Raw genomic sequence first — 54,702 nt, 5'->3', positions numbered from 1 at the left:
TCCTTGGAAGGTCGATCAGCGTGGCTCGCATGAACAATAGCCGCCGGCCGTTCTTCGACCAAAACTTCTGCGCATCCACGATCTCGCCGATTGTTATGCTGGTGAGCGGCTGCGCGAGCTTGTGCTGCTTGTAGGCATAGATTACGTCGTACGCCTTCCGCCCGACCTCGCTCTTGCGAATGAAGTCGAGCAGGATCGCCGCGCCGGCTGGTACGGTGCGGTCCATGTCGGGTCCTTTTAAGCCGTCAGAACAGAGGGCGGGTTAAAACCGCCCCGCAGGTAAGTGAACGTCCCCCTAAGAGGGCTTCGGGATATCGTTAACCCTAGACGCAAAAAGTTCGCGCGCGGGGGGATGGCAGTGGAATTTGATTGCAGCAGCCGTGTGGGTGCTATTCGCCGTGCTGATTTCTCATTCAGCTGACATTGACATGCTTCTGCAAGTTTACCTTCGTCTCAAAACTTCGAGTTCAGTAGATCTCTGGGCCGCCGAGCAACCGCGGTTCGGTTGCCTCAATTTTTATGATACTGCCCCTCCGCGCTAGCGGCAAAGAATCCATTTGTCCTGCTGGTGGCAAACTGCTTCACGCGGTGCTCTTTCTTTGGCTTCCTCAAGATTGAAATCGCTCATCGAATAGACGAAGGCGGATGTCTCGAGGCCCGCGGTAGCAATCTCGGTAGCCTCAGCGTTGCAATCAGGCACATACCTAGCCAAATAACCAGTCGTAATTTTTAGATGTAGCTTAGACGCGATTAGTTGGATCGGCAAAATCTCAGCATGGTCGGCCTTGCCGCATCGAAACTTGGGGTAGAAATATATAGTTTCTACTCCATTCAACGATGTAGACCAGGCATCAATGTCAGCAACGATTTCCGCGGGACGTTGTGATGTCGCCTGTGCCCTGGCCCTAACGGTTTCAAGGTCTATCCATTGAACGGCTAATATCACGACGCAAGCGACCGCAGCACGCCTCGCGTTCATTCTTGCAATCGCAAGGGCTACTACAAAGGCGAGAACGTAGGAGACGGGCCAAAAAAAGCGACCGGATACGCGGAAGGTTCCAGTAATCTCGGTAAGAGGCCAAGGTACGTCCCAATGGATCAGGTGCAGCGGCCCAGCATAAACATCATTCGATACTGCATAGCCGGTGAGAATGATGCAGGCCGCGATAAGCGACGGACCGATCTGACGGAGTGGTAGTGCATTCCGCGCGAACGCTACCGCTGCGCACGCACCTAGAAGCCCAAATCCTAAATAGTTGTATCCTTCAGATTGACCAATGGTCCCAAGTGAATAACTAGGAAAATCAATGATACTACCCCCGACGAGGGGGGCGAGCAAATTCATGGAGTAATAATCAAAGCCCCCCTCTTGGACCGACGATCCGAAGCCAAACCCGAACATGATGGGAAAGGTTATAGCGAGCGGGAGAAACGCCAAGCCGTAGCGCCAGATCCCCGACCAATGACCGTCACGGCAAAGGTCTGCTGCAGCCGCCACCATGATTGTAAGCACCATCGCCGTGATGTAGAAGTTAATATAGAAGGAAAGCAGCACAAGAGATCCCCAGCCAACCGTACTGACATAGCCCCTCAAGCGGTCTCTAAAGTACAATCCTATTGCAAGTACGATAAGGAAGTGGGCCATTAGGCTTAGATGCCCGAGCCTGTAGCTAAGCGCGGGCATTTGAACACAGAGACCAACCGCCAGAATCAATGAGATCCAATTGATTTGACCGGACTGCTTTAACGCCCACCATGTCGCGAGCCCTAAAAGCAGGAAGCAAAGCAACACCCAAATTCCAAAAGGATTTTCAGGTGCAATCGGCCCTAGGACTTTCAATACCAGCGCAAACAACGGAATTGCATCCGTGAATGCCACTGATGTCCCAGTAGACCAGTTGATAGAGTTGATCCGCAGCAACGGCAAACCCCAAGGCTCGTTACGGAATGCCGTTAGCCCTGAGATGTACTGAGTGACATCCTGTATGTGAGTCTGCCAGTAACTGCTGGTGCCCCAGATGAATCGAGCACCGGGGAATATGACTTCGAAATAGGCCCACGCGAGAGCAATGGAGATAAAGGCCGCCCCCCACCCATCTGGATTCATCCGCCACGTCTTTCGGTGCATTTGTTTTCCCCTGCGATGCACTTCGTTCGAAGGGCTTATGCGGAATGCATTCTCTTAGCAACTGAGGCGACTCATCATCCGCGAAGGCGAGGCTTGAACGCGTTCAACCTGAGTCTTACGAATGAAGTCAAGCAGGTCCCGCACCGGCTGGTGCAGTGCGGTCCATGGTAAGTCTCCAATTTCAGGTGGCGAAGGGTGGCAATCGGCCGCGCTCGTTGGCATGGAGCCGCGGTTTCTTTCGTAAGTGGAGCAAAGTGCGGTCAGCCACGACCGCACTGATCGTGGATCTTAATGGTCAACTACGCCTAAAACAGCCTAGAATTCTGCCACCCCTGCGTCCCGTCACGAATGTTCGAGAAGCTTCCGCTTGGATCGACGGATAGAGTGCAAGGCTTTTCAAACTCCATGCGCCAGCCACTTGCATGGAGGAAGTTGATCAACTCCCCCTCTATTGCGCGGCTATGTGTCCCCACAACAATGTACGCAACACGGCGATCGAGACTACCTATGCACTCTTTGATGAATGTGGCCTCAGCACCCTGGATATCTATATGGAGAAGGTCGACGCGATCGCGTCCACCAAGTACCTGCTCCAGCGCTAGAATTGGGGTTGATATGTAATCACCCACGGCTTGTTCGAGGAACCGCCGCGCTGAATCGTCGGAATCGAAGAACTGAGGCTCCTGCCCATAGGATTGGCAAGATTGCTCCACGACGGGAAACAATGCCACCCCCTTGGCGGGCCCAACGACTCCATTCACTGCATCGAATTCTCTCGGGGCGAGACCGTTTTTGAATGCATGTTCGGCTATGAACCTCGAGTGTTCTTGATCACCTTCAACGCCAATGGCGTACACATCCCTTCCGAGACGCTTAGCAGCGACGGCTGAGTTCACCATCCAGCACCCCCACCCCGCGCCTAATTCTACGACCGTGAAGCATTGATTCGAAAGCTCCACGGCCCTCAGCACGGCCGCCCATTCGACCAGCTCGGCATGATTGTTGCAGGGGATAGGAGGTCCCTCTACGACGCCACCCAAATGCGAAAACGCACCGACGTATCTGATGTCCGTGGCAACACCCAAATAATTCACCAGATGGCCTGGCACGCTGTTTCGCCCCCGATCCTCATGCCGAAGGACGATTTCCTCTGCGTTCAAGAACGAATGATAGAGCCCTAAGCTTAAAGCGTCGCGAGAGACCGCCTGCTGTATTGGCGGTGCCGGCTCGTCATGGTAAGCTTTGGCCAGGCCAAGTCTCGACAATATTCCCAATAGCGCTCCTCCCGACCTTCCGCCTCATTGTGGTTGTATTGTGCGTTATGGTCAAGAAACCGCAACTGATTGGGTCCGAAAAAACGGAGAGATTGCCAATGCACATCGTTAAACGATGGTTCGGCGGGCGAACATCTGATGATCATGCATGGGTGCAGGCCTGGGCAGATTCGGGCTGCTATATATCCTTAAGGGACTACAAACTCGCGGTTCAGCGCTACCATGGGCAGTCGAAGGAAATGAGAATCGAAGAGAACGTTGCGTTCTTCAGAAAAAAAGAGTCGTCGGCGTTAGGCTGCTGCTAGTCCGCGCCCCTTCCCATAAAGTAGGCGCTGGGCAGCCGAGGCAATTGGCTGAAGAGTGGAGCACCATAGAAGCTCTTCGACCCCGGACCGTACGATGGGTTCTGACCTTGTTGCATCTAACGCGCGTCTAACGGCAGCTTTGAAATCCGGTAAGGTGTCGGCCAAAATGACTCCTGGTGCATCGAGATATGCTTCATAGCCGCGGAATGCCTGGCGCGTGCCTACTACCACCTTTCCCGAGACTAGGGCTTCCGCCGTCTTGAGATTGGACCCCCCGCCATATGTTATCGGCAACAAAATTGCTGAGGCATTCGCAATCAAGGCGCTGAGCTCAAATTCCGAAACTTGGCCCACAAGCGAAAGACGGTCGCGACAAATTCTCGGCCTCTCAGAGCCAACCACTATCTGATAGAGAGGATCACAAACATTTCCTGCGACCACAATCCGCTGATGAGATTGCAGGGCTTCTAACGATTCCAAAATTAACTCGCGAAACCCCGCGACATTTGGCGGGTGGGCGCTTCCTACGAACAGGGCGTACTCGGAGTTCGGGTCGATCCCGTGATAGCGCACACCCTTCAAATGGCTCATTTTGCGTCTTATAGTGCCGTTTGGAGCGATGACTATCTCGGACCCACCAAATTTCGAGTAGAGGTCGGCGTCGTTCTCCGTCACTACAGTACAAACAGCCGCTCTCCGAACTAGGCTTCTTTCAACTGCCTTGATCTGTTGGGTGTACTTTTTGCTGTCTAAGTCTGTTTCGCGCAGGATATTTGCCTTTGCGATATACTCGACATTATACGAATTGAAGATGATCGGCGCAGAAGTATGGCCGTCTTTCCTTAGGCGCAGGACAGCTGGACCAAACCAAGGCTCCTCGAGAACAATCAAATCGATATCCGATGGAATCTTCGAAACAAAGTCAGCGAAGGCCGCATCGTCCTGCGCTAACGCCGCACCAATAATATAGTCTCTCAGCCTCCAATCGAGCTCCCATTCGCCAGTAGAAAGGGCGTCGCTGAGATCCACCGCCGGAATGTGTGGGGAATATGCACTGGCGTCGAAGATCTCCATCGTGGTTATCTCGAAACCAGCGTTTCTCAAAACTGCATTGGTCTCCCTAGCTCTAATCTGACCGCCATGTCTGGCGTTTTCAATAGGGAACGGGATTAGGTGAAGAACGCGGGAACGTGTCATTTGAGCCCAACGAGGGTTGATTTCACGGTCAGAGCGGCATCCTCCCATGTCGGTAGCGGAATGTTTGGAGGAAGCGTTACTCGCGAGACGGCATGCCTTCGAATTTCGTCCTTCCAGGCTTCCGGCTCACAAACATCGAGGATTTTCGCAACTCCCAACCCTGCTTCAGGGACCGACCCCCGGTTGGAAGCTATAACCGGTTTGCCATGCTGGAGCGCCTCGATCACGGGTAAGCCCCACCCCTCATAGAGACTCGGAAATACGAAGACCTGGCATTTCTCGTAAAGCCAAGAAATACCACCATCAGAAAGACGTTTGAACCAAAAAATCCGTTTCCCGAAATGGGGGGAGGCCTCAAGCTTTGCAAGAATGTCATCCACCCCCCAACCCGGCATTCCCGCTATCACGAGGTCCAAATCGAACTCGGGATCCTCCAGCAAATCTTCCCACAGTGACAAAAGAAAGGCGTAGTTCTTGCGGACTTCAAACGTCCCAACAGCCAGCGCGAAACGACCGCGACTTAACCGATCTCTAATTTCATCGGGCTGAATACCGCGGGGGTCAGGCAGCGCAGGAATGTTCGAGCCCAGATAGATCACAGAGGCAGGAGGGCACGTTCGATTATTCAGATTGCAGAATTCGACAAGATCAGACTGGGTCGTCTGCGAAATACAAAAGATATGATCTGACAAGTCCACCATATGCAGAAAATAATTCAGAAAATAATCCTTTGGATTGCCGCCCAGGAAATGCGGCATCTTGGTAGGGATAAGATCGTACATGATGGAAACCACCTTCATCCCGGACTGGCGTTTGATCGCCGCCACACTGCGGCAATCAATGACATCCCAACCCAAGCCCCCTAAGAACAAGACATCGTTGTCAGAGGGGTCGACAACAAATCTGAGATCTATCGGGCGTTCAGCTACTGGCGCGGCTTGCGGATCATCGCTCTTCGGCGAGCCGTAGAGGATCTTGCGGACAACCTCCCTTAAATGGACTAGCGCTAGCCTAAAATCTTCCCGCCCACCCGCAGGAACCAATTCTACCAGTGTCCGAGCTATGAACCGCGCAGCGGCTCCCAAAAGCCTCAACGGCGAAACTGTGCGATTCTTCTGGAGGGGCTTGGGGACCACCTCAGGAATAGCTTGCGGCTCAGTTCGATCGTCAACTGTTATGAGTTCCTCAGCCAGAACGGGATCCAAAGCGAGAAAACGCCCAGCGTTGAAGATTACCGGCAGGACGTCAAGATCGGGGTCTACCAGAAGCCTCTTCGCGATTTCGCGTTCGGTTCTTACGATACCGACAGCATGCTTGCCCCGCCATTGCAACGAGGTACTCAGATCCAGCAAGATGCGCCTACGGTTTAAATTGGGCATCGGTCTCATTGTTATGTCGGCATAAGCAACCTTTGGAGTGGCTCTATAGGAGGCGTAGTGGATGAGCAAGGAGCTAATCCTCAGGTGGATGTGATCGTCACCCGCCTCGTACGATAGCGCCGGGATAGGTTGCCTGTTATCTGAGTAGTCATCACAGGAATCAAGAGTAGTAGCCAAGAACTGGATCGTTTACCTGCGGTGTTGATCACGATGTTGTCCCGCATGTGCGCCACCTGACATCCTGATCTGCATCGCTGGACCGCTCGGATTAGAGATATCCGTTACCTGATTTTCGGCCCAGCAGGTTGTCGGCGTTGAGAACCTTTCCTTCCACCCTTGAACCAGTTCCCGCGGAACTCAATGCTATCGATCTTGCCGATAGCATTGGCGGTTATCTCAACCTGATTGTTGCTGCTTCCGGCGATCCACGCTCCGCGTACCTTTACGCTCCCGGCCTGCGAGGGCGCGCTAGCCGTTATCATCTGGAAATCCTTGTAACTGGTGCCGTCCATCTGGAGAACGGGGTTGAAGAACACATCTCCAACACGGGAACCGTTTCCGGCGAAGATTCGCACACGGACACCACCGGCATAGAAGACGCAATCCCCGTGGAATCTGAGCCCGTTGACTGAATTCATGTGTCGCCGGTGAAGGTGGCGGTGTTCGAAGGGATATTGACCAAATTGTTGTTCACAAGTTGGCAGTCATAGAGGTTCAAATCCTCCGTGAAGCCGCCGTTCTGCGTGATGGAGACGCATGTGTTATAGGTTGCTCCGTACCGTCATTCCGGACCGACACCCGGCGATACTCGCACTGGCGAATATGGCTGAGCAGAAAACCATTCGTGAAATTACCGATGTAGATCTTCTCGATCTTGCTCGCCGTGCCGTCGCATTACCGTCAACGTGGAATACAGCACCGGACGTGAAAGCAGCCGCAGGTTTTAAACTGGCGCCACTGAAGGATGACCGTTGCCCTTTGACCTCCAAGCGGATGTTGGCTGTGGGGCGGACCGCCCATGTCGAACTCACAGGGAGTTCTCCGGAAAGGATCTCGACCGTGGGCCTTCCACCATCGCTTGCAATAGCGGCATCGACGCGAGCTGAAACCGCGTTCAAAAGTGGCGCATTGTCGGCCGTTTGAGCCGAAACGCCCCACCAGGCCGCATGGGCGTAATGCAGCCCCACAACTCTGCCAGTACAGGTGCCCGCAGGATTGGCCGGCAGAGACTGCGAAATCAGAACAAAGCGTGATGAAAAGTTGGAACTCGCTTTCCGGGCGAGTTGGAACTCTGGTCGGCGGGATAAGCTAACATATTGATTTCATGGCGACCCCGACAGGATTCGAACCTGTGACCATCGGCTTAGAAGGCCGGTGCTCTATCCAGCTGAGCTACGGGGCCGCTGCGGACGCGCTATTCAGTGCGTCCAAGGAATTTTGCGGTCATAGCGGAAATTTTCGGCGTAGGAAACCTGTCGCCGCCGCACTGGCTTCTCGGGCTCGATCAAATAGGCGATACCATTGCGCTGGGCGTAGGCAATCGCCTCTTCCTTTGTGGCAAAGCTCAGCCGCACCTGCCGCCGCGTGTCGGAGGAACTGGTGTAGCCCATCAGCGGATCGATCTTAAGCGGCGTCTCCGGCTCGAACTCGAGCACCCACTGGCCGGTCTTGGCGGTGCCGGACTGCATGGCGGTTCTCGAAGGGCTGTAGATGCGCGCGGACACTGACAATTTTCCCCGTTCTTTCAACGTTACGGCAAAATGGCCGGCGCGCCTCGGCCGGCACCTGGATTGTCATGGTCGGAGCGGCAGGATTTGAACCTGCGACCCTCTGGTCCCAAACCAGATGCGCTACCAGACTGCGCTACGCTCCGAAGCGGAGAAACCCCTATATTCTCAAGGGCTCGGGCGCAAGTGCGAAAACTGTCACGGGTTAGATGCGGACAAGAAATCTGCGGCGACCGGGCACAAAACGGTTACCGATCGCCTGCCGAGGCCCTTACTCTACCGGCTTGCCGTCTTCCTCATCTTCAAACATGATTGCCACGTCGGCATTGGCCGAGAGCCGCACTTTGTCGCCCTCAATATCGGCGACCAGGCCGAGTGGCACGAAATGATGGTGCCCCTCATGCATGCCTTCGCCACTGTCTGCTTTTGTCAGCTTGATGCGGTCACCTTCCACGCGGTCTACGGTCCCGACATGCACGCCATCGGCACCGATGACTTCCGCATGTTCCCGAATCTCAGTTGCGTTCACCATTTCTGCCTCCAAACTTGGGAGCCCAGCCGCCACGAGGGCCCGGCATCGACCTTCAGACCGGCTGATGTTCAATTGATTTCCCCGGCAGCACCAGGCCGCCGGGGATTGAGAACTCTGATCAATCAGTCGCTTGCAGCACCGCCGGTGTCAGAACCTCCGGCACCGCCGCCACCCGCGTCGCCAGCGGAACCGCCGGTATCAGCGCCGCCAGAGCCGGCGCCGTCAGCCTGGCCGGAAGAATCGTCCTGATCTCCGGTAACTGAATCCTCCTCGCCCTCATCGCTGGTAGAGCCGGTTGTCAGCTGGTCGGCGGGTGCCATCCCTGGAGGACATTGGCCGGGTGCTCCCTGCTGTGAGGGCGTATCCTGGCCGGAGGGATGGAACTGTTCAGTTCCGCCCGATACTTCGACACAGTCTCCCGGCGCGTAGGCCTGGCCTTGAGGGACAAGCCTCCATACCCGCATGGTGCTGGTGTCCTGTGCGGCGGCCGGAAAGGCGGCAACCAACAAAAGAGCCGATGTTGCTAAAAGTGTTTTGCGCATGTGCTCTCCTTCCGAGATGGGTTTTGGCGACCCAACCAGAGAGCGTGCTGTAGGTTCCGTTAGGAGTTTGGAGCGGGCAGCGGGAATCGAACCCGCACTAAGAGCTTGGAAGGCTCCTGTGATACCATTTCACCATGCCCGCGGCGAATGCACACCTATTCGAGCAAATCGCCGAGGTCAAGTCCGTGCTTGGGCCTGAATGGCATGTCGGCGACTGAAGCTGAAATAATTGATTCCTGTGTCCGGGAGTTGGCCGGTTGAGGCTGGTCAGGCGCCTTTCAGGCCTAGAATCCGCTGCGCATTGGTTCGGAACAGCTTTTCCTGGTCATCGGGAGAAAGCGCCAGTTCGCCCAATAGCCTCAAGGCGGTCGCGGGATCCCAGCAAGGATAGTCCGTGCCGAACATCACATTGTCAATGCCGTAATACTCGATCGCGAATTTCATGCCGGCCGCATGAGGTGAGACCGTATCGGTGTACATGCGCTTGAGATAGGTGCTGACAGGCTTTGGTAGGCCCGCAGTCTTAGAGTTCTTGTCCATGCGGCCGGACTGGTAGGGCAATGCACCGCCCGTGTGCGAAAGCACAAGCTTGAGGCCGGGATGACGCTCCATCAAGCCCGACAGCACAAGCCGCGATGCTGCCGCGCTCACCTCGACGACGCGCCCCAGACTCAGGTGAAGGGCGCCGTTGTAGCCCTCCAGAAGATCGGCGAAAACGGCATCGGTCGGATGCAGGAACATCGGCAATCCGAGCTCTTCCACGCGGGCATAGAAGGGTTCCAGGCGCTCCTCGTCGATCCTGCCCTCGCGCCCAACGCTGCCCGGCAAATTGACGCCCATGAGACCGAACTTGCGGACGGCGTGCTCAAGCACATCGAGAGCTACGCCCGTATCGCTCAGCGGAATTGCCGCGCTCGCCCACACCCGGCCGGGATAGCGGCGTTGCGCGCCGGCCATTTCCTCGTTCCACATCAGCGCGAGGTCCCTCCCCTCCTCGACCGGAAGCTCGGAGAAGGCGATCGATAACGGGCCGATGGAAAGCACCACGGAAACCTCATGGCCGAGCGCGTCCATGGCTTCGAGCTGCCGGTCGAGATCGTACCATTCGGCCCAGCTCGCAACCGTGCCGCTGCGTCCGCCCGCTCCCTGGTATGTGTATCCGCCACGATCGTTCGGGTCGGCGCGGGGAAAGCCGTGACGCCTATGAAGGTGCTCCAGGACCGAGCGCGGCCACCAATGAAAATGGGAGTCGATGATTTTCATGGATCAGCCCTTAATTGTCATGCGTCACGCGCCAGGCATCAGTCTTCTTTTCGACATAGGACAGAGCCTGGGTGAGGATCACGCCGAGCAGGATCACGGCCACGATCGGCACCATCATCCGGTTCGTCTGCAACATCTGCGCATAATAGGCGATCGAATAGCCGAGTCCGGCATTGGCTCCGAAGAGCTCTGCCACGACCACGCCCGTGAGCGCACGCCCCACGCCCAGCCTAAGCCCCGCCACGATCACCGGCACGGAGCCCGGAAGCGCCACCCGGAAAAAAATATCGTAGGGTCGGGCGCCGAAGGAGATTGCTGCCCGCTTCAGGTCGCGATCTACATTCTTGATGCCCGAAAGCGTGTTCGCATAGATCGGCGTCAGCGCGAAGAGGAAGGCAATCGCCACGATGGTTGGCGTGCCATAGCCGAGCCAGGCGATGAAAAGCGGATAGAAGGCGACGGTCGGCGCAGAATATTTGAACCAGATGAAGGGCTCCAGCGCGGCTTCCACATCCTGAAACCACCCCGACAGCATGCCCAGCCCGATGCCCACGGCGACAGCGAGACCAAGCGCCAGGGCGAAGGAATAGAGGGTTGCGAGGATGTTGGTGAGGAGAGACCCGTCATTGAGCTGGACGAGAAACTCCTGCCAAACCGCGCCGGGCGTCGAGATGAAGAAGGGATTGACGATCCCGAAATCAACGACCAGCTGCCAGAGGACGACGATGGTAACGAGAGAGAGCGTGCCCAGGATAAGCGCCTGCCGGCGCATGAAGATGTCCATCATCATTCGGGCCTCCATGTGCGCACCCGCCCCTCGAGAGCGCGGACCAGCACCGTAAGCGTATAACCGAAGGCGCTGACGACGAGCGCGTAGACAAGCAGCCGGTCGATGCGCATCGCCGAACCATAGGTGTTGAGCTGATAGCCGATACCAGCCTGGGAGACGAAAAGTTCGCCCACCACGACGCCAAGCACGGCCCGCCCGACTGCAAGGCGGATGCCCGTAAGAATTGAAGGCAGCGAGCCGGGCACGAGAATGCGCACGAAGACGTCCAGCCGACTTGCGCCGAAAGACCTGGCCGCGCGGATCAGCTTGGGGTCCGCTTCCCGCATGCCGGCCATGGTGTTGACGACGATCGGGAAGAGCGCCCCCAAAAAGACCACGGCCACCTTGGACGCCATCCCGATGCCGAGCCACACGACGAGGATCGGCAGAAGCACGAGCGTGGGCGCGATATAGAGCGCCATCAGGGGCGGATCGATCAGATAGCGGGCCGTCTGGGACGTCCCGAGCAGGACACCAAGGGGAATGCTGACGACCAGCGCCAGCGCGAAGCCCAGGAAGAACTCCGTCAGGCTTATGCGAGCGTGATAGAAGAAATCGTCATTGAGCAAGACCTCGATGGCAGCCAGGAAGACCTGGCTCGGCTGGCTCGTGAAGCGGCCATTGACCCATCCCAGATCAGGAGCCACTTGCCAGAGGATAAAGAAGACGGCGACGGAGACTATGCTCACGATTGTGGAACGAGCAGGACGCCAGGCTTTCGCCGTGCCCGTCTTTCCCGTGTCGCGGGCGGAGGTCGCGACCATGGCCATCACGCCGCCTCTTCCATGAAATGCATTCCGGCCATATCCGCGGCCAAATGGGCACGCAGCCTTCGCCGGAACTCCGTGAAGCGTTCGGAATCGAGTATCTCCGGTGTGCGCGGCCGGGGGAGATCGACCGTGATCACTTCCTTCACATGGCCGGGATTGCGACCCATCACCACGATCTTGTCTGAGAGGAAGATCGCCTCGTCGATGTCGTGCGTCACGAAAAGGGCGGTCTTCTTGTCGCTCTCCCAGATGCGCAGGAGTTCGCCGCCCATGATCTCACGCGTCTGCGCGTCAAGTGCGCCGAAGGGCTCGTCCATGAGGAGCACCTCGGGATCGACGGCAAGAGCCCGCGCGATATTCACGCGCTGGCGCATGCCGCCGGAGAGCTGGTGCGGGTAGTAATCGGCAAAGCGCGCAAGTCCGACGAGCTTGATCATCGACATCGCCTGCTTGGTGAGATCGCCGCCCGTCCAGCGCTGCATCTCGAGCCCGAAGCGGACATTGCCGAGCACGGTCCGCCAAGGCAGAAGCGACGCGTCCTGAAAGACCACCGCCCGGTCCGGGCCGGGTCCGGTGACCGTCTTTCCGCCGATGGTGATGGAGCCCCTGGTAATCTTCACGAGCCCAGCGACCGAAAGCAGGAGCGTGCTCTTGCCACAGCCGCTCGATCCGACGATCGAGACGAATTCGCCCTCACCCACGGAGAGGTTGACGTTATCCACCGCGGCGAAAAGTTCGTCGCTGTTCGGCTTCCTGTAATCGATGCCCAGATTCCGGATCTCGATTTCGGCCATGGCCGCTTCTCCCCTTGCACTGCGTACCAGCGCGATTTCGGTTTACCAGCTTCCGCGCCAGCCTTAGGCCGGCGCAGGGATCACCCCGGGCAAACACCCGGGAGCGATATCACTCGGGCTTCCATTCGTTGAAGCTGTCCACATAGGTGGGATCCCAGAAGCGCTCCAGCGGCCAAGCCTCTTTGTAGGTTCCGCTCTGGATGCCCATGTCCCAAAAGGCCTTCATGCCCGCTTCGGTTGGAAGACGGCCATCCTCGTAGATCTGGTTGATGAAGTCGTCATAGCCGAGAGAGGCATATTTTTCTTCGAAGCCCACCTTGTCCACCAGCACTTCCACGGCGCGTTCCTTGTTCGCCTTGGCCAGGCGCACACCTTTTACATAAGCGCGAAGGAGAGCCTTGATGGTGTTGGGGCTCGACTGGAGGAAATCCTCCTTCGCGTAGAAGACGTGGAACGGATAATCCTCCGCGATTTCCTTCTGGCTCATGATTTTATGGAAGCCACGCTCCGCAGCCATGAATTTCTCCGGCGTGGCGAAGATATTCACGTCAAGCTGGCCTGCTTCCATTGCGGCAAGCCGCGGTGCCGAGCCTCCGCCCTGGATGATCTGCACATCTTTTTGCGGATCGATGCCATGAATGGTCAGCGCATAGCGGGTGAGGAAATCGGTGGAGGAACCGAAGGTCGTCACGCCGAAGCGCGCACCCTTCGCATCGGCGAGCGATTTGATATTCGGCACCGCATACCAGTCGAAGACGGTCATATTGAAACCGCTATAGAAGACCTTCACGCCCTGCCCGGTGTCCACGCCGACAAGTGCCTCCGACAAAGCGCCGACGCCCACATCGACGGCTCCCGCGACCATGCCGCGCACGAGGTCCGTCCCGCCCTTGAAGGCGACGATCTGGACGTTGAGACCCTCATCCTTGAAATAACCTTCCGCCTCCGCGAGATAGAGGGGAATGAAGGTTGAAGTCGTGACCGGCAGGCCTATGGTGACGTCGGTCTTTTCGGGTGCTGCCTGCGCTTGCGCCAAGCCTGTGGCAAGCCCGAGGGCAGTCACGGCTGCGCCGATTGTCTTCAAAAACTTCATCATTGCCTTTCCTCCCTTGTTTCGCGGCCCGACCGCCGCTTCACGTTGTCGATGGTTTCCCGCACCGAGCTGCCATTGGGGCGGGTGGCATTCCCACGCGTGCCCTGGATCGCAAGCGCTTGATACAGCATCTCGGATGCGCGTCTGACCGCCCCCGTTTCCATTGCAAGCAGAGCTTCAAAGACGCGCTCGGCTTTCGGATCGACATCGCGGATTGACACGAATTTTCGCCCCAGAAATTCCCGCGCCCGACTTTCGTCTCCGTCTTCGCCGGGGATAGAAGGGCAAGCTTGCTCGACCCATTCGGCGCCGATTCGCACGGCCACCTTCGCGGGCCAGCCTGCCCCTTCGCACAAGGCTTCATCGGCGACGATAACCACGCGTTCCGCCAAGCTCCGGGCATCAGGCCCGAACGGTAGCGCGCGGCCGACATCGCTCAAGCGCTCGGGCTCGAATGCTGCAATACCCAACTGCAAGCCGAGATGGGCAATCGTCGAAAGCCGGTCTTCGAGATTGAGCGGGCGGCTTACCACCGCCACGGCCGCGGGTGGCAGCGAAACGCGGATCTCCTCGATCGCCCCCGGCTCCATGCCTGCAGCGATCAAACGGCGGAAGGCTTCGATGGCGTTCATGCCTTGCCGCGCCGCGACAACGGGCTTCAGCCCAACCGATCGGATCGCATCAGGGCGCGGCAGTTGCCATTCCCCCGCGGCCCCGCTCTGAGCCCGCAGCCATCCGGGCGAGAGCAGGTCAAGATCACCCTTGAACCCAGCGCGTGCGGCAAAGGCGGCGCGGATGCCCTTCAACGTCGCCTCGCCGATGACGAGCCACCGGGCCGAAGGCGTGCCGGAAGGCCGGCCATGACGGCCTGAGCTTCCGGCAAGTGCCAGGACGAGCGCTTGCGCCTTGATCTCGGGGGCGAGGCCGAGCGCAGTTGAAGTCGCAATGGCAGCTATTGCGGGAGCGGCGAACAATCCAGGCCAGGTTTCAGGAAGCGCCGAAACACCGCCGATGGCCTCGCCCAAAGCGGTGCCGATGGCGTATCCGGAAGCCATGGCCGCCGAGAAGGATGCCTCGTCAGCGGCAAATGCCAATGCCGCAGGGACCGCCACTGCCCCCGGCGTCACACAGGAAGGAACATGAATATCGTCCCACTCGGTGAAGCGGATGACAGCGGCGGCTGCCGCGGCGGCGGCAAATGGTTCCGGGACGCCGTCTGACCGATAGAAGGCTGTCAGCGCGCGGCCTTCGAGCGTCTGAGCGCCGGCAATCAGGCAGGCAAGGGAGTCGGCGGCATGCAATCCTGCAAGGGACCGCAGCTTTTGATCCTGCCCGTCGATCGCGGCAAGTGGCGCCAGAAATTCGCGTGCGTTCAAGCGGCAGCCTCCGTGGCTGGTCTCGAAAAACGGTGGCCGACGGGTCCTCCCAGAAGAACGGTGGCCCCGCCGAGCAGAAACGCGGCGCTCAGATTGCCATAGGAAGCCCGCGTTCCCACGTCCTCTCTCTCATTGGCCGTCTCCGCCAGCGGCAACGTGCCGCTCGGAACCTCCAGGCGCCAAGCACTCACATCGGCCATCTTCAAGAGCTGTGGGCCCAGGGGGCCGGACAGATCGAGTTCCGGCGCCATCTCCGCAAAGGCCTCTTCCAGCTTTTGCACCTGCTCGCGCACCGCCGCGTCACGCGAGAATGTCTTCGTCAGGCGGATCCAGACGCCGTTATAGGCAAGCGAAAGCCGGACCGCGAAGAGCCGCCCGAGGGGTACATTGCCGAGGCGCCCGAGACGGCTGTCCTTCTCAAGATCCGGCGCGACGGCGACATAGCACTCCTCTGCGCCCGCCTCTCGCGCCACGCGTTCGAGAAGGCTGACGGCTTCGCCAGCGCGCTCCTGGTTCGGGTCGACCGCCTGAAGTGCTTCACGCGCAAGCGCTTCTGCCCGGAACACAAGGTCGAGTTCCGCCCGATCCGCCGTTGCCCGCACATCGGCAAAGACTGCACTGGCGTCTACGAACTCGACATCGGAAACCGATGCGATTTCCTCGGCAAGCCCTGCCGGGAGACGATCAAGTTCCAGGACGCCGATACGGCGACAGCCAGCGGCAGCGAGCCGTTCGCCGACGAGGCGGCCCGGCTTTGGCGAGTGGGCGACCTCGGATGTGGGATTTACCGAGCGGATCCAGTTTCCGACCCGCTTGGAAAGCGCGGTGGAAAGGAGCGGCGACTTTCCGGGAACGATAAGAAGGAGTGCGTCGGACCAGTACGGCGTGAACCCCGTGAGGTAGGTCACGCCCGCCGAACGCACATGATTGGTATAGACGAGAAACGCATCGAGCCCGGCCGCCTTCATGGCGGCTTCCAGCCGCTGCTGGCGCGACAGCACGTCCGTTGCCGAAAGTTCCTGCTCGCGCCAAAGCATGAGACCGCGTCGCATCAGCCCTCCTTTCCGGCCGTGCCGGCAAATAGCTCGCGAGGGGTGCGCGCAAGCACCTCCGGACCGTCCGCGCCGATGATCAGCGTGTCGCCCAGCACGATATAGCCCACTTCCGGATGATAGGTGTTGGGGTGCACGATGATCGACATGTTCTCTTCGAGCGTGGTCGTCACATCCTCGAGGATTTGCGGCTTCGTGTCGGGGAAAAGCCCCACCCCATGTCCCCTAACCCGGGTATATTCGCTGGTGACATAGTCGCCGAGACCGTAGCGACGGAAGACGTCATTTTCCGCGCGGGCCACATCGGCAGCCGTCACGCCCGGCTTCACAGCGGCGATGCCCGCCTCCAGAGCCTCCTTGAAGATATAGAATGCCTGCTGCTGCGCCTGCGAAGGTTCGCCCACCACGAGCGTACGGCAGATCTGGGCGTAATAGCCGCCCATGCACGGGGTAAGTTCCGTCGTGACCATATCGCCGGGCTTCAGGAGTTTGCCGGAGGGCGGCGCCATTCCGCGCACCTCCGGCCCGCCGACTCCGATGATCATGAAATTGTCGTCCACACCCTTGGTGCGGAAGAAGGCTTCGATTTCCGCGATCAATGCGTAATCCGGCCGGCCAGGTCGCGCTGCGGCGCGAAAGACGGCATAGCCCTCGTCCGCGATAGCTGCAGCCTTGCGAACCCAGTCGAGCTCGTCTTGTGCCTTCACCATCAACAGGCGATCGATCAGCGCGGTCGCGTCCTCAAAACGCTTGCCGCTCCGCACCAGGCCATAGGGGAGATGGCGGGCAGGTCCCGCAGCCACCCGGCTGTTGCCGAGACGCTCGATGACGGCCGCGACCTCTCCTACCAGATCCGAAGCAAGGCGAATATCGGCTTCGGGGCACTCCACCGAAGCGCGTTCAGCCTCGATCGGAAGGTCGAGATAGAGCGCCGTCTCGCCGTCGCGGCCCACCACCGCGATCCCTTCGCCCTCAAGGATGCCGAAATCGACGGCATAGCGCAGATAGTCGTTCTGCCAGGCATTGCCGTAGAGGACCAGAGCATCCAGCCCGGTCTCCGCCATCGCCCTCGCCAATCGTTTCCTACGCGTCTCGGCGGTGCTCATCGCAGCGCTCACGAATTGGCGGCCAGCTTCTGCGGCAGTTCGGTGTAGCCGTAGTCGGCGCGGGCCGCTTCCGGCGAAACGATGCCCATGGCGATATCCTCCTCGACCAGTTCCCTGCTCCGCATCTTGGGATCGCCATAGCCGCCGCCGCCGGCGGTCAGATAGGTCACCCGATCACCTGCCCGGAACTGCACGTCCGTCGCCTTCTGCACCTTCTCAAGCGTGCCATCGGCGCGCTCGATGACCGCCACGCTGACGGCCCCTTGCTTACCGCCGTGAAGGCCCCATGGCGGTGTGACGGTGCGGTCGAAATTGATGTTGCCACGGCAATCGCGCAGCACTCGGTAAGTAAGCGCGATCCCAAGCCCGCCGCGATGCTCTCCCGCCCCGCCCGAATCGGGCCGAAGCGCATGCTGCTCGATGATGAAGGGATATTTGATCTCCTGCAGCTCGACCGGCGTGTTGCGCACATCTCCCTGGCACACCGAGACTGCTGCGGACTCGCCATCCTCATGTGGTCTGCCGCCCCAGCCGCCGCCGAAGATATTCATGAGCAGGAACCGCGAACCATCCTCATAGAAGCCGAAGAAGGAGCAGCCGCCCATATCGCCCTTGTGCGCAGCCGGTATGAGCTCCGGCACTGCCGGCGCAAGGGCCTTCAGGATGGTGTCGATCACCGTCGGCAGGGCAATACTCCACTGGCCGAGCGCCGCCGGCGGGCGGGCGCTAAGGATCGTGCCGTCCGGCAGATCGACATTGAGGGCGCGGAAGCAGCCCTCATTCACGTCGAGCTCCGGCGAAGTCAGCGCCTTGAAGGCCACGCGCGCGGCGGCGATGCCGCCGGAGCGGCCCGAATTGAGGGGGCTGTTCACCTGGGGGTGCATCTCGGAAAAATCGACCGTCATGGTCGAACCGGAAACAGCCACGCTCACCTTGATGCGCAGCGGAGTGTCGAGATTCCGCCCGTCATTGTCGAGAAAACTCTCGGCCGTGTAGACGCCGTCCGGAATGCGTTCGATCACGCGGCGCACCGCCTGGTCCGTGTGGTCCCAAATGGTGCTCACGCATTCCTCGACCGTCTCCCGCCCATAACGCCCAACCAGCTCGGCATAGCGCTTCGCACCGATCTGACAGGACGCCACCTGCGCGCGCAGATCGCCCAGGCTTGCCTCCGGATAGCGGATATTGTCGCTGATGATCTGGTAAAGTGTCTCGTTGAGCTCACCTGCCTTGTAGATCTTGAGCGATCGCATCTGCAGGCCTTCGCTGAAGATGTCGGTGGTGGCATTCGAGCCGAAGCCCTGCCGTCCGCCGCCGATATCAACCCAGTGGGCGCGGTTTGCGGCAAAGCCAATCAGCTTGCCATCATGGAAGCAGGGTGCGTAGACGACGACATTGTTCAGATGCTGGCCGCAGACATGGCCATGGTTCATCACGAGCACATCGCCTTCCGAGAAACCGTCGAGGCCGTATTTGCGGATACCGTCCTCCACCGCGACCCCGAGATCGGCGAGAAAGATCGGCAGTCCGCCGCGGTTCTGCGAGATCATGCGGCCTTCGGTGTCGATGAGGCCGCAGCAATAGTCCCGCACCTCATAGATCATCATGTTATAGGCCGACTTGCAGAGCGCCTCGGCCATTTCGTCCGCATAGGCCACGACCGCATTGCGGACGACTTCAACCGTGATCGGATCGGCGTGCTTCATCATTCTTCCTTCAGGCGTTCTTGGCGAGCGTGATCACGAGGTGGCCGGCCTCGGTCACCAGCACTTCGTCACCGGGATGGATGAGGATCGTGGAGTTGGGCTCCTCGATCACGGCCGGTCCGCGGAGCGTGGTGCCCGCCGCCAATGCCGGACGCCAATAGATGCTGGTTTCAAGCGGTTTTTCGGGATCATTGAAAACCACATCGCGGGTAGTCACCTCGGCTTCAGCCTCCGGCACCCATGGCCGCGACAGCCATTCGTCCGCCGCGTCATCGTTGCGGGCAGCGGTCAGAACCAGGCGAAGGCTGACGATCTCGAGGGATTCGTCGGGCGCGGACTGACTGTAGCGCTGGTCGTGCTCGCGGTCGAAGCGCCGGCGGATTTCCGAAGTATCCCCCGAGAGCATCTCCACATTCTCCAGCGGAATGGAGATCGCGTGCTCCTGGCCAACATAGCGGAGGTCGGCGAAAAAGCGGAAATCAGCTGAAGCTGTGTCGATGCCGTCCCGCTCGAGTTGCTCGCGTCCGGCGGCGCTCAGCTCGCTGAAAACCCTCTCGATCTCCACCGTGGACAAGGCGCCGATGCGCCCGATAAGCGTCTGCACGAAGTCCTGCCGCCAGGAAGCCATGAGCATTCCAAGCGCAGAGAAAGTGCCGGGCAGCTTCGGGATGATCACCGTCGGGATGTGGATCTCGCGGGCAATCGAGACCGCATGCAGCGGACCTGCCCCGCCGAATGCGATCATGGCGGTGTCCCTTGGATCCACGCCCTTGTTGATGGAAACGGCGCGTACCGAAAGCGACATGGACGCATCGGCAATCCGCGCGACGCCGAGTGCGGCTTCGGTGACGCTGAGCTGAAGCGGACCGGCGACCTTGAACTGCATGGCACGTTCGGCCGCTGCCCTGTCGAGCGGCATGCCACCATTCAGGAAGCGCTGCGGATTGATCCGGCCGAGGATCAGGTCCGCATCTGTCACGACCGGGTTCTGTCCGCCCTTGCCGTAGCATGCCGGTCCCGGATCGGCGCCGACGCTCTGCGGACCGACATGCAGGCCGCCCGCCTTGTCAACCCAGGCAATTGAGCCGCCACCGGCACCCACCTCCACGATGTTGACGACTGGAAGCTGCATCGGCTGGCCACTTGCATGATCGCCGATCACATAGCCGCTCTCGATGGCCGGTGCGCCGTCCGTAATAAGGCTGGACTTGGCGGTCGTACCGCCCATGTCGAAGCCGACGCAGCGCTTCAACCCCAGGAGCTTCGCCAAGCGCCCGGCGCCGATCATGCCGGCAACCGGACCCGATTCCATCATGGAGACCGGCTGCTCCTGCGCCACCTTGATCGACATCACGCCGCCATTGGAGCGCATGATGTGGATCTTGCCACCAAAGGCGCCGTCGCGCAGATGCCCTTCGAGACGCTTCAGATAGCCTTCCACGCGCGGGCCGACAAAGGCATTGAGGGCAGTGGTCGAGGTGCGTTCGTATTCGCGGTATTCACGCAGGATCTCATGCGACAGCGTCACGAAGAGATTTGGCCGCGCCTTGCGCAGGATTTCGCCGACCCGGCGCTCGTGCGAAGGATTCGCATAGGAATGGAGGAAGCAAACGGCCACGGCCTGGACGTCCTCGGCATCGAGCTCGCGGATAACGGCTTCCAGTGCTCCCTCGTCCAAAGGCTCAAGCACTTCGCCTGAAGCAAGGATGCGCTCAGGGATTTCGAAGGTCAGGCTGCGCGGAACGAGCGGCTGCGGGCGTTTGAAGAAAAGATTAAATGCTTCGATGCGGTTCGAACGGCCGATCGCATAGACGTCGCGGAAGCCCTTGGTCGTGATAAGTGCGGTGCGCGCACCTTTATGTTCGAGGACGGTATTGATGGCGATCGTGGAGCCGTGGAGGATCTCATCCAGACGGTCGGTCCGGCATCCGGCGAGCTCCAGGCTCGTCACGATGCCCTTTGTCGGATCGGCCGGAACCGTGGAGGTTTTCGAGGTGACGATCGCTCCGTCCACATAGCCGACGAGATCCGTAAAAGTGCCGCCAATATCGATTCCAACTACATTCATTCGCTCATCCCCGGATACGGAGACCGTCCGCCGGGATGATCGAAGGAACGCCTACCAACTCGCGCTGCCATTCATCCTCCTTCCCCGGAACGATGACTATTGTGCCGGGCAAGCGGACGGTCGGACCGTCATCTGCTTGTCGAGATGGAAGATCAGATACAGCGCGTGCAGGAGCAACGGGTCAGGCAGCTATCGCTTCGATAAGCTATAGGCTATATGTTTGATCATGTTGAACGTCACCCTTCGGCGAATGGAAGTGTTCGTCGCCATTGTCGATGAAGGCAGTTTCGCTGCTGCAGCGGATCGCTTCGGCATTGCGCAGCCATCGATCAGCGCGCATATCCGGGCACTGGAACGGATGGTCGGCGGCGATGTTTTCGAACGCAGACGCGGCCGCAAGCCGGTCTTGACGGATCTCGGCCGCAGCATCCTCCTGCATGCGCGCGAGCTTCTGGCAGAGGCCGACGACATGCGTGCGGATGTGGTGAAGCTGCGGAACGCAACCGGCCATCGGGTGGTGCTTTCCTGCCAGCGCTCGCTCGCCAATTACGCGCTGAAACAGCAGATCACAGGTTTCGCCCTCTCCCATCCGGAAGTTCAACTGGTGGTGCGCATCGGCAAACAGGAAGACGTCATCGACGAGGTTCGGGACGGCATTGCCGATGTGGGCTGCTTCCTGAGCAATGAGGAGACGCGCGGGCTGCGTTCGGACGTGATCGGCTTCGAAAAGCTGGTGCTCGTCGCCTCGCCGACGCATCCCTTGGCGGGGCGCAAACGGATCAAGCCGCGCGAGATCGAACGCTATGATTTCGTCGGTCCGCCGCCATCCTCGCGCTTCGGCCGCGCCGTTTCCAAGCTGCTCGCATCAGCAGGAATTGGCGAGGTGAAAGTGGCGGCACAGGCGACGGAATATCATTTCCTTCGCGAGTTCGTCGCAGCCGGCGTCGGCATTTCCTGCTCGCTCGCCAGAAGCGTCGAAGCGGACGTGGCGCGCGGCTTGCTTACCATCCTTGATTTCGATGGCCCCGAGCTGACGTTTCAGATCCGCCAGATCGCTTCTCTTCGAAGGCAGCTGTCCAGCGGCGCGGATCAGCTTATGGAGTTTCTGCGTTCCGATCTGAAGGCGGACGATCCTTCCCGGCAGTAAGCAAGGACCGGCCAAACAGAGGGGTTATCATGGATTTTCTGTTGGACGGCCCGGAAGATGGACCCGTTACCCTTTTGCTCGCCCATGGAGCGGGAGCGCCGATGGATTCGGCCTCTCTCAACGCCACCACTGCAGCCTTGGCGGCGGAAGGCTTGCGCATCGCGCGTTTCGAGTTCGTCTATATGGCTAGCCGCCGAAGCGGGCAACGAAAGCCGCCACCCCGGGCGGAATCGCTGAAACCCGAATATCTCGCCGCAGTCGATGCACTCAGCGCCTCAGGACCGTTGATCATCGGTGGAAAATCAATGGGCGGTCGGGTGGCCTCGATGATCGCCGACGACCTCTACTCGAAGAACCGAATCGCCGGCCTGCTCTGCCTCGGATATCCGTTCCATCCACCGGGGAAGCCGGCACAGTTGCGGACCGCACATCTGGTCGACCTCAAGACTCCCAGTTTGATCTGCCAGGGAACCAGGGACGAGTTCGGAACGCGCGAGGAGGTTGCCGCTTACGATTTGTCCGACCGGATCGAAATGCTCTGGCTCGAGGATGGCGATCACGACCTGAAGCCCCGAAAGAGCGTGTCCGGATACTCCAGCGCCGACCATCTGCGTACGGTTGCGCGAGCCGTGGCAGCATGGGCAGATCGCATTGCACGATGAAGATTGCCACTTTCAACATCAACAATGTCAACAAGCGCTTGTCCAATCTTCTTGATTGGCTGCAGTCGTCCAAGCCCGACGTGGTCTGCCTGCAGGAACTGAAAGCGACGGATGATGCATTCCCGCGGGATGCAATCGAGGGTGCCGGCTACGGCGCGGTCTGGAAGGGCCAGAAATCCTGGAACGGAGTGGCGATTCTGTCGCGGGTCGGCGAGCCGGTTCTTACCCGTACGCGTTTGCCGGGCGATCCTTCCGACATGCAAGCCCGCTATATCGAAGCGGCTGTCCGCGGGGTTCTCATCACCTCGATCTATGCGCCAAACGGGAATCCGCAGCCCGGACCGAAATTCGACTACAAGCTGGCGTGGATGGAACGCCTGCGAAGGCACGCGACCGCGCTCAGGAAAACCGGCGCTCCCATCGTTCTGGCGGGCGATTTCAACGTGGCGCCCACCGATCTCGACATCTACCCCTCCAAGTCATGGAGCGACAACGCTCTTATCCAGCCGGAGAGCCGTGCAGCCTTCAAACAGCTTCTCGGGCGGAGTTGGACCGATGCCGTTCGGTTTCTCCACCTCGATGAGCGGATATACACGTTTTGGGATTACAAGCGCTTGCGTTGGCAGCGCGATGCCGGCTTGCGGCTGGATCACCTGCTGCTGACGGCGAACTTGCGCGAAAAGCTCGTCAGGGCAGGCGTCGACCGGGAGGTCAGAGGCCGCGACGGCGCAAGCGATCATGCGCCTGTGTGGATCGAACTTGATCTCGATTGACGGTCAACCGTCCCGACATTGGAAACCATCAAAGCAGGATGGTGGAGGGGGCTGGATTCGAACCAGCGTAGGCGAAGCCAACGGATTTACAGTCCGTCTCCTTTAACCACTCGGACACCCCTCCGAGCCGCGCGGCATGTAGCACGCGGGATCTATTTGGGAAAAACATGCACGCAGGTCAATGCGTCTGTCTTTCGTGAGCGCCTTATGGCCACGTCATTTCCGGCTGTCAACAGCGTCGAGGCACATCAACGCGGAAAATCGCAAGAAGGTGCCCGTGCGACCATAGGCGCGGGCCCTTCGCTCCTTTATAGGAGGGCCCATGAGCGACCAGAAAAAACCAGGATCCCCCAAGGATAGCCACTATGCCCGGCTGCGCAGGGCACATCGTGACCGCACCGCGCCCACAAGGCAGGCGGAAACGGAATTGCCGGAAGATATCGTGCGCCTTTACGGGCTGCATACCGTGCGCGCGGCCCTGGACAATCCTGCGCGCTCGATTCATCGCATGCTGATAACGCGCAATGCCGCCCAGCGGCTGGGGATCGCCAATCCCGACGCCCTGCCCTTCCCGACGGAAATCGTCGAGCCCAAGATCATCGACGCGCTGGTGGGACCTGACGCCGTGCACCAGGGCGTGCTCGTGGAGGCGGAGGCGCGTCGCCCGAAACCGCTCTCCGGATTGGACAAGGCCTCCCTCGTTCTGGTGCTCGACCAGGTGACCGACCCTCACAATGTAGGGGCCATCATGCGTTCGGCGGTGGCATTCGGCGCGGATGCGCTCGTCACCACCTCTCGTCACAGCCCCACCGAATCGGGGGTGCTCGCCAAGGCTGCGTCGGGCGCGCTGGAGCACATCGATCACATCGAAGTGCGTAATCTCGCGAATGCCCTCGAGGAGCTGCATGCGGCGGGCTTCTTCACCGTCGGCCTTGATTCGGACGGGCCGGAGCTGCTGGAAGACTCGCTTCAAGGCAAGAAGATCGCCCTCGTGCTGGGTTCCGAAGGCAAGGGGCTGCGGCAAAAGACACGGGAGACGGTGCGGGCTCTCGCGCGCCTCGATATGCCAGGCGCCATTCGCTCGCTCAATGTCTCGAATGCGGCTGCGGTGGCGCTTTACGTCGCGCGCCGGTCGCTTGCCGCGAGGTCATAGCAGGCCGAACCACCAGCTTGCGAGGCCGAGAAAGGCAAGGAACCCGACAACATCCGTTATAGCCGTCACGAAGACGGAAGAGGCAACCGCGGGATCGGCGCCGACACGGTCAAGCAAGAGAGGGATAAGTATACCCGCGAGCGCAGCGACGAACATGTTGATGATCATTGCTGCCGCGATGATGCCGCCGATGTCGCCGTTCTGGAACCATATCCCGGCGACGAGCCCTATCAGCGTGGCAAAGACGACGCCATTGAGCAGCCCTACCCCCATTTCACGGCGTATGACGCGACCGGCATTGTAAATGTCGATGTCGCCGGTAGCGAGCGCGCGCACCGTCACCGTCATCGTCTGCGACCCGGCGTTCCCTCCCATCCCGGCCACGATGGGCATCAGAACGGCGAGCGCAACAACCTGCTCGATCGTGGCGTCGAACAAGCTGATCACCGAAGCCGCCAGAAAGGCGGTCACAAGATTGACCATCAACCAGGGCACCCGCGACCGCCCGGCTGCCAGCACCGAATCGGACAGTTCCTCGTCGCCCACGCCGCCCATGCGCAGAAGGTCTTCCTCCGCCTCCTGGGTGATCACGTCAACAACGTCGTCGATGGTCAGCACTCCGACCAGACGCTCATTCTCGTCCACCACCGCCGCGGAAAGCAGATCGTATTGCTCGAAAATGCGCGCGGCTTCCTCCTGGTCCATCGTGGCCGGAATGGCGTGGCGCGTCTCGCGCATGATCTCCTCGATCTTGACCGAGCGCTTCGTACGTAAAATGCGATCGAGGTCGACCGCGCCGACGAGCCGGAACGTCGGGTCGATGACGAAGATCTGCGCAAAGCTGTCCGGGAGATTCTGATCCTCGCGCATGTAGTCGATCGTCTGCCCCACCGTCCAGAACGGAGGAACGGCAACGAACTCCGTCTGCATGCGCCGGCCGGCGGTCTCTTCCGGATAACTCAGCGACCGACGAAGTCGCACTCGCTCCGTGAAGGGCAGCTGTGCCAGGATTTCGTCCTGATCCTCCGGATCAAGATCCTCGAGGATGTAGACCGCGTCGTCCGAATCGAGCTGCTGGACGGCTTGAGCGATCTGCGCGTTGGGCAGGCTCTCCACGATATCGTGGCGTATGGCGTCGTCGACCTCCGTCAATGCGGTGAAGTCGAACTCGTTGCCCATGAGTTGGACCAGGGCACGACGCTGCTCGGGCAATAAAGCCTCGAGGAGGTGGCCGATCTCCGACTGGTGGAGCGTGCCGACATCCCTGCGAAGGGTCAGCGTGTCCCGATCGGCAATCGCGGCGCCGACATGCGAGAGAAACTGCGCAGAGACGGAGCCATCCTCGCCGTAGATATCATGCCCGGACGCTGCGGCCGGGATTCCGTTTCTTTCCTGCGTCTCCGGCTCGCTCAAGGACGCCTCCTACCGACTATACGGCACACGTCTACGCGTTTCGCGCCACCTCTAGCGCGCCTTCGGCTGGAACAAAAGCGTTGCAAAGACAAAGTCCAAGGAAAGACGCGCGGGCCTGGCTCGATCCGCGCGACCGCGGTCGAAAAAGGTCACCACCGGAGCTGCAGGCCTGATCGGGAGGCCTGCGAATATCAGGCCCCCTGCCCCCAGTTCATCTCCAGGCCGCCGTCGATCGTGAAGCTCTGGCCCGTCACATAGTCGGAATCGTCGGATGCGAGATAAAGCGCCAGTTTCGCGATCTCCCAAGGCTCGCCGGGACGGTGCCAGGGAATATTTGGCAGTTCCTCTCGCATCTTCTCCGGGTCCTCTGTCCGCTGCGCTGTCATGGGCGTGCGTATGAGCCCGGGAGCGATCGCGTTGACGTTGATTTGCAGGGGCGCAAGCTCAAGCGCCAGCGAGCGCGTAAAGGTCAGAAGACCACCCTTCGCAGCGCCGTAGGCCGCGCTTCGAGGGCTAGGGATTGCTTCGTGCACGGAGGTGATGTTGATGATCTTGCCGCCGCGCTTCTCCTTGCGGATTTTGATGAACTCGCGGCAGCAGAAAAACGGCCCGTAGAGATCGGTCTTCACGACGCGGTCGAAATCTTCCGTCGTCATCTCGGCGACACTCGCGCCGCCGCCGCCAATGCCGGCATTGTTGACCAGGATGTCCGGAAGGCCCAGTTCGCGCTGGACGGCTTCGAACAAGCTCACCACATTGCTCTCGTCCTTGACGTCCAATTGCTGGACCAGTGCCCTCCGGCCCGCAGCTTCCACTCTTTTGCGGGTTTCCTCCGCTCCTTCCTCATCCGAGTGGTAGGTTACGACGATGTCGGCGCCTTCGCGCGCGCACTCCTCCGCTATTGCCTTCCCCATGCCCGAATCCGAGCCCGTGACAATCGCTATCCTGTCGGTGAGACGCATATCCCATTGTCCTTGCTTTGACCGCCTGTATAACGAGGGAAGGTCCTGAAGGTTCTGCGAGCGTTGACCGCGCAAGCCCAAGGCCGCTTGATCCTTCACCATACCAGGGCCATTCTGCCTGCCTGGCTTGCTTCTCGATCATTGAGGTCACCATGAATTCCCTCACCCGCTTTTCCGTGCGCCCCTTGGCAACCATGACGCGGCATCTCGCCGACGTGGCTTCGGGTCGCGCCGACCCGGACCTCGTCATCAAAGGCGCGCGGGTGCTCTCGACCTATTCGGAGCGTATCCTGCCCGATCGCGAGATCTGGATTGCGGGCGGGCGTGTCGCAGCGGTGAAGCCGGCCGGCAGCCACAAGGGAAGCCTCGCCAAGACCTATGATGCTGCGGGCGGGCTGATTGCTCCCGGGCTCGTGGACCCGCATATCCACATCGAATCAAGCATGGTGACCGCCTGCGCCTATGCGGAAGCCGCGCTTCTCAACGGCACGACCACGATCTTCTGCGACAGCCACGAAATCGGCAATGTGATGGATATAGCGGGCATCGAGGCCATGCTGGAAGACGCGCGCCAGGCGCCGCTTTCCATCTTCCTCACAGTACCGAGCACCGTGCCGGCCACATCTCCGCAATTGGAGACCGCAGGCGGCGACCTCACCGCACAGAAAATCGCAGCCCTCTTCGACAAGTGGCCCGAAGCCGTTGCCCTGGGCGAGAAGATGGATTTCGTGCAGGTCGCCATGGGTGACGAACGCAGCCATGCTATACTGGCGGCGGCGCTCCAGCGCGGACGTCCCGTCTCCGGCCACGTCTATGGCCGCGAATTCGTCGCGGCTTACGCGGCTTCCGGCGTGACCGATACGCATGAGGCGATCGACCGTGATATTGCGGACGACCTCCTCGAGGCTGGCATTTGGCTTTTTCTTCGCGGCGGCCCGCCGACCACGCCGTGGCACAGCTTGCCGGAGGCAATCAAGACGATCACTGAACTCGGTGCCTCGCACAAGCGGATCGCAGTCTGCACCGATGACCGGGATGCGGACGACCTTCTGCTCTTCGGCCTCGATTGGGTCACGCGGGAAGCCATGAGGGCGGGCATGAAGCCGGAGCAGGCCTGGGCCATGGGCTCGCTCCATGGTGCGACCCGCTTCGGCCTGGAAGGCGAGATCGGCGGCCTCGGCGGCGGGCGCCGCGCGGATCTCGTCCTGCTCGATGATGGCTTCAAGCCGGTCAACACCTGGTATGGCGGAGAGCTTGTGGTGGAAAACCACCGCATCACGCCGCTGCTCGATGCAGCCCTCTCCAACCGCTACCATTACCCGCAAGCCGCCTACCAGACGGTGAAACTGCCTCGAAACGTCAAGCTGACGCCCGATCTGCCGACCATTAAAGTGGTGGCGCATGCGATCCGCACCGAGCTTCCGGGAATAACCCTCGGCCATGAGCGGATCACGCTAGAGCCTGCAAACAACTGGCAGGACCATTTCGACCGGCATGGACTCTGCTTCGTAGCCGTCGTCGAGCGGCACGGAAAATCCTCCGGCAATGTCGCGCACGGGCTTCTGAGCAATTTCAACCTGAAGCGCGGCGCAGTCGCTTCTTCCGTCGGCCATGACAGCCATAACGTCATCGTGGCCGGCACCAATGAAGCAGACATGCAGGCGGCCTTGCGCGCTATCGAAGAGACTCAAGGCGGTGTCTGCGTGGTGGTGGACGGCAAGGTGACTGCAATGGTCCCCCTGCCGATCGCGGGCCTGCTTTCAGACAAGCGTGTGACCGAGGTTGCGGAGGAGGTGAAGGCCCTGAAGGCAGAATGGGAAAAGGCAGGCTGCTCCATTCCCTATATGGGCTTCAACCTGATCCCGCTCTCGGTGATTCCGGAAATCCGCATCACCGACAAGGGGCTCGTGCTTGTTCCGGAGATGGAGATTGTCGAGCTTTTCGAGGCCGCCTGAACGGGATGAGAGGCGCTCGCTGCTCTTTACAACGGCGGAGCGCCCTGCTCTTCCGCCGGCATGAACGCACCGCGAAAGTGCCGGCCGCAGCTTCAGCATCGCCGGGAGAGGCATGCCCCTTCCGCGTCGCTGCTAGCTGCCAACGCCCACCCGGGGCCATTTTCGAGGGTGGGCAAGCTCCATCAGCTTCAAGTGACAGGCGGGGCACAGCTCGAAGACCTCATCGAGGCGAGATGCAGCTTCGGGATGGCTGATCGATACCCGAAGCGTTCGCCACTTGTCGTTCAGCCGCAATGGAAATTCGGCGTCGCACCCATGACAGCTCCAACGCGGATGGTTTTCCACGTCAACTTCCCCCAATTGTTCCCCAGAAGCGATTTATAACGCAAGCAGGGTGAAGTAAATACGGCCACGGCATCTTTGGCCGCATAAAGATATCCTTGGCATCCGAAATATGCAGAACTAGACGATTGTAAACAGTGGCAACCGGTCAATATCCAGCAAGACCACGCGGCGCTTCTTTCTGACGGGATCGCGGGTACAGACCAGGTAACGTCCAGCTCCCATTGCCTGTCTCATTGCGCATCCCCAGCGCAAATCCTTGTCCGACTCACATCGGAGGGAACTCTGGGCCGCTCGCTTCATTCTGGAAGGGAGGGACGAACCAGGGATGCGCACTATGAAATATCTATTCGCCTTCATCAGCGGCTTTTTCCTGACCCTCGTCATCTTCGTGAGCGGCGCCGCCGTCACTATTGTGTATCTGACCGCCGAGCCGGTTCCTGTCCGTCAGTTCAATGCGAGTTATTCAGGGCCATGGAGCAACGAACCCGTAAGGGTCAGCGCCAATCAGGAAGCTTTGCCGAAGAATACGAAACCCGCACCGGCGCCAGCCAAAGCAGGAATGCCAATGCAGGCGCAAGCCGCTGCCGATGAGCAACTCGCCGGATTCAACGCCGGGTCGACCATGGATCCTATGGAGTCGACCGTCGACCCTATAACCGCCTCGGCCGTAGCCGAGCCGACCTTTCAGCCGGCTTCGCAGCCCGACGCAGCGCATGTCGCATGGTGTTTGGAGCGATATCGCTCCTACAATCCCGAGGACAACAGATACACCGCCTATAGCGGCGAGCGACGCGAGTGCGTCTCCCCGTTCTCCGAAACTTCCAACGCTTTCGAAACACGGGACGAGCCAGAGCAGGTGGTCAGCGCTTCGTCAGAGGAATCCTCCGCGTTGGGCAACAGCTTCAGTGCGCCCCCAGCGCCAGCCTCTCACCTGGATCCGGCACATATCCAGTCCTGCTTTGCCAGATACCGCTCGTATCGGCCGGAGGACAATACGTACCAGCCTTACGGCGGCGGTCCTCGCCGGCAGTGTGAATGAACGCATTTCATCGAGGCCAATATCCATGGCGCCGGCACAGTCTTGACTGATTCTTAACGCCCCCGGCGCCAAAATTCGCAAAATGCGGGATAACGTCTACAAGTTCCGGCGGGTGAAATGGGGGGAGCCCAAGAAATTCAAGGTTCTGGCCGAGGATCTGGCTCCCAGAAGCCGCCCGGCGACCTTCACCGCACTGGTCTGCGTGCTTTTCCTGGCAACGTTCTGTCTCGCCTATTGGCTGGCGTGACGTTGGCCGCAGTGCCGCTTAACGGCGGGATATGCAGGCTGGCGCGTGCGACGGTAGCGATCCTATGACGACGGAGTGGGGTGCCCGGCTTTCTGCCGTTACCACCACTTCTGTGCATTCAACCAAGTTGGGGTTTAACGCTTCCTTGGGCAGGTGGATCTAGAGGGAGATCATAGAACTCTCCTACAATGAAAAGGCTGACACTTGGCAGGTCAGTTGTTTTTTGAGTTGCTGAACCCAGCGATCGCCGCAGTCCTAACCGCGACGTTTCTTCTTCTATGGTGGAGTAAGCCAACCCAAAAACATCTCTTGCTGCTTGGGATCGCATTCCTTTGTTATGGACTGGCTTTCGTGGCGAATGACTTTCTCGACGAATTCGAAGGTCCGGGTCTTCGCATTGCGGTCAACTGCCTCTTTCTTGGCGCGGTCCTGTCAGCCTGCGTGAGCGCTCTCATGCGCGTGAGAGCACGGGTGCCCGTCCTGGCTTTCGTGACGACGTGTGCGATCTGCGCTGTATTCTTCTACCGCTATCTCCTTGTCGTCCCTTCCGTCGAGGGGCGCATTTACACCGTGAACACTGGCTTTGCGGTCCTTTCTGCAGTGACCGGCTGGCTGCTGATACGAGCCGGAATCAGATCGAGTGTAGATCGGCTGTTCGTGGCCGTAACGATTTTCCTCTTCGCGATCGCGGTCGTACGGCCGACGGCCACTTTGTTCAAAGCCTTGGATGTCAATTCTTCAGGCTCCGTTCACGGGTCGGCCTACTGGGCAACCGTGCAGGCGGTGACGCCGTTGCTTGCCATCCTGATTGCGTTGACCTTCTTGGTGGCGGCGGCTGCTCAGATGCTCAACGAGCTTCGCACAGAGGTCGACCAGGACTATCTGACGGGTATCCTCAACCGTCGCGGTTTCGAGAGCAAGGTAGCCACGGCACTAAAATGCACTGCACCCGCGCCGCTTTCCTCGGCACTTATGCTCGCCGATATCGACAATTTCAAACAGATCAATGACACGTTCGGCCATGCCGTCGGCGATCAGGTCATAGCCGGTGTCGGAAGAGTTCTTGCCCTCCATGGCGCTGCCGATTTCGTCGGCCGTACAGGTGGTGAGGAGTTCGCGCTGTTCTACCACCAGACACGACGGCATGATCTGCTCGAATACGCCGAGCGGGTCCGCAGCGAACTGGACCGTGCAAGAATCACGGGGCTTCCGGATGACTATCCCGTCACGATAAGCATCGGCATCCATACGCGGCATCAGTCGGAGCAGCTTTCGGCAATGATGGCGAGTGCGGATCGATCGCTTTACAAGGCGAAGCAGGCCGGCAAGAACCGGGCGGTGATTGCGCCCATTCCGCTCAGCACGGTTGCGGGCCGACGGCTCTAGCCCATCAATCCGGCGGGTTGCGCGGATCATACATGCTGCACCGCTATCCGGTGAGGCCTTGCTGTGCCATATTTCCCCCGAAGCCGGGCCGCGACTGAGCGCGACGACGGCTTGCAGCCATCAAGGCGGGAGGAGAGAGATGGCGAATCTAATCGCTTTTCTGCTGAGCAACTTCACGCTGACTTTTCTCATAATCGCCGCGATTGCGACCGCGATCTCCCAATCGAGAGCGCGGGTAACGGGGCGCTCTGAGTTCGCTGAGTCGGCGCTGGCCTTCTACGCGCTGTTCGTGATCGGCTTCACGTTTCTCTATAACTTCGTCATGCACGTTTTCTTCGGAGACGTGGCCGCCTCCTTCATCGGGTGGGAGAACAGCCCGTTTCAAGCGGAAGTGGGCTGGGCGAGCTTAGGTTTCGCGGTCGTCGGTTTTCTTGCCTATCGCAGCGGCTTCGAAATGCGCCTGGCCGCCGTGCTGGGACCTGCTTGCTTCCTGCTTGGTGCAGCCGGTGGTCACGTATACCAGATGGTCACTGCCGGAAATTTTGCGCCGGGGAATGCGGGAATCATCTTCTACACCGACATTCTGGTGCCTGTGCTTGGAGCGCTTCTGCTCTGGATGCGCTATGGCGGGGCTCGCCGCCATCCTGCGTTGAACGCCTGACCTCGTTTCCGGCTGGGCCACTGCTGCGTCAGCCCAGCCGAGATCAAATTCCGGGAACCGCCACTACTTCTTGAGCGCGTCTCTGATCGCGTCCTTGGCCTTGCCGACGCCCTTCTGGACGCTGCCTTCTGCTTTATCGGCCTTGCCATCGGCGCGAAGTTTGTCATCGCCGGTTGCTCTTCCTGCGGCTTCTTTGACGCTGCCGCGCATCTTTTTTGCGGTACCCTTTGCTTCGTCCTTGTGCATCTGGCTCTCCTAGTTCGGGTCACGGCATCTGCCGGGACATTCGAACAAGCGGCGGGGCAAAAAGTTCGGCCCGGACCGCCTGTTGCAGCGGCGCAGATACCGGCTCTAAGATCCCTGTCGCTGGACTCCCCGGCGATGAACGTGCAACTTTTGCCGCTCTCGGCCGTTTTGGCTCTTTGGCTTGCAAAAGGGACGAGCATGCAGCCGCATTTCCAGCTTCCCGTAAGGATCGTGTTGAGCCCCGGCGAGAATGCCGAGGTTTGGGATTTGGAGCAGGCCATCGACATCGTTGCCCAGTTCCCGATCGAGAGCGATGCCGTCCTGGAACGCGCTTTTGACTCGTTCGTATCCGCCACGGAAGACTCCGAGCTTGTGGAAAACGCTTGGGAAGCATTCCTCGATTTTGCCGAGACCTACGGCATTCTGGCTTCTGATATGCCGGCGCCGGGAAGAGCATCCGACGGGCTGCGTTGCAGGCCCTAAACCACGTATCCCCTGCCATTAAGAGCACCTGACCCAATGCAGCACGCGCCACCATGCTGCGGGCCCGATGCGGGTGACCGCATTCATCGCTCCCTTCGCAAAAAGGAACGATCCAGGGGAACCAACCGCGGCCTCGGGTGTTGAAAGGCCGGCTGATATGGGGCGAAGCCACCGACAAAAACGACAATAACACGGCGAATACCATGAACGACAAAGCCTTTCCGTTGACCGTGCAAATTTCGCTCGGCGGTAATCTGCGCAACGTGGCGACGGCCTTCGAGGCACTAGAGTGCCTGCTTGGGTCATGGCCAATCACAAGATGCCGAGAATATCGCAGTGCCGTCCGGGCCTGCCGCGACTGCCTCGACGGGCTGAAAGCACCTTCCGCTGCCTTCCGCGCCTTCAGGGCGGCGTGCCGCGTCGCCGGCGTGCTGCCGACAGCCCATGGAAGGATGGAGGGCGAAGGCATTCATGCTTCCTTCAGCGCGCCGACGAAAGATTTGCGCTGGCAAAGCCATGGTTCCGCCATTGAGCCTGACGACGCAGCTACTCCAGCCGCGGGCGGTTCGGGCATCGCCCTTCAGAAGAGCTTGAAGACGGAAATCGTGGTCCAGCGCTGACATGCGTCGCCGCCAAGCTGCTCCCACAGGCGGACTTCCCAGGTCTGCGACCGCAGTCCGGTCGCTAGTAGAGGGCGGCGCGGCTGTTGATCCAGATTCCCGATGAAGGGAGCTCACGAGGGATTTCCTCAAGGGAACGTTGCGCCACCGGGGCTGTTGGGAGCCATCAAGCTCTAGGAGAAGCAAATGCACGCATTGAACATCATAACGCTGCTGCTCATCATCGTGGGCGGCCTGAACTGGCTGTTGGTGGGCCTGTTCCAGTTCGACCTCGTTGCGGCCATCTTCGGTGGCCAGGACGCAACGCTTTCGCGGATCGTCTATGTTCTCGTTGGCCTGTCAGCGATTTGGCAGCTCATACCATTCGTCAGAAGTCTCAGCGAGGGCGAGGTCAGGGCCGAGCGGAATGTGCACTGAGAAGACCTGTGCAGACGAGCCCCGGCCTTTAGGGCCGGGGCTTCTGCCGGGCTCGGGCTAGACCCGAGCGTCTTCCACATTGATGCGCCGATAGATCGCTTCGGTGAACGAATATATTGCAAATGCGATCAGGCCCAAGCCCATCAGCGTCAGAAGAAGCCACCCAAACGGCAGCCCTTGAATGAACTGGAGCGCGCCCTTGGAACTCGCTTCCTCGCCTCCCCGCACGGAGCGTGTGGCCAGCAAGAACGCGAGTACGAGGAACACCAGACCGCGCGCAATCAGTCCCGCCTTGGCGATCGGATTTATGACCTTCATGGTTTTCGCGTCTGCTTCGAGATAGCGGGCGTAGCGTTCGCGAAGAGCCTTCATCACATGGGCTATGCCCGCGCCGGCAAGAGCCAGAGCAAGCCCCGCCGAAACCCAGCGCGCGCCGACGAAGGAGGCAAGCGTGTCCGCCCATCCGCCGCCGCTACCGCCGCTTCCCGCACCTCTGGCAAGGGACCATGTGTAACTGGCGAGTGCCGCGTAGGTGATCCCGCTTATCGCGAGACCCGTTCGGATGGCGATACCCTTGGCAGTCTTTCCATGATGATCGGTATCGAAACCCGCCTGGATAAAACGCCACAGAGCATAGAACAGGAATCCAAAGACAAGCGCATAGGCAAGCGCATTGCCCGCCCCGCTGGACAGCAGCACCATCAACGCATCGCGAGAACCCATCGCTTCACCACCGCCGATCGCCGCGAGCGCAGCAAAAAAGCCAATCACGGCATAGATCAAGCCACGCGCCGCATACCCCGCGCGGGCGAGTGGTCGGAATGAATCTTTGACGTCCCGCAGCATGGTCCCTCCTCGCAGATATCAGGTGAGGAGAAATGCGCGGACGACTGGGCACGTTCCCTAAGGCAGGAACGTAATCGCCTCCCCCTCGCCCAACCGGGACGGAGCACGTGTCGGTTAAAGCTACGCCGGATCTCCGGTGTTTGCACCGGGATGCACAACCGCCTTCGGCTTCGATCACGCTCGAAGAACGCCTATGGTATTGTGGTGAAGTCCAGGCTCGGAAGTCCTGCAGGTCTCAGCGAGCGCTTCTGCGCAGCGATGCGGAACGGCGCATTCGCAGCGCCGTAGCCGCGGTAACTGCCGCGGCGCTCGACAATCTCAAAGAAGAAGCCCTCGCCATAATTGGTGCTGTAGAGCTGGAAATACTCGCCCTCGCCGTCACGGTCATAAAGAATGTTTTCCGCCCGCAGCCGGTCGGAGAAATCCGCATCAAGGCCGAAGCGGGCCTCGAGGTCGTCATAATAGTTGCGCGAGATTTCCAGTGCCTCGAAACCGTGTTCCTTCAGAGCGCGCGCCGTATCGAAAATGTCGCGGCAGGCAAAGGCAAGGTGCTGCACGGACGAGCCGAAACTTTCCGCGATGAAATGGCCGGCGAGCGTCTTCCGGTTCTCTGCGCCGTTGAGCGTCAGCCGCAACGCCCCATCCTCACTCTCGATGACCTGGCTGCGGACCAGCCCGGCAGGATCGACAACGTCGACCATGGGCGACTTACGGGTGCGGAAGATCGACGTGTAGAACAGGATCCACGTCAGCATCTCCTCATAATTCATGGTCTGGGCGACATGGTCGATTGCCACGAGCCCCGCATCCGCCTCCTTGCCGCCAGCCAGGGGCTCAAACTCGATTTCCCAGACACGCGAAAGCTCGCTTCTGCCGTCCAGGAAATAGATGACCCCGCCGCCGACGCCGCGGATAGCCGGTATGGCAAGTTCCCCCGGTCCATGCCGCTGCTCGAAGATTTCCGCGCCTAGCGCCTTTGCGCGAGCGACGGTAGCGGCGGCATCCTCCACCTTGAGCCCCATGGCATAGGCATTGGCGCCATGGACGATATAGGAGGAGTGCGCAAAACCTTCCTTCTCCGTGTTGATGACGATGTTGATCCCGCCCTGCCGCCAAAGGTCGACATCCTTGTTGCGGTGGCGGGCGACAAGGGCAAAGCCCATCGCAGAGAGCAGGCCGGCGAGTTCCCGGGCCTCCTCTTCATCCGCCGCGAACTCGATGAACTCCACGCCCTCAACCACGATCCTGTCGGGGATCGACGGCACGGAAAGCCGGATGCCGGGCTCGATGCGCGCAACCTGATCCATGAGGCTCACGAGGGACCGCCGCCCGTCGACGGAGATCGATTTCGGCGATCCGCCGCGGAACTGGTCGTTGAAGATTTCGAGCGAGAGCGGGCCATCATATCCCGTGGCCGCGACCGCCCGCATGAAGTCTACAACCGGCAGGTCGCCCTGCCCGGGCATGTTGCGGAAGTGGCGGCTCCAATAGAGCAGATCCATATCGATCTCGGGTGCGTCGGCAAGCTGGACGATGAAAATGCGGTCGCCCGGAATGGCCCGGATCGTCTCTACATCGATACGGCGCGCCAGCGTATGGAAAGAATCGAGGATCAGGCCGATATTGGGATGATCTGCCCGCCGGACGATCTCCCACGCATCACGATGGTCGTTGATGTGGCGGCCCCAGGCGAGCGCCTCATAGCCGACGCGAAGGCCACGTTGCGCAGCTCGCTCCCCAAGCTCGCGGAGATCCGTGGCGGCCCTATCGACGCCGCCGAGCGCCAGAGGCGAGACGTTCGAGCAGACGAGCATCAGGTCCGTACCCAGCTCCTGCATCAGGTCGAATTTGCGTTCCGCCCGGTCGAAGGCGCGCGACCGATGCGGCTCGGGCATCCCCTCGAAATCGCGAAAAGGCTGAAACAGCGTGATCTCGAGCCCATGGTCCCGCACCATGCGGCCCACCTCGGCAGGCGTCCCATCGAAGGCGAGAAAGTCGTTCTCGAAGATCTCCACGCCGTCAAACCCGGCAGCAGCGATCGCGGCGAGCTTCTCCTTCAGGTCGCCGCTGATGGAGACGGTGGCAATAGAAGTCTTCATCCTCGAATATCCCTCCGAGAAATGAACGTACTAGTTCGTACAATACTAGATCGGCCGGCGAGGATGCAAGTCAACCTGCGGATTCGTCGAGAAGCGAAAGCGCCTCGGGTTGGATGACGAAGCGCAAAACCATATCCACCGCATTCTTCCGCAACCGGCCAAGCGCCTCCTCCGAGCCGAAATCCCGCCCGAAAATCTTCGAGAAAGTCGTACGGTTTGAGACATTGAAGAAGCAAAGGGCGCTCACCTGCCAATGGAGTTCCACCGGATCGAGCCCGGAGCGGAACACGCCCTCCTCCACCCCACGCTCGTAGATCGCGGCAATGTTGTCGATGGCGGTTACGTTCAAGTCGCGGATCACCTCGGACTTGTCCAGATACTCGCCGTGATGGATGTTCTCGATCATCACCATCCGGATGAACTCCTCGTGCTGGTGATGGTGGTCGAAGGTGAATTCCACCAATCGCTTCAGCGCTTCAATCGGTGGCATTCCCTTCGTGTCGAGCTGGGCCTCGCCCTCGCGCACTCTTTGATAAGCGTTCTCCAGCGCCTTGAGGTAAAGCCCCTCCTTGTCGCCGAAATAATAATAGATCATGCGCTTGCTAGAGCGGGTCCGGGCCGCGATCTCATCGATCCTGGCGCCGGAAAGGCCGTTCAGCGCGAATTCGCGAGATGCCGTTTCTATAATGTCGCGCTTGGTGCCCTCAGGGTCCTGCTGCCGCTTCAGCGTATCGGAATCCCCGCCCCGCCTGGGCTCTGTCGCCATGGATTGGTGCCTTGTCTTCATTTTTGATTCCGTGTACTAACTATTTCGTACAAAGTGAAGCTTGCTCGCCAGGGGCAATTATCGGGCGAGCCGGAGGGAACACAAGCACGGCGTGCTCACCGCATGCCGTCTGCACTGGAAAAGCGGAGGAGAAGTGCCCGCAGCCGTTCATTCGATCGTCGCATCGTTTCGCGATCTCATTGCGGAGAAGCGTTCCGTTCTGCGCCAATCCGAATCGGACATGGTCGTGGGCCTCGTCGGGCGCTCCATCCAATCCTCCCGCACCCCCGCCATGCATGAGCGCGAGGCGGCGCGACTCGGCCTCAGCTCCACCTATGTTCTTGCCGATTTCGACAGGCTGCACCTCACCGACGACGACCTGCCGGCCTGCATCGCCGCGGCGCGGGAGCTCGGCTTCAACGGTCTCAACGTGACGCATCCGTTCAAGCAACAGGTGCTCTCCTGCCTTGGCGAGCTCGCAAGCGAAGCCGCCGCCATCGGCGCGGTCAACACCGTCGTCTTTTCGGGCGGCAAGGCGACCGGTCACAACACGGATTGTTGGGGCTTCGCCGAAAGTTTCCGGCGGGAGATGGTGGGCATCCCTCTCGACAGGGTAACCCAGTTCGGCGCCGGCGGCGCGGGGGCAGCGGTCGCTTATGCGCTGCTGGAACTCGGCGTAAAGAGTCTTTCGATCATCGATACGGACCCATCGCGCTCGCGCCTCCTCGCCGAAAAGATGTGTATGGCAACGGGCAAGGCCGTTCGGGCGGAAACGGATGCGGCGGCAGCGCTAAGGACGGCAGATGGGCTCGTCAACACAACGCCGGTTGGCATGGCGAAATATCCCGGCCTCCCCTTCCCCGCCGAATACTTGCGGCCCGGCCACTGGGTGGCCGAGATCATCTATTTCCCGCCGGAGACCGAGCTTCTGCGCCATGCGCGCCAGCTCGGCTGCAAAGTCCTGCCGGGCATCGGCATGGCCATCGGGCAGGCAGTCCGCGCCTTCGAGCTTTTCACGGGCCGCGCCGCAGACATGCGTGCCATGGCCCGTCATTTCGAGGCCGCGGCATGAACCTCGAATTGAAAAACCGCAGCATCGAAGTGCTCTTCAACGGGGCCGACCAGTTGGGCGAGACGCCGCTCTGGTGCGACCGGACCGGGCGTCTTTGGTGGCTCGATATCGAAAGGCCGAAGCTGCAGTCCCTCGACCCGGAGACCGGGACTTATGAGGCCATCCCTCTTCCCGGCACCTTCGCCGGGACGCAGGCGCTCACCCGGAGCGGCGGCCGCCTGCTTGCGGCCGATCTATCACTCTACCGGCTCGATCTCGAGACCGGGGAGAGGACGTCCTTTGCCACGGTGGAGACGGGGCTGGACAACCGCCTGAACGATGGTCGTGTCGATGCGCGCGGCCGGTTCTGGGTCGGCACCATGGACAACCAGCTCCATCGCGGCAATGGCGGGCTCTACCGCGTCGATCCGGACGGAACGGTGTCCCGAATGGAGGAAGGTGTGATCGTCGCCAACGGTATCGCCTTTTCGCCCGACGGACGCACGCTCTACTTCACCGACACGCGCCGCCACCTGAGCTATGCCTACGATCTGGACCTCGACGACGGTGTGATCACCAACCGCCGGGTGTTCGCGGATTATTCGGCGACCGGCGACCGCCCGGACGGCGCCTGCGTCGACGTCGAGGGCTGCCTCTGGGCGGCTTTCTTTGCCGGAGGAAGGCTGGTGCGCTACCGGCCGGACGGCGTGATCGACCGCACGTTCCCGCTGCCGGTCACCAACCCGACCTGCCTCTGCTTCGGCGGCAAGGACTACAAAACGCTCTTCATCACCAGCGCCACCAAGTTCCTGACTCCGGACCAGCGAGCGGCGGAGCCCTTGGCAGGCGCGCTTTTGGCTATCGAGGGGCTTGGGCAAGGTCTGCCCGAACATCGTTTCGGACACTAGGGAGGCAACAAATGGGGATAAAGTTCACGAGGCGGGCGCTTGCAGCGGGCATTGCTGCGCTCGGGCTGCTTGCGGCCGCGAGGCAGGCATTCGCCGAGCCGATAAAGCTGCGCTTCGCCGATTCAACCACGGCCGACGCACCGCGCTCCGTGGCGCTGGTTGACATCTTTGCCAAGCAGCTTGGCGAGGAGTTCTTGTTCGAGCCCTATTTCGGCAGCACGCTTTACAAGCAGGGCACCGAGATCGTCGCCGTCCAGCGCGGCAATCTGGAGATGGCGCTGATGCCGCCCTCCGATTTCGCCAAGCAGGTGCCGGCCTTCAGCATCCTGACCGCCGCCTATCTTGTTCGTGATGCTGCCCATCTCAAGGCGATATTCCAAAGCGACATCGGCGATGAGTTCAAGCGAATGGCCCGTGAGAAGATGGGCGTCGTCATCCTGGCGCCTGCCTATTACGGCACGCGCCACCTCAATCTCAAGGGCAACAAGAAGATCGAAAGGCCCGAGGACCTTGCCGGCGTGAAGCTTCGTATGCCCGGCGGCGAGGCCTGGCAGTTTCTCGGCGAATCGATCGGCGCCAATCCGGTCGCGATGGATTACGCGGAAGTCTATACCGGCCTCCAGACCGGAGCGATCGACGCCCAGGACAATCCGCTCCCCAACAACAAGCTCATGAAATTCCACGAGGTGACGGACCAGATCGTGCTCACCCGGCACAATGTCGGCTTCGGCCTGCTCCTCATCAACGCCAAGCTCTTCGATTCGCTGACGCCCGAACAGCAGCAAAGAATGCAGGAGGCCGCCGATGCCGCCTTCGAGTGGAGCGATGCCGAATACATCCGGCAGGAGGCGGAGCTCATCGAATTCTTCAAGACGGAGGGGCTCGACGTCTACGAGCCAGACATCGCGGCATTCCGGACCTATTCCAATAAGAAATATCTCGAATCCCCGCTTTCGAAGGACTGGCCGGAGGGAATGCTCGAAAGGATCAACGCGCTCTAACGCACCATAAAGGGAGGAAAACCATGGATATGACCACAAATCGCCGCCGGTTCCTGATCGGGACAGGCCTTGCGGCCGCTGCCGCCGCCTTTCCCGCCTTCGCCCAGGACAAGCCGAAGTTGCGCTTTTCTGCCGTGTTCTCGGAACAGGACATCCGCGCCGAGATGATGAAGCAGTTTGCCGACGCCATAAAGGACGATTTCACGTTCGAAGGCTATTATGGCGGCAATCTCTTCAAGCAGGGTACGGAACTCGTCGCCATACAACGCGGCAATCTGGAGATGGGCAACATCGCCCCGCAGGACATCTCCAAGCAGATCCCGGCCTGGTCCGTTGTGACGGCCGCCTATCTCTTCCGCGACGCGGCGCACCTGAAAACCTTCTTCAACAGCGATCTCGGTGCCGAGATGAAGAAGATGGCCGAGGACCAACTCGGGATCCGCGTGCTCGGCCCCACCTATTTCGGCGCGCGGCAGGTGGGTCTCAAGCCCGAGAAGGAGATCAGGACTCCCGCCGATATGGCGGGCATCAAGCTGCGCATGCCCGGTGGCGATGCGTGGCAGTTTTTGGGCGAGGCGCTCGGCGCAAATCCTGTGCCGATGGCCTATGCCGAGGTCTATACCGGTATGCAGACCGGCGCGATCGACGGCCAGGACAATCCGCTCCCCAATGTCGAGAACATGAAGTTCTACGAGGTGATGTCGCAGATCGTCATGACTTCGCATCTCGTTGGCTTCGACCTCCTGGTCGTCTCCAAGAAGGTCTGGGACGAGATGGACTCGGATAAGCAGGCGCGCTTCCAGGCTGCGGCCGATGCGGCGATCGACTTCAGCACCGAAAAGCACTTGGCGCACGAGGCCGAGCTCGTCACCTTCTTCAAGGAGAAGGGACTGAAGATCTACGAGCCGGATATCGCGGCCTTCCGATCATATGCGCAAGAAAAATATCTGGCTTCCGATCTCGCCAAGGACTGGCCGGAAGGCATGGTCGAGAAGATCAACGCACTCTGATCGACCGCATCGGAGGGTCGGAGCCCCAGGCATCCAGCCCTCGTGGTTAACCGCAGAAAATCCGGGAGGGGCGATGAACGTAACGAGAAGCAGCCTCGGCGGCTGGCTTTACCGGCGGGCCGAAAACGCGCTTGCAGCAATGCTCATGGCTATGTTCGCCGCCTTTCTGCTGCAGATCGTGTTCCGCTACGCGCTTAACCTGCCGATCGGCTGGACGAACGAGATCAGCGTCGTCCTATGGATCTGGATGGTGCTCTGGGGCGCGGCCTTCGTGCTGAAGGAGGAGGAAGAGATCCGCTTCGACCTCCTTTATGCCTCGGCAGGGCCACGGGCGCGCCGCATCATGCTCATCGTCTCCGCCCTCGCCCTCATAGCGCTCTACGGCATCTCATTTCCCGCCGTGCTCGATTATGTGACCTTCATGCGCGTGGAAAGCACCGCCTATCTCAAGATCCGCTTCGACTGGCTCTTCTCGATCTACATCATCTTCGTGGTCGCGGTCATCATTCGCTACATCTGGCTCTGCTGGCGCGCCATGTTCGGCCGCGCGCCGCAGGAATTCGATCCCGCCAAAGCAGGGTCCGGCCTATGAGCTTCGCCAGCCCGTTCTCCATATCGATCGTGGCGATCACGGTCCTCGCCTTCCTCGGCCTGCCGATCGGCCATTCGATGATCGCAGGCTCGATTCTCTATCTCCTGCTCGCCGGTCTCGACATGGGCACAGCCGCCGAGCAGTTCCTCAACGGGATGTATTCCAACTACATCATCCTGGCGGTGCCGCTCTTCATCCTGGCAGCGGAACTCATGAATATCGGCTCCATGACGGAGCGGCTGTTGAAGTTCTGCGATGCGTTTGTTGGCCGCTTCCGGGGCGGACTGGCGCATGTCAACATCCTGCAAAGCATCATCTTTGCCGGCATGTCGGGTTCAGCGATCGCGGACGCCGCCGGCACCGGCAAGATGATGCAGAACATGATGACCGCCAACGGCAAGTATCGTGCAAGCTTTGCCGCCGCACTGACCGCGGCCACCGCCGTGATCGGCCCGATCATCCCGCCTTCAATTCCAATGGTGCTCTATGCGCTCGTATCGGACGCCTCCATCGGCTATCTTTTCCTGGGCGGCATGGTGCCTGGGCTCCTGATGGCGCTCGCGCAGATGATCATCGTCGTGCTCGCCGCCCGGCGCGAAAACTTCCCGGTCGAAGAGCCCACGCCGCTGCGCGCACTACCGGGCATCACCTGGCGCGCATTCCCGACACTGATGATGCCGGTCGTCCTTCTCGGCTGCATCTACACCGGCGTCACCACGCCCACCGAAGCGGCGGCGATCGCCGCCGCCTATGCCCTGATCATCTCGGTGGTGCTCTATCGCAGCGTGAGTTTCCGCGACTTCTACGCCTCGGTCCTCGCAAGCGCACGCACAAGCGCCTCCATCGGCATGCTGATCGCCGGGGCCCTCGTCTTCAACTACGTCGTCACGGTCGAAAACATCCCGAACGAGATCCGGGCGCTGCTCACCGCGTGGGACCTCTCGCCAACCACCTATCTCATCCTGGTCAACGTACTGCTTCTGCTGCTTGGTTGCCTTCTTGAAGGTACGACGATCCTTCTCGTCGTCGTGCCCGTGCTGGTCCCGACCGCACAAGCGCTCGGCATCGACCTCGTCCATTTCGGTGTGGTGGTGGTGGTCAACATCATGCTGGGCCTGATCACACCACCTTACGGCCTCCTGCTCTTCGTCATGACACGGATCGCTGAGGTCCCGATCAAGGATCTCGTTAGGGATGTGCTCCCCTTCCTCTTCGCCATGATCGGCGCACTCGCCCTCATCACCTTCGTTCCTGAAACGGTGCTCTGGCTGCCTCGTCTCCTGGGCTATCAGGGCTGAAAGGAAATCCTATGATCACGAAGCCGATCTTCGTTCTCAATGGCCCCAATCTCAACCGTCTCGGCAAGCGGGAACCGGAAATATACGGCACGACGACGCTGGCCGAGATCGAGGCGATGTGTCGGAAGGCTGCGGGCGACCGCCCCGTCCGCTTCCATCAATCGAATTTCGAGGGCGAGATCGTCAACTGGATCCACGAGGCGATCGACGAAGGTGCTGCCGGCATCATCATCAATCCGGCCGCGCTCACCTTCACCTCCATCGCAATCCTGGATGCACTGAAGATGTTTCCCGGCCCGATAATCGAGCTTCATATCTCCAACATTCACCGGCGCGAGTCTTACTATCACCACTCCTTCGTATCCAAGATAGCCACCGCCGTCATGGCAGGCTTCGGTCCGGAGGGCTACGCCATTGCCGTTCAGGCGATGGAAGGGTTTGCGGCTCGGAGGACGGCCTGACCGGCAAACCTGCGATCCGCACCGGACAGAAGGTGCTTACTCCGCAGCGTCGCGCTGGGTCTCGTCGGGCGCATCGGGATGGCCCGGCGCCGTCTCGCATCCAAGATCTGGGAAGGCGAGCACGCGGCGTCCGTGAAAATCGGTGCGGGCGACAAGCAAGCCGCGCTCCTCGAAATAGGCAAGCAGGCGCCGCGCCCGGCGGGGCGAGTGGCTGCCATAGGCGCGCGCCAAAGCGGCATCGGACGGGCACGGATCGTTGTTGGTTGCCGCGCGGGCGACCATCAAAAATATGCCCTGAAGATCGTCGGGCAATGTTTCAGAGAGGGACAGCGCCATCGCCCAGGTTTCACCCTCCGAGCCTTCATCGACGCCGGCGCGGGCTATCGCCAGCCGACGGCGGAAAGCGGAAAGCGGCAGTGGCTCGCCGGGCACGCGGCGGATGCGGCTGCGCACCAGAAAATCCTGATAGAGCACGGCATCCGAGCGGAAGGCGGCATCGGGATCTTCGAGGATCTCGCGCAGCACCGCATCGATGCCGGCTTCGCGCTCCGCCTCGTCGATGACGGCAAAAACCGGCTCGGCCGGCGGTTGCGGGACCAGCCTCGGCCGCGACAGTTGCGTCAAAATCTCGTCTGTCGGAATCGGCTTTGGCGGCGGTCTTCGCACCACCGGAGAAGCTTCTTCGGGGCCGGGCATGAAGATCAGGTCGCGGGCGTCCTCCGGCGCCTCCGGCAGTGGCATGAGTTTCGGGCTGGTCGAGCGCGCAGAGGTTTCGACGGGGCCGATCGTGATCGGCAACGGGCGGCGCGACAACGCAGGGCCCAGCGCGATGAAATTTCCGCGGGCAAGCTCGCGGAACATTTCGGCTTGACGCCGATCCATTCCGAGCAGATCGGCGGCGCGCGCCATGTCGATATCCAGGAAGGTGCGCCCCATCAGGAAATTGGACGCTTCCGCCGCGACGTTCTTAGCAAGCTTGGCCAGACGCTGGGTGGCGATGACGCCCGCCAGGCCCCGCTTCCGGCCGCGGCACATCAAATTGGTCATGGCGCCCAGCGACAGCTTTCGCGCATTGTCTGAGACTTCGCCGGCAACGGCAGGCGCGAAAAGCTGAGCTTCGTCGACGACGACGAGCACGGGATACCAATGGTCACGCTCGACGTCGAACATGCCGCCGAGGAAGGCAGCCGCCGCGAGCATCTGCTGCTCGACATCGAGCCCCTCCAGATTGAGCACGACGGAAACGCGGTGCTGCCGCACGCGGCCGGCAATCCGCGTCAGCTCCGCTTCGGTGCGGGCGGCGTCCACCACCTGGTGGCCGAATTTTTCCGCCAGCGTGACGAAATCACCTTCGGGGTCGATGATGCATTGCTGCACCCAGGGCGCGCTTTGTTCGAGCAGGCGACGCAGCAGATGCGACTTGCCCGACCCGGAATTGCCCTGCACCAGCAGGCGGGTCGCGAGCAGCTCTTCCAGATCCAGCTCCGCCACGGCTCCGCCGGCCGCGGCGCCCATGTCGATATTGACCTTCATCCGGCACCCCTTCGAGCACGTCCTTAACATCCGCCGCCTCGCAGAGCGAAGCATCGCCGCGGAGATTCCCACAGGCACGATGGCGCAGGCGAAGATTGTGTGTATCAGCGCCTTTCTGCTTGAGGCTTCCGCTTTACCAAAGTCTCCGCCAAATCAGCCCCCTGCCTCGACCAGACCAGAAGCTGCAACAGCAGGTTCCGCAGCGCAGGATTGACCGCAGAACATCCGAAACATATATGGTTCGTATATTGATCGACTTGGGAGTTGCCCATGGGCATCGTAAAAATCGACGACGACCTGCATGAGGAAGCCCGCCGGGCCAGCACGGTGATGTGCCGGTCCATCAATGCGCAGGCCGAATTCTGGATGAAGATCGGCATGCTGGCGGAAGCCAATCCGACCCTGTCTTTCAACGAGATCGTCAAGATGCAGTTCGCCGCGGCGAATGTGCATGTGGCGGATTTAACTGCCGCCTGACATGGTGAAATCCCCAGACGAACTGGCGCTCATGCGCCTATCCGGCCGGTTGCTGGCGTCCGTCTTCGAGATGCTTGACGGGCAGGAACTTGCCGGAATGTCGACCTTGCAGGTGAACGATCTGGTCGAGCGTTTCATCACCGTGAATCTCGCCGCACGTCCGGCCAGCAAGGGGCAGTATGGCTTTAACTACGTCCTGAACTGCTCGATCAATCATGTTGTCTGCCACGGTGTGCCCGATGCGGGTGAGATCATCCGCGACGGCGACATCATCAACTTCGACATCACCCTGGAGAAGAACGGATTTATCGCCGATTCGAGCAAGACCTACCTGGTCGGCAACGCCTCGCCCGCCGCAAAGCGGCTCGTGCGGGTCGCTCACGAAGCAATGTGGAAAGGCATCAGGCAAGTGCGGCCCGGAGCACATCTGGGGGATATCGGCTTCGCGATCGAACGGCACGCCAAAAGAAACGGCTTTTCGGTCGTGCGGGAATATTGCGGACATGGCATCGGCCGCGAGATGCACGAGGAACCGCAGGTGCTGAATTACGGGCGGCCCGGAACCGGCCTCGAGCTGCGCGAAGGCATGGTTTTCACCATAGAGCCGATGGTCAACCAGGGCACCCGCAGAGTCTCGACCGAGAGCGACGGATGGACGGTCGTCACCAGGGACCGCAAGCTCTCCGCCCAATTCGAGCATACGGTCGCGGTCACGGGGACGGGCGTCGATGTCTTGACCCTGCGCCGCGACGAGATGCCAATGCTAGCGAGCAGCGTATAACACACGATGCGGAAGCGTAAGCAGGTGTCCATCTGCTGTTGATGGACACCCGTCCCCGCATGAGCAGCGCCCGTCACGAAGCGCCGTTTGCTCGCGGCTGATAGGTCATTGTCCTTACCACATCCTGCGCGGGGCGCTTCTCTCCCGCGAGCACCTCGAAATCGAGGTGGTTCTCGGGAGGCGCCACCGGGCAAGTCACGAAATTAGTGAACGCGCATGGCAGCGCCACCGCGTAGTTGAAATCGATCCAATCGATACGGGTGTTCGTTTCGTCCGCAAATTGCAGCTCGATGACGCGGCCCGCACCATAGGTGATGGGGCCGCTGGTCTGGTCGCGAATATGTGCCACGGGCTGCACGCCGGTCGCCGTCTGCTTGCCGATCAGCACGAGGCTATAGCTTTTGCCTTTGTGCTCGAACGTGAACGTGCCGATGCGCGGCGTCGATTCACGCACCCCGGCCTCCACGGTTTCGGCCTCGAATTCGGTGAGCGCGCTCGGCGTATAGAAGCCGCGGATGCGCCATGCGGGATCGTAGTCGAAAGCGGTGACGCCGGCATCCTCAGGCCGGATCGCCTTGAGCGGATCGCGGACGCGCACGCCATAGAGGGGGTGGCCATCATGGTTGCTGCGCAGGATCGTCTCGACTTCCTTCAAGCCGAAATAGACCGGCACGCTCTTGCCGTGGCCATAGGTCTGGTTGCGGCCTGGGACAATTTCCACGGGCTCAGAGGGGTATTCACCGTTCACTGAAAGGTTCGGTCCCGAGGCAGGCGGAGTGAACATGATGCGGCCCTCTTCGACCGACCAGGTTCCGGGAAGCAGATCGAAGCTGACGCCCTTGTCGTCTGCTTCCAGCCAGTACTGGGCAACGAGTGAGGTCCAGCCGTAGGGACGGAACATCTTGGCTACATGGGCGTAGCGCCATTCGCGCCACTGGCCTTCCAAATGTTCTCTTGTGGGCATGTTCGTCTCCCTTCAAAAATTCAGGTGTTTGCTTGAGAGCGCTGGTGGCCTGCGGACCCGCTGACCTCGTCGAGGAAAGCGAGCATTCCGCGCCAGGAGCCGTCATTGGCTTTGGCATTGCCGGAAGGCGTGCCACCATTCGTGTAGGGCACCTTCGATACCGGATGAACGCGGACCAGCTGCGTCGACGGCACGATCGGCAGGTTGATGGCGTGCCCGGCATCGTCGAAATCGAGATGGCGGACCAAATGAGGATGGTCATGCCGACGCAGGGTCGAGACCACCATGCGGGAATAGAGGCTGGACGGCCAGGCTCGATCGTCGCGACCCGAGATCAGAAGCACCGGGCCTGCGATGTTCTCGACCGGGATACGCGCCCGCGTGGCCAGCTCCCTATCCTTCAGCCCCTCGAAAAAAACCGAGTGGTGCCGGCTGGGCGGTGCGTCGCCCGCCCAGGGATGCCAATGGACGGCACTGTTGTCCTGCCACAGATGCGGCAGGGGAACGCCACCTCTGGTCCAGGTTGCACCCTGCCAGCCGCCGCGTGCGGGATCGCCGGCACCCTGGGCGCCATGCACCATGGCACCGGGCACAAATGCGATCACGGCCGAGACCAGATCCGGGAAGGTGGCGCCCAGCAGTAGAGCGAGCTCGCCGCCGCGCGACTGCCCGCTGACAGCGACGAAACCGTCTTTCGGCTGCAGCTCCCGGCGCACCCAGTTGAGGCCCGCCTCAAGATATTCGAGCGGAGTTTCCGTGATGAAGGGCGACAGGCCCGGTGCCTTGAAATAGGCGAGCGCAAAGGCCTGGTAGCCGCGAGAAGCGAGCAGTGCTGCGCGCGGCTCGTTGATCCCCCCGCCGGAGCCGTTGAGCACCATCACGACAGGATGGGGGCCTTGGCCCGAAGGCGTAAAGAGCGTGCCCACCAACCCGTCCTCGCGAATCTCCCGCCGCTCCACGCCTTGTGCCGCGAAGCGCTGGTAGAGTTCGGCCTCAGCCTGGACGCCATCGGCGGTTTCGGCCGTAAGCTTCGTCAGCAGTGGCTCCATGACATCATCGGGAAAGAGTTCGGCGCTCGCGCCGTCCACCGGTTGCTGGCTCCAGATCAGCCCCATGGCCGACACTTCCGCGTAATCGCCGCCAACCGGGGCGTCGCGCGTCAGATCGATCATGCCATGCGCATCGGCCATGAAGGTTGCCTGGCTCATCCAGTCAATGCCCCCCGCGCGCTGCGTGCGGGCCGATATGGCGACGAGCTCGTCGGGAGCCAGGCCGGAAACGATAATCCGGCGCGGCTCATCAATCAGGCCATGGATAGGATCGATCGAAAAAACCGGGGTCGAAACTGGCTTTGCAGTCATCAGGTTCACCATCTTTGCGGGTCGGTCAGCTTGTCCGGATTTCCACATCTGGAGGAGGATTGCCGGAGGCAGTGAAGCGCCGCATCATCAGCCTGTCTGACCTGTCATCCGGACGAGATAACTTTCCAAACGCTCTGCAAAAACACTGTCCAGCACGGCATCGGGCGGCACGCTGCCGCCCCGTGGCCAGTGGCCGCCTCCATCGGTCCAATCGGTCTTCAGCGCGGCAAGTTTGGCCTGCCAGTCGACGCCTTCTTCCGCCCTGGCCGGATCGAGCGCGATGATGAAGGCGCCCCGACCTTTTGGATCGCCCCTGCCCCCGCCGGCGGCGCCGGCCATGAGCTCGACCACCAACCCGAGCAGCGAGCCGATCTGCCCGCCGCGCGGCAGCAATGCCGCAACCTCGGCGGCAATCCTGGTCGGCCGTCCTTCTCTGTCGACCGCGATTCCCTCGGGCATGGGCGTGCCGGAAGCACGCGCGTTGCGAATATCGGCCATGGTGGCTGTGCTGCTGGCGACGTCGATTATCACACGGTCGTCGCCCTTCCCCATGGCGAGGGCAAAGGGATTCGTGCCGATCACCGGCCGGGTGCCGCCGAAAGGTGCAACGAAAGGCGGACCCTCTGCTCCCGCCATTCCGATGAGGCCGGCATCGGCAAAATGGCGAACGAAGGGCGCGAGCCGGCCAAGTCCCCTTACGCCCCGCAGGAAGACGGCGGCGATGCCGAATTGCCGCGCAGCCTCAGCCAGATCGAGCGTAGCGGCGGCGACCGCAAGCGGCGCAAAAGCGGATGAGCAGTCGAGCCAGCTTATGCCTTGCCGGCCCTCGACCGTCGGTACGGGCGCAGCATCGGCTGTCCACTCATCGAGCATGGCAATACCAAATCGCGGCAGGTCGAGCGCGTCCGCCTCGATCAAAGCCGAAGCTGCGAGCTTTGCTGCAGGGCCACCGCCCAGGGCGGTCGACAACCGATCGATGGCATCAGAGACCGCGATCATTCGCCCGCACCCCGCGCATTGCCAAGCTGGATCTCGCCTTCCGACAGGTAGCCCAACGTCATCAGGCGCTCGATCAGGAACTCTCGGCTGCTTTTGATATGGGCAGCCTCGATCGCGGCGGCCCGCTCGCCGTCGCCCGCCTCGATCGCATCAACCAGCGCCGTATGCTCTTCGGAATGCTCCCCCGTCTTGACCGAGAAATCGATTGCGAAGCGCAGCAGGCGTTCGAGCTCGTCGAACAGGCTCTCCGAGAGAGTGACGATGCGCTTGTTGCGGCTGCAGCGGGCGATTGCGATGTGAAAGCGGCGAGCGACCTGTTGCATCGTGCCGACATCGAGGGGAGCGGCATATTCCGAGACGATCTGGCGCAGCACCGCGATATCTGCCGCAGTGGCGTAGCGCGCCGCCTGCCTGGCCGCATGCGGCCCGATCGCCGCGCGCAAGTCCAGGATTTCGTGAACCGCCTGAAAGGTGATCGGAGCGACGCGATAGCCGCTGCGCGGCAGAATGGTTACCAGCCCGTCGGCGGCGAGCTTCTGCATGGCATCGCGCACCGGTGTCTTCGAGACGTCGTACTGACGCGCGATGGAGGCTGCATCGAGCGTCGCTCCCGGTGCGATCTCGCAACGCATGATCTCCTGGCGGAGCGCCAGGTAGATGCGCTCCGAAACAGATGCAGGAGCGGTGGTGGCCGAACCGGCATCGAACGTCATGCGATAGCCCCCGAGCCCTTCAATGCTTCGCCCAGGGCACGAAACGCCGCTCCAGCGCTTCGAGCGCGAGGATGGTGAGATAGCCCATGACCGAAATCACCACGATGCCGACGAACATCCGCGACACCGCGAAAGTCTGCCAGGATGCCCATATGAAGAAGCCGACGCCACTGCGGGCACCCAGAAACTCCGCGGCGGCAATGATGATGTAAGATGATCCGGCCGCAAGCTTCAGCCCGGTAAAGATGCTCGGCATCGCCGAGGGCAGCGCGATGCGGCGGAAAGTCTGAAACTTCGTTGCTCCCGCGTTGCGCGCGACATCGAGATAGATCTGCGGGATCTGCATCACGCCGCCGAGCGTGTTGTAGAACATGAGGAAAAACACGCCGATTGCGATGACCACGAATTTCGAAGCATCGCCGACGCCGAAGATCAGCAGGATGAGCGGCAGGATGGCGATCTTCGGCACCGGATAGAGCGCCGCGAAGATCGGCCCCAGGACACGCCGGATACGGGTGGAGAGACCGAGGATCAGGCCAAGCAACACTCCGGGTATGGCGCCCATCGCATAGCCGACCGCTACCCGGCGCAGAGTCGCCCCGATATGCTCGAAAAGCTCCAGGCTGACGATCATCTGCCAGGCCGTACCTGCGATGGCGCTCGGCGGCGGGAAGAAGCGGCGGTCGATCAGTGCAGCCTGCGCCGCCACCTCCCAGATCAGGAGGAGCAGCAGCGGGCTGAAAAAGGACAGGATGCGATAGATGTTCTCGCGGCGTGCGGGCGCCTTAAGGCGCTCGATCTCTTCCGGCGAGAGAGAAGGATGGGCGGTCGTCATCTCAACGCTCCGGTGAGGTGGCCAGCAATCGCCAGACCTCGTAGGTAAGGTCCCAGAACCGCTTGTCCCGGCGCATCTCCACCACGTCGCGCGGGCGCCCGAAAGGAACGGCCAGATCGGCGACGATGGTACCGGGTCGCGGCGACATGACCAGCACGCGATCTGCCAGCGTCAGCGCTTCGTCAACGCTATGCGTGATGAACACGACGGTCTTGCCGGTGCGTTCCCAGATGCGAAGCAGTTCCTGCTGCAGCGTGAGACGCGTCTGCTCGTCGAGAGCGCCGAAAGGCTCGTCCATCAGAAGGATGTCGCGGTCATCGACCAGTGCACGTGCCACCGAAACGCGCTGCTTCATGCCGCCGGAAAGCTGATGCGGACGCGCGTCGGCGAAATCCGTCAAGCCGGTCAGCGCCAGCAATTCGCTCACGCGCTCGCGCTGCTTCTGCCTGGGCACACCCTTTAGGCTGAGCGGAAAGGCGACGTTCTGCGCCACCGTCAACCAGGGAAGCACGGACGCTTCCTGGAAGACCATGGCCGGCGGGGTTGTGCTGTCGATGCGCACATGCCCGCTCAAGAGTTGCTCCAGACCCGCGAGGATGCGCAGCACCGTTGTCTTGCCGCAGCCGCTGGGCCCGACGATGCAGACGAATTCGCCGCGCCTGACCGTGAAGTTGACGTCAGTGGTCGCAAGCGTGATGCGATCCCCCGCAACGTCGTAGAACGCCTTGACGAGATTTTGCACCTCGATGGCTGGGGCGGCATCGACCGGGACCGAATTCCGGCCGATTTCTGAGACGGGCAAATTCATTGCTTTGCGAGAAGGGCGTTGGCCTTTTCGAGAAGATCGGTCCGATAGACGGACTCGATGTCGATCGGACCGTCATATTCGAGGGCGCCACGCGCCCGGAAGAACTCCTCCTGCTCGCGAACCGAGGCAAGATCGATAGAACCATCTTCCGAGCGGACCGTGTAAGCGATCCCCTTCAGCGTCTCCTTCTCCGTGCCCGTGTATTTGGAAACGATCTCCAGGATGTTGTCGTCCTGCCAGCCGCCATTGTCGAGTTGGCGCGCGGCCTTCAGGAAAGCGGCGAGGAATTTGACGACGGAATCCTCGTTCTCCTTTGCGAACTCGTTGTTGAAGGCGATGAAGCCGAGTTCCGTGCCGAAGGTGTGGTCTTCCACGAGGCGGCGCCCCAGCCCTTCCTTTTCTAGCTGCAGCGCGAATGGCTCGATGCTCCAACCCGCTTCAAGGCCGCCATTGGCGAAGGCAGCCGCGGTAGCCGGCGGTGGCAGGAAGACCTGCTCGACGTCCTCGAGGGTAAGCCCGCCCTTCTCCAGCGCCTTGGCAACCGAATAGAGACCGAACCCACCCGGTCCAGGAATGCCGACACGCTTGCCCTTGAGATCCTTCACCTCGCGGATGCCGGCCTGCCAGGCCTGCTCCGACACCATGAAAGGCGACGGCGATGGCACGGAGTTCGGCATCTTGGCCAGCGTGGCGACGATGGTCACGGTCGCTCCGCTGTTGATGGAGTTGAAGAGGCCGGCGCCCCAGGTCGCCGCACCCGAAACGACATTGCCGGACGCAAGCATCTGGATGGTTTCCGCTGTGCCGCTCTTGGGCGAAAGAGTCACGTCCAGGCCGAATTCATCGAAATAGCCCAGCTCTTCGGCAACGAAGAACGGCGCGTAGTCGGCGAAGGGCGAGTAGAGGAACTCGATCTCCGGCGTTTCCTGCGCCCATGCCGGCGACGCGATGGTGGCTGCCAACGTGGCGGCAGCCGCCGCTGCCAAAATACGACGACGATCTATTAAAGGCATGTGCGAGACCCCCCTACCTAATTGGCTTTCCTGCCGCACTTTACGATCCCCCCGCCCTCCTCTGAAGCGAAGATTGTGCCGAGCTGATCGCCGAAACGAGAAAACTTTTATAACTGATGTATCAAACGCGCAATCTGATATTTCATCGCCGTGCTTGGCGCTCAGGCAGGCTCGGTTATTGCCACGCGATATCAGGAGCGGAACTGGTTCACACAAGAGCGACGCGGCTGCGAGCCAAAGCTGACCGAGAGGTCATTGGCGCGGCGTTACCAGTTCTGGAGTATCTGCTCGACCACCTCATCGACCGTCATCGCGGAGGTGTCGAGCCATAGCCCTTCGCGGGGGGTCTCAGACTGCAGGGCCTCGGCAAGAACATTCGGCGGGAAGTGTTCGCCATAACCTGTCTTGTGTCGGTTCGCATCGCGGTGCGCGAGCGTTTCGGCATTGGGATTGAGCACCACCACGCGTGGGGAGAGATCGGCGAGTGCCTTGGTCACTCGGACGAAGTCTGCCCCGATCAAAATGTCCTGGTACAC

At 60.8% G+C, this 54,702-nt stretch carries 56 protein-coding genes and 4 tRNA genes (2 of these 60 cut by a window edge); 23 read left to right on the top strand and 37 right to left on the bottom strand.

Features of this window, described 5'->3' with window-relative positions; all coding sequences use genetic code 11:
• The 5 genes from CHEJ32_RS24280 to CHEJ32_RS0108950 form a co-directional block, all read right to left on the bottom strand.
• Positions 1-226, bottom strand: partial view of a hypothetical protein gene (locus CHEJ32_RS24280; protein WP_051469559.1) — the 5' portion only. Its footprint begins 194 nt before the window's first position; the window shows 226 of its 420 coding nt (coding positions 1-226); its start codon is at positions 224-226; the stop codon falls past the left edge of the window.
• Positions 227-538: 312 nt separating this feature from the next.
• Complete coding sequence (locus CHEJ32_RS0108965; RefSeq protein WP_028033567.1) at positions 539-2,128, bottom strand: DUF6311 domain-containing protein; 1,590 nt, start codon at positions 2,126-2,128, stop codon at positions 539-541.
• A 305-nt stretch (positions 2,129-2,433) separates the two neighbouring features.
• Positions 2,434-3,213, bottom strand: a complete 780-nt coding sequence (locus CHEJ32_RS24275) for an FkbM family methyltransferase (RefSeq protein ID WP_156936656.1) — start codon at positions 3,211-3,213, stop codon at positions 2,434-2,436.
• Between the two features lie 479 nt (positions 3,214-3,692).
• The gene (locus tag CHEJ32_RS0108955) at positions 3,693-4,781 is read right to left on the bottom strand and encodes a glycosyltransferase (protein WP_198023843.1); all 1,089 of its coding nucleotides are present in this window, start codon (positions 4,779-4,781) and stop codon (positions 3,693-3,695) included.
• Between the two features lie 119 nt (positions 4,782-4,900).
• Complete coding sequence (locus CHEJ32_RS0108950) at positions 4,901-6,352, bottom strand: glycosyltransferase family 1 protein (RefSeq protein WP_156936655.1); 1,452 nt, start codon at positions 6,350-6,352, stop codon at positions 4,901-4,903.
• 245 nt (positions 6,353-6,597) lie between these two features.
• Between CHEJ32_RS0108950 and CHEJ32_RS0108945 the strand changes: the two genes are divergently transcribed.
• Positions 6,598-6,915: a hypothetical protein gene (locus tag CHEJ32_RS0108945; protein ID WP_028033564.1), complete on the top strand. Its 318-nt coding sequence runs from the start codon at positions 6,598-6,600 to the stop codon at positions 6,913-6,915.
• Positions 6,916-7,105: 190 nt separating this feature from the next.
• Entirely contained in the window at positions 7,106-7,426 is a 321-nt protein-coding gene (locus tag CHEJ32_RS27095; RefSeq protein WP_156936654.1) for a hypothetical protein, read from the top strand.
• Positions 7,427-7,608: 182 nt separating this feature from the next.
• On the opposite strand, the gene CHEJ32_RS0108940 is transcribed toward CHEJ32_RS27095, so the two are convergent.
• The 16 genes from CHEJ32_RS0108940 to CHEJ32_RS0108865 all read right to left on the bottom strand — a co-directional run bounded on the left by CHEJ32_RS0108940 (position 7,609) and on the right by CHEJ32_RS0108865 (position 21,141).
• Positions 7,609-7,685 (bottom strand) — tRNA-Arg (locus CHEJ32_RS0108940).
• Between the two features lie 16 nt (positions 7,686-7,701).
• On the bottom strand, positions 7,702-8,007 hold the full coding sequence (locus tag CHEJ32_RS0108935; protein ID WP_028033563.1) for an ETC complex I subunit: 306 nt from the start codon (positions 8,005-8,007) through the stop codon (positions 7,702-7,704).
• 72 nt (positions 8,008-8,079) lie between these two features.
• A tRNA-Pro gene (locus tag CHEJ32_RS0108930) sits at positions 8,080-8,156 on the bottom strand.
• Positions 8,157-8,281: 125 nt separating this feature from the next.
• Entirely contained in the window at positions 8,282-8,542 is a 261-nt protein-coding gene (locus CHEJ32_RS0108925; RefSeq protein WP_028033562.1) for a DUF2171 domain-containing protein, read from the bottom strand.
• Between the two features lie 122 nt (positions 8,543-8,664).
• Complete coding sequence (locus CHEJ32_RS27090; RefSeq protein ID WP_156936653.1) at positions 8,665-9,084, bottom strand: hypothetical protein; 420 nt, start codon at positions 9,082-9,084, stop codon at positions 8,665-8,667.
• A gap of 68 nt (positions 9,085-9,152) precedes the next feature.
• Positions 9,153-9,226: transfer RNA gene (locus CHEJ32_RS0108915), tRNA-Gly, on the bottom strand.
• Between the two features lie 125 nt (positions 9,227-9,351).
• The gene (locus CHEJ32_RS0108910; protein WP_028033560.1) at positions 9,352-10,347 is read right to left on the bottom strand and encodes an amidohydrolase family protein; all 996 of its coding nucleotides are present in this window, start codon (positions 10,345-10,347) and stop codon (positions 9,352-9,354) included.
• A gap of 10 nt (positions 10,348-10,357) precedes the next feature.
• Positions 10,358-11,137 (bottom strand): ABC transporter permease, encoded by a 780-nt coding sequence (locus CHEJ32_RS0108905; RefSeq protein WP_028033559.1) that lies wholly within the window; start codon positions 11,135-11,137, stop codon positions 10,358-10,360.
• A complete protein-coding gene (locus CHEJ32_RS24270) occupies positions 11,134-11,946 on the bottom strand; it encodes an ABC transporter permease (protein ID WP_034658096.1) in 813 nt (270 codons plus the stop codon). Before CHEJ32_RS24270 ends, CHEJ32_RS0108905 begins: the two co-directional genes overlap by 4 nt.
• Positions 11,946-12,740 carry an ABC transporter ATP-binding protein gene (locus CHEJ32_RS24265; RefSeq protein ID WP_051469557.1) on the bottom strand — a complete coding sequence of 265 codons (795 nt, stop codon included), beginning with the start codon at positions 12,738-12,740 and terminating at the stop codon, positions 11,946-11,948. The genes CHEJ32_RS24270 and CHEJ32_RS24265 overlap by 1 nt, the downstream gene beginning before the upstream one ends.
• A gap of 109 nt (positions 12,741-12,849) precedes the next feature.
• The gene (locus CHEJ32_RS0108890; RefSeq protein WP_028033558.1) at positions 12,850-13,836 is read right to left on the bottom strand and encodes an ABC transporter substrate-binding protein; all 987 of its coding nucleotides are present in this window, start codon (positions 13,834-13,836) and stop codon (positions 12,850-12,852) included.
• On the bottom strand, positions 13,833-15,209 hold the full coding sequence (locus CHEJ32_RS0108885; protein WP_028033557.1) for an MmgE/PrpD family protein: 1,377 nt from the start codon (positions 15,207-15,209) through the stop codon (positions 13,833-13,835). Before CHEJ32_RS0108885 ends, CHEJ32_RS0108890 begins: the two co-directional genes overlap by 4 nt.
• Positions 15,206-16,261 carry an aminopeptidase P family N-terminal domain-containing protein gene (locus CHEJ32_RS0108880; protein ID WP_028033556.1) on the bottom strand — a complete coding sequence of 352 codons (1,056 nt, stop codon included), beginning with the start codon at positions 16,259-16,261 and terminating at the stop codon, positions 15,206-15,208. Before CHEJ32_RS0108880 ends, CHEJ32_RS0108885 begins: the two co-directional genes overlap by 4 nt.
• Complete coding sequence (locus CHEJ32_RS0108875) at positions 16,261-17,367, bottom strand: Xaa-Pro peptidase family protein (protein WP_084032731.1); 1,107 nt, start codon at positions 17,365-17,367, stop codon at positions 16,261-16,263. Before CHEJ32_RS0108875 ends, CHEJ32_RS0108880 begins: the two co-directional genes overlap by 1 nt.
• Positions 17,368-17,375: 8 nt before the next feature.
• Positions 17,376-19,073: a hydantoinase B/oxoprolinase family protein gene (locus tag CHEJ32_RS24260; RefSeq protein WP_198023842.1), complete on the bottom strand. Its 1,698-nt coding sequence runs from the start codon at positions 19,071-19,073 to the stop codon at positions 17,376-17,378.
• Between the two features lie 10 nt (positions 19,074-19,083).
• Positions 19,084-21,141 carry a hydantoinase/oxoprolinase family protein gene (locus tag CHEJ32_RS0108865; RefSeq protein WP_028033554.1) on the bottom strand — a complete coding sequence of 686 codons (2,058 nt, stop codon included), beginning with the start codon at positions 21,139-21,141 and terminating at the stop codon, positions 19,084-19,086.
• A gap of 226 nt (positions 21,142-21,367) precedes the next feature.
• Here CHEJ32_RS0108865 and CHEJ32_RS0108860 point away from each other — a divergent pair, with 226 nt between their 5' ends.
• The 3 genes from CHEJ32_RS0108860 to xth are packed head-to-tail and all read left to right on the top strand — an operon-like array spanning position 21,368 to position 23,723.
• On the top strand, positions 21,368-22,288 hold the full coding sequence (locus tag CHEJ32_RS0108860; RefSeq protein ID WP_156936652.1) for a LysR family transcriptional regulator: 921 nt from the start codon (positions 21,368-21,370) through the stop codon (positions 22,286-22,288).
• A 29-nt stretch (positions 22,289-22,317) separates the two neighbouring features.
• Complete coding sequence (locus CHEJ32_RS0108855; RefSeq protein WP_034658094.1) at positions 22,318-22,950, top strand: alpha/beta family hydrolase; 633 nt, start codon at positions 22,318-22,320, stop codon at positions 22,948-22,950.
• The gene (gene xth / locus CHEJ32_RS0108850) at positions 22,947-23,723 is read left to right on the top strand and encodes an exodeoxyribonuclease III (RefSeq protein WP_028033551.1); all 777 of its coding nucleotides are present in this window, start codon (positions 22,947-22,949) and stop codon (positions 23,721-23,723) included. The genes CHEJ32_RS0108855 and xth overlap by 4 nt, the downstream gene beginning before the upstream one ends.
• A 39-nt stretch (positions 23,724-23,762) precedes the next feature.
• Here xth and CHEJ32_RS0108845 read toward each other — a convergent pair.
• Positions 23,763-23,847: transfer RNA gene (locus CHEJ32_RS0108845), tRNA-Tyr, on the bottom strand.
• A 198-nt stretch (positions 23,848-24,045) separates the two neighbouring features.
• Here CHEJ32_RS0108845 and CHEJ32_RS0108840 point away from each other — a divergent pair.
• Positions 24,046-24,876, top strand: a complete 831-nt coding sequence (locus tag CHEJ32_RS0108840; protein ID WP_028033550.1) for an RNA methyltransferase — start codon at positions 24,046-24,048, stop codon at positions 24,874-24,876.
• On the opposite strand, the gene mgtE is transcribed toward CHEJ32_RS0108840, so the two are convergent.
• Both mgtE and CHEJ32_RS0108830 read right to left on the bottom strand, forming a co-directional pair.
• The gene (mgtE, locus tag CHEJ32_RS0108835; protein WP_051469556.1) at positions 24,871-26,289 is read right to left on the bottom strand and encodes a magnesium transporter; all 1,419 of its coding nucleotides are present in this window, start codon (positions 26,287-26,289) and stop codon (positions 24,871-24,873) included. The two genes, CHEJ32_RS0108840 and mgtE, sit on opposite strands and share 6 nt — an antisense overlap.
• 191 nt (positions 26,290-26,480) lie before the next feature.
• Positions 26,481-27,251: an SDR family NAD(P)-dependent oxidoreductase gene (locus CHEJ32_RS0108830; RefSeq protein ID WP_028033548.1), complete on the bottom strand. Its 771-nt coding sequence runs from the start codon at positions 27,249-27,251 to the stop codon at positions 26,481-26,483.
• A gap of 152 nt (positions 27,252-27,403) precedes the next feature.
• Here CHEJ32_RS0108830 and CHEJ32_RS0108825 point away from each other — a divergent pair, with 152 nt between their 5' ends.
• The 5 genes from CHEJ32_RS0108825 to CHEJ32_RS0108805 all read left to right on the top strand — a co-directional run bounded on the left by CHEJ32_RS0108825 (position 27,404) and on the right by CHEJ32_RS0108805 (position 32,884).
• Positions 27,404-29,206 carry an adenine deaminase gene (locus CHEJ32_RS0108825; protein WP_028033547.1) on the top strand — a complete coding sequence of 601 codons (1,803 nt, stop codon included), beginning with the start codon at positions 27,404-27,406 and terminating at the stop codon, positions 29,204-29,206.
• 679 nt (positions 29,207-29,885) lie between these two features.
• Complete coding sequence (locus CHEJ32_RS0108820; RefSeq protein ID WP_034658093.1) at positions 29,886-30,590, top strand: BA14K family protein; 705 nt, start codon at positions 29,886-29,888, stop codon at positions 30,588-30,590.
• Positions 30,591-30,672: 82 nt separating this feature from the next.
• Positions 30,673-30,837 (top strand): hypothetical protein, encoded by a 165-nt coding sequence (locus CHEJ32_RS27085; RefSeq protein WP_156936651.1) that lies wholly within the window; start codon positions 30,673-30,675, stop codon positions 30,835-30,837.
• Positions 30,838-31,188: 351 nt separating this feature from the next.
• Complete coding sequence (locus CHEJ32_RS26190) at positions 31,189-32,223, top strand: GGDEF domain-containing protein (RefSeq protein WP_156936650.1); 1,035 nt, start codon at positions 31,189-31,191, stop codon at positions 32,221-32,223.
• 139 nt (positions 32,224-32,362) lie between these two features.
• Positions 32,363-32,884, top strand: a complete 522-nt coding sequence (locus CHEJ32_RS0108805; protein ID WP_028033545.1) for a DUF6790 family protein — start codon at positions 32,363-32,365, stop codon at positions 32,882-32,884.
• A 63-nt stretch (positions 32,885-32,947) separates the two neighbouring features.
• Here the strand turns inward: CHEJ32_RS0108805 and CHEJ32_RS0108800 are convergent, their stop codons facing one another.
• Positions 32,948-33,130: a CsbD family protein gene (locus tag CHEJ32_RS0108800; protein WP_028033544.1), complete on the bottom strand. Its 183-nt coding sequence runs from the start codon at positions 33,128-33,130 to the stop codon at positions 32,948-32,950.
• A gap of 135 nt (positions 33,131-33,265) precedes the next feature.
• Between CHEJ32_RS0108800 and CHEJ32_RS0108795 the strand changes: the two genes are divergently transcribed.
• The 3 genes from CHEJ32_RS0108795 to CHEJ32_RS0108785 all read left to right on the top strand — a co-directional run bounded on the left by CHEJ32_RS0108795 (position 33,266) and on the right by CHEJ32_RS0108785 (position 34,650).
• The gene (locus CHEJ32_RS0108795; RefSeq protein ID WP_028033543.1) at positions 33,266-33,613 is read left to right on the top strand and encodes a DUF982 domain-containing protein; all 348 of its coding nucleotides are present in this window, start codon (positions 33,266-33,268) and stop codon (positions 33,611-33,613) included.
• 203 nt (positions 33,614-33,816) lie between these two features.
• Positions 33,817-34,233 (top strand): DUF982 domain-containing protein, encoded by a 417-nt coding sequence (locus CHEJ32_RS26185; protein ID WP_156936649.1) that lies wholly within the window; start codon positions 33,817-33,819, stop codon positions 34,231-34,233.
• Between the two features lie 186 nt (positions 34,234-34,419).
• Positions 34,420-34,650, top strand: coding sequence for a DUF378 domain-containing protein (locus CHEJ32_RS0108785; RefSeq protein WP_028033542.1), 231 nt, complete (start codon positions 34,420-34,422; stop codon positions 34,648-34,650).
• A gap of 57 nt (positions 34,651-34,707) precedes the next feature.
• Here CHEJ32_RS0108785 and CHEJ32_RS0108780 read toward each other — a convergent pair whose 3' ends face one another.
• The 3 genes from CHEJ32_RS0108780 to CHEJ32_RS0108770 form a co-directional block, all read right to left on the bottom strand.
• The gene (locus CHEJ32_RS0108780; RefSeq protein WP_028033541.1) at positions 34,708-35,496 is read right to left on the bottom strand and encodes a DUF1206 domain-containing protein; all 789 of its coding nucleotides are present in this window, start codon (positions 35,494-35,496) and stop codon (positions 34,708-34,710) included.
• A 191-nt stretch (positions 35,497-35,687) separates the two neighbouring features.
• Positions 35,688-37,595: a bifunctional sugar phosphate isomerase/epimerase/4-hydroxyphenylpyruvate dioxygenase family protein gene (locus CHEJ32_RS0108775; protein ID WP_028033540.1), complete on the bottom strand. Its 1,908-nt coding sequence runs from the start codon at positions 37,593-37,595 to the stop codon at positions 35,688-35,690.
• Between the two features lie 70 nt (positions 37,596-37,665).
• On the bottom strand, positions 37,666-38,361 hold the full coding sequence (locus tag CHEJ32_RS0108770; protein WP_028033539.1) for a TetR/AcrR family transcriptional regulator: 696 nt from the start codon (positions 38,359-38,361) through the stop codon (positions 37,666-37,668).
• Positions 38,362-38,515: 154 nt separating this feature from the next.
• Between CHEJ32_RS0108770 and CHEJ32_RS0108765 the strand changes: the two genes are divergently transcribed.
• From CHEJ32_RS0108765 to CHEJ32_RS0108735, 7 genes are all read left to right on the top strand, one after another.
• Positions 38,516-39,433, top strand: coding sequence for a shikimate dehydrogenase (locus CHEJ32_RS0108765; RefSeq protein ID WP_245261032.1), 918 nt, complete (start codon positions 38,516-38,518; stop codon positions 39,431-39,433).
• Entirely contained in the window at positions 39,430-40,320 is an 891-nt protein-coding gene (locus CHEJ32_RS0108760; RefSeq protein ID WP_034658092.1) for an SMP-30/gluconolactonase/LRE family protein, read from the top strand. The genes CHEJ32_RS0108765 and CHEJ32_RS0108760 overlap by 4 nt, the downstream gene beginning before the upstream one ends.
• Positions 40,321-40,331: 11 nt before the next feature.
• Positions 40,332-41,321 carry a sialic acid TRAP transporter substrate-binding protein SiaP gene (locus CHEJ32_RS0108755; protein ID WP_028033536.1) on the top strand — a complete coding sequence of 330 codons (990 nt, stop codon included), beginning with the start codon at positions 40,332-40,334 and terminating at the stop codon, positions 41,319-41,321.
• A gap of 23 nt (positions 41,322-41,344) precedes the next feature.
• Positions 41,345-42,331, top strand: a complete 987-nt coding sequence (dctP, locus tag CHEJ32_RS0108750) for a TRAP transporter substrate-binding protein DctP (RefSeq protein WP_028033535.1) — start codon at positions 41,345-41,347, stop codon at positions 42,329-42,331.
• A gap of 73 nt (positions 42,332-42,404) precedes the next feature.
• Positions 42,405-42,923: a TRAP transporter small permease gene (locus CHEJ32_RS0108745; RefSeq protein WP_028033534.1), complete on the top strand. Its 519-nt coding sequence runs from the start codon at positions 42,405-42,407 to the stop codon at positions 42,921-42,923.
• Positions 42,920-44,221 (top strand): TRAP transporter large permease, encoded by a 1,302-nt coding sequence (locus CHEJ32_RS0108740; RefSeq protein WP_028033533.1) that lies wholly within the window; start codon positions 42,920-42,922, stop codon positions 44,219-44,221. Before CHEJ32_RS0108745 ends, CHEJ32_RS0108740 begins: the two co-directional genes overlap by 4 nt.
• Before the next feature lie 11 nt (positions 44,222-44,232).
• A complete protein-coding gene (locus tag CHEJ32_RS0108735) occupies positions 44,233-44,682 on the top strand; it encodes a type II 3-dehydroquinate dehydratase (protein WP_156936648.1) in 450 nt (149 codons plus the stop codon).
• 36 nt (positions 44,683-44,718) lie between these two features.
• Here the strand turns inward: CHEJ32_RS0108735 and CHEJ32_RS0108730 are convergent, their stop codons facing one another.
• Positions 44,719-46,215: an ATP-binding protein gene (locus CHEJ32_RS0108730; RefSeq protein ID WP_028033531.1), complete on the bottom strand. Its 1,497-nt coding sequence runs from the start codon at positions 46,213-46,215 to the stop codon at positions 44,719-44,721.
• 270 nt (positions 46,216-46,485) lie between these two features.
• Here CHEJ32_RS0108730 and CHEJ32_RS0108725 point away from each other — a divergent pair, with 270 nt between their 5' ends.
• Both CHEJ32_RS0108725 and map read left to right on the top strand, forming a co-directional pair.
• On the top strand, positions 46,486-46,692 hold the full coding sequence (locus CHEJ32_RS0108725) for a ParD-like family protein (RefSeq protein ID WP_028033530.1): 207 nt from the start codon (positions 46,486-46,488) through the stop codon (positions 46,690-46,692).
• A gap of 1 nt (position 46,693) precedes the next feature.
• A complete protein-coding gene (map, locus tag CHEJ32_RS0108720; RefSeq protein WP_028033529.1) occupies positions 46,694-47,473 on the top strand; it encodes a type I methionyl aminopeptidase in 780 nt (259 codons plus the stop codon).
• A 73-nt stretch (positions 47,474-47,546) separates the two neighbouring features.
• Here the strand turns inward: map and CHEJ32_RS0108715 are convergent, their stop codons facing one another.
• From CHEJ32_RS0108715 to CHEJ32_RS0108680, 8 genes are all read right to left on the bottom strand, one after another.
• Positions 47,547-48,437: a DUF1684 domain-containing protein gene (locus CHEJ32_RS0108715; RefSeq protein WP_028033528.1), complete on the bottom strand. Its 891-nt coding sequence runs from the start codon at positions 48,435-48,437 to the stop codon at positions 47,547-47,549.
• A gap of 20 nt (positions 48,438-48,457) precedes the next feature.
• Positions 48,458-49,798 carry an acyl-CoA thioesterase/BAAT N-terminal domain-containing protein gene (locus CHEJ32_RS0108710; RefSeq protein WP_028033527.1) on the bottom strand — a complete coding sequence of 447 codons (1,341 nt, stop codon included), beginning with the start codon at positions 49,796-49,798 and terminating at the stop codon, positions 48,458-48,460.
• 87 nt (positions 49,799-49,885) lie between these two features.
• On the bottom strand, positions 49,886-50,797 hold the full coding sequence (locus CHEJ32_RS0108705) for an Ldh family oxidoreductase (RefSeq protein ID WP_028033526.1): 912 nt from the start codon (positions 50,795-50,797) through the stop codon (positions 49,886-49,888).
• Positions 50,794-51,510 carry a GntR family transcriptional regulator gene (locus CHEJ32_RS0108700; RefSeq protein WP_028033525.1) on the bottom strand — a complete coding sequence of 239 codons (717 nt, stop codon included), beginning with the start codon at positions 51,508-51,510 and terminating at the stop codon, positions 50,794-50,796. The genes CHEJ32_RS0108705 and CHEJ32_RS0108700 overlap by 4 nt, the downstream gene beginning before the upstream one ends.
• A 19-nt stretch (positions 51,511-51,529) precedes the next feature.
• The gene (locus tag CHEJ32_RS0108695) at positions 51,530-52,345 is read right to left on the bottom strand and encodes an ABC transporter permease (RefSeq protein ID WP_028033524.1); all 816 of its coding nucleotides are present in this window, start codon (positions 52,343-52,345) and stop codon (positions 51,530-51,532) included.
• A 1-nt stretch (position 52,346) separates the two neighbouring features.
• Entirely contained in the window at positions 52,347-53,153 is an 807-nt protein-coding gene (locus CHEJ32_RS0108690; RefSeq protein ID WP_028033523.1) for an ABC transporter ATP-binding protein, read from the bottom strand.
• Complete coding sequence (locus CHEJ32_RS0108685) at positions 53,150-54,166, bottom strand: ABC transporter substrate-binding protein (RefSeq protein ID WP_051469553.1); 1,017 nt, start codon at positions 54,164-54,166, stop codon at positions 53,150-53,152. The genes CHEJ32_RS0108690 and CHEJ32_RS0108685 overlap by 4 nt, the downstream gene beginning before the upstream one ends.
• A gap of 266 nt (positions 54,167-54,432) precedes the next feature.
• Positions 54,433-54,702, bottom strand: the 3' portion of a protein-coding gene (locus CHEJ32_RS0108680; RefSeq protein ID WP_028033521.1) for an AAA family ATPase. The gene runs 246 nt beyond the window's last position; the window shows 270 of its 516 coding nt (coding positions 247-516); the start codon falls outside the window, past its right edge — the gene reads right to left on this strand; its stop codon occupies positions 54,433-54,435.

Origin of the sequence: Chelativorans sp. J32 (assembly GCF_000518985.1) — a bacterium.
Classification (GTDB): Bacteria; Pseudomonadota; Alphaproteobacteria; order Rhizobiales; family Rhizobiaceae; genus Chelativorans.
The sequence above is the reverse complement of the archived record's forward strand: the minus strand, read 5'-3'. Positions and strand labels throughout refer to the sequence as shown.

What these genes read in the sequence shown, in the direction of transcription:
- CHEJ32_RS0108965 (WP_028033567.1), bottom strand. Translation starts at nt 2,128, where the DNA reads ATGCACCGAAAGACGTGGCGGATGAATCCAGATGGGTGGGGGGCGGCC.
- CHEJ32_RS0108955 (WP_198023843.1), bottom strand. Translation starts at nt 4,781, where the DNA reads ATGGAGATCTTCGACGCCAGTGCATATTCCCCACACATTCCGGCGGTG.
- CHEJ32_RS27095 (WP_156936654.1), top strand. Translation starts at nt 7,106, where the DNA reads ATGGCTGAGCAGAAAACCATTCGTGAAATTACCGATGTAGATCTTCTC.
- CHEJ32_RS0108925 (WP_028033562.1), bottom strand. Translation starts at nt 8,542, where the DNA reads ATGGTGAACGCAACTGAGATTCGGGAACATGCGGAAGTCATCGGTGCC.
- CHEJ32_RS27090 (WP_156936653.1), bottom strand. Translation starts at nt 9,084, where the DNA reads ATGCGCAAAACACTTTTAGCAACATCGGCTCTTTTGTTGGTTGCCGCC.
- CHEJ32_RS0108910 (WP_028033560.1), bottom strand. Translation starts at nt 10,347, where the DNA reads ATGAAAATCATCGACTCCCATTTTCATTGGTGGCCGCGCTCGGTCCTG.
- CHEJ32_RS0108905 (WP_028033559.1), bottom strand. Translation starts at nt 11,137, where the DNA reads ATGATGATGGACATCTTCATGCGCCGGCAGGCGCTTATCCTGGGCACG.
- CHEJ32_RS24270 (WP_034658096.1), bottom strand. Translation starts at nt 11,946, where the DNA reads ATGGCCATGGTCGCGACCTCCGCCCGCGACACGGGAAAGACGGGCACG.
- CHEJ32_RS24265 (WP_051469557.1), bottom strand. Translation starts at nt 12,740, where the DNA reads ATGGCCGAAATCGAGATCCGGAATCTGGGCATCGATTACAGGAAGCCG.
- CHEJ32_RS0108890 (WP_028033558.1), bottom strand. Translation starts at nt 13,836, where the DNA reads ATGATGAAGTTTTTGAAGACAATCGGCGCAGCCGTGACTGCCCTCGGG.
- CHEJ32_RS0108880 (WP_028033556.1), bottom strand. Translation starts at nt 16,261, where the DNA reads ATGCGACGCGGTCTCATGCTTTGGCGCGAGCAGGAACTTTCGGCAACG.
- CHEJ32_RS0108875 (WP_084032731.1), bottom strand. Translation starts at nt 17,367, where the DNA reads ATGAGCACCGCCGAGACGCGTAGGAAACGATTGGCGAGGGCGATGGCG.
- CHEJ32_RS24260 (WP_198023842.1), bottom strand. Translation starts at nt 19,073, where the DNA reads ATGAAGCACGCCGATCCGATCACGGTTGAAGTCGTCCGCAATGCGGTC.
- CHEJ32_RS0108865 (WP_028033554.1), bottom strand. Translation starts at nt 21,141, where the DNA reads ATGAATGTAGTTGGAATCGATATTGGCGGCACTTTTACGGATCTCGTC.
- CHEJ32_RS0108860 (WP_156936652.1), top strand. Translation starts at nt 21,368, where the DNA reads ATGTTGAACGTCACCCTTCGGCGAATGGAAGTGTTCGTCGCCATTGTC.
- CHEJ32_RS0108855 (WP_034658094.1), top strand. Translation starts at nt 22,318, where the DNA reads ATGGATTTTCTGTTGGACGGCCCGGAAGATGGACCCGTTACCCTTTTG.
- xth (WP_028033551.1), top strand. Translation starts at nt 22,947, where the DNA reads ATGAAGATTGCCACTTTCAACATCAACAATGTCAACAAGCGCTTGTCC.
- CHEJ32_RS0108840 (WP_028033550.1), top strand. Translation starts at nt 24,046, where the DNA reads ATGAGCGACCAGAAAAAACCAGGATCCCCCAAGGATAGCCACTATGCC.
- CHEJ32_RS0108830 (WP_028033548.1), bottom strand. Translation starts at nt 27,251, where the DNA reads ATGCGTCTCACCGACAGGATAGCGATTGTCACGGGCTCGGATTCGGGC.
- CHEJ32_RS0108825 (WP_028033547.1), top strand. Translation starts at nt 27,404, where the DNA reads ATGAATTCCCTCACCCGCTTTTCCGTGCGCCCCTTGGCAACCATGACG.
- CHEJ32_RS0108820 (WP_034658093.1), top strand. Translation starts at nt 29,886, where the DNA reads ATGAAATATCTATTCGCCTTCATCAGCGGCTTTTTCCTGACCCTCGTC.
- CHEJ32_RS27085 (WP_156936651.1), top strand. Translation starts at nt 30,673, where the DNA reads ATGCGGGATAACGTCTACAAGTTCCGGCGGGTGAAATGGGGGGAGCCC.
- CHEJ32_RS0108805 (WP_028033545.1), top strand. Translation starts at nt 32,363, where the DNA reads ATGGCGAATCTAATCGCTTTTCTGCTGAGCAACTTCACGCTGACTTTT.
- CHEJ32_RS0108800 (WP_028033544.1), bottom strand. Translation starts at nt 33,130, where the DNA reads ATGCACAAGGACGAAGCAAAGGGTACCGCAAAAAAGATGCGCGGCAGC.
- CHEJ32_RS0108795 (WP_028033543.1), top strand. Translation starts at nt 33,266, where the DNA reads ATGAACGTGCAACTTTTGCCGCTCTCGGCCGTTTTGGCTCTTTGGCTT.
- CHEJ32_RS26185 (WP_156936649.1), top strand. Translation starts at nt 33,817, where the DNA reads ATGAACGACAAAGCCTTTCCGTTGACCGTGCAAATTTCGCTCGGCGGT.
- CHEJ32_RS0108785 (WP_028033542.1), top strand. Translation starts at nt 34,420, where the DNA reads ATGCACGCATTGAACATCATAACGCTGCTGCTCATCATCGTGGGCGGC.
- CHEJ32_RS0108780 (WP_028033541.1), bottom strand. Translation starts at nt 35,496, where the DNA reads ATGCTGCGGGACGTCAAAGATTCATTCCGACCACTCGCCCGCGCGGGG.
- CHEJ32_RS0108775 (WP_028033540.1), bottom strand. Translation starts at nt 37,595, where the DNA reads ATGAAGACTTCTATTGCCACCGTCTCCATCAGCGGCGACCTGAAGGAG.
- CHEJ32_RS0108770 (WP_028033539.1), bottom strand. Translation starts at nt 38,361, where the DNA reads ATGGCGACAGAGCCCAGGCGGGGCGGGGATTCCGATACGCTGAAGCGG.
- CHEJ32_RS0108760 (WP_034658092.1), top strand. Translation starts at nt 39,430, where the DNA reads ATGAACCTCGAATTGAAAAACCGCAGCATCGAAGTGCTCTTCAACGGG.
- CHEJ32_RS0108755 (WP_028033536.1), top strand. Translation starts at nt 40,332, where the DNA reads ATGGGGATAAAGTTCACGAGGCGGGCGCTTGCAGCGGGCATTGCTGCG.
- dctP (WP_028033535.1), top strand. Translation starts at nt 41,345, where the DNA reads ATGGATATGACCACAAATCGCCGCCGGTTCCTGATCGGGACAGGCCTT.
- CHEJ32_RS0108745 (WP_028033534.1), top strand. Translation starts at nt 42,405, where the DNA reads ATGAACGTAACGAGAAGCAGCCTCGGCGGCTGGCTTTACCGGCGGGCC.
- CHEJ32_RS0108740 (WP_028033533.1), top strand. Translation starts at nt 42,920, where the DNA reads ATGAGCTTCGCCAGCCCGTTCTCCATATCGATCGTGGCGATCACGGTC.
- CHEJ32_RS0108735 (WP_156936648.1), top strand. Translation starts at nt 44,233, where the DNA reads ATGATCACGAAGCCGATCTTCGTTCTCAATGGCCCCAATCTCAACCGT.
- CHEJ32_RS0108730 (WP_028033531.1), bottom strand. Translation starts at nt 46,215, where the DNA reads ATGAAGGTCAATATCGACATGGGCGCCGCGGCCGGCGGAGCCGTGGCG.
- CHEJ32_RS0108725 (WP_028033530.1), top strand. Translation starts at nt 46,486, where the DNA reads ATGGGCATCGTAAAAATCGACGACGACCTGCATGAGGAAGCCCGCCGG.
- map (WP_028033529.1), top strand. Translation starts at nt 46,694, where the DNA reads ATGGTGAAATCCCCAGACGAACTGGCGCTCATGCGCCTATCCGGCCGG.
- CHEJ32_RS0108715 (WP_028033528.1), bottom strand. Translation starts at nt 48,437, where the DNA reads ATGCCCACAAGAGAACATTTGGAAGGCCAGTGGCGCGAATGGCGCTAC.
- CHEJ32_RS0108710 (WP_028033527.1), bottom strand. Translation starts at nt 49,798, where the DNA reads ATGACTGCAAAGCCAGTTTCGACCCCGGTTTTTTCGATCGATCCTATC.
- CHEJ32_RS0108705 (WP_028033526.1), bottom strand. Translation starts at nt 50,797, where the DNA reads ATGATCGCGGTCTCTGATGCCATCGATCGGTTGTCGACCGCCCTGGGC.
- CHEJ32_RS0108700 (WP_028033525.1), bottom strand. Translation starts at nt 51,510, where the DNA reads ATGACGTTCGATGCCGGTTCGGCCACCACCGCTCCTGCATCTGTTTCG.
- CHEJ32_RS0108695 (WP_028033524.1), bottom strand. Translation starts at nt 52,345, where the DNA reads ATGACGACCGCCCATCCTTCTCTCTCGCCGGAAGAGATCGAGCGCCTT.
- CHEJ32_RS0108690 (WP_028033523.1), bottom strand. Translation starts at nt 53,153, where the DNA reads ATGAATTTGCCCGTCTCAGAAATCGGCCGGAATTCGGTCCCGGTCGAT.
- CHEJ32_RS0108685 (WP_051469553.1), bottom strand. Translation starts at nt 54,166, where the DNA reads ATGCCTTTAATAGATCGTCGTCGTATTTTGGCAGCGGCGGCTGCCGCC.